Below are 57,671 nucleotides of genomic sequence, written 5' to 3' on the forward strand. Positions count from 1 at the left end.
ATCTCGGAGCGGGGGTTTCGGCGTTCGGGTTCATCACCGTCCACGGTAGCCTGGAGCCCATGGCTTCCCACGGCTCCGAGCACCACGATCCGCGCACGTCCCCCGCTGACCGGGACCCGGAGACCCGGCTCCCGGACCACGTCTACCGGCGACGCCGCCTGGTGGCGCTCGCGGTGCTCGTGGTCCTGGTCCTCCTGCTCGTGTGGGGTGTGGCGGCCGGGGTGCGCGCGGTCACCGGTTCCGGAAGCGCTGACGACGCCGCGCCGCAGGCCGCCCAGGAACCGGCGGTCTCGCCCACCGCGGAGGCCGGACCGCAGGAGAAGTTCGGTGACTTCACCCCGCGCCCGGACCCCTCCGGATCCGCCTCCTCCTCCGGCTCGCCCGCGCCCAGCGCGAGCAGCTCCGCCGCCCCGGAGTGCGGGGCCGATCTCTCCGTGACCGCGTCCACGGACAGGGAGTCCTACCCGGCCAAGGAGCAGCCGGTTCTCGCCATGACCCTCGAGAACACCGGGGATCACCCCTGCAGGGTCAACGCGGGGAGCAGGAGCATGACCTTCACTGTGGTGTCGGGAGCGGACACCGTGTTCGACTCCCGCCACTGCGCCGCGGCGGGCGAGGACCGGAGCATCACCCTCAACGCGGGGCAGAAGGAGACCGCCAGGCTCCCCTGGAACCGGGGGCGCACGGCGGAGGGCTGTCCGGCGGGCCAGGGAGAGGCGCGCGCGGGCTACTACAAGCTCACCGCGTCCCTGGGGGACACCACGAGCGAACCCGCGGCCTTCGTCCTGGAGTGATCCACGGCGTCCCGGGCCCCGCGTCCGAGCGGTCCCACGCACGCCCGGCGCCTCGCCTGTGCGGCCCGACGCGTGCCCGGTCCAAGGTTTGCTCGGTCACATGCGCGTTCGGCCCGACGCCCGCCCGGTCCCGGGCGCGGAGGCACTGGCTCGTGGGGCCTCACCTGCCGAGCCGCGAGCCCTATGAGCCCTGCCCGCCGAGCGGCCGTGACGCTCAACTGCGCCCACTGAACCGCGGGTGAGTGCCGCCCGCCGGCAGCAGCGCCGGGGGAGATGAGCGGGGTGCTCACATGAAGCGGTCCAGCAGGCTCGTCTCAGCCATCCGGGACAGGGACTCGCGCACGGTGCGCGCACGCTGCTCGCCGATGCCCTCCACGGACATCAGGTCCTCCAGGTTGGCGGCCATGAGGGACTGGAGACCGTCGAACTGGGACACGAGCCGCTTGGCCACGGCACCGGGCATGGACTTGATCCCCTCCAGCAGCCGGTAGCCGTGGGGGTGCAGGTCCGTCTCCAGTGTGGCCTGGGGCCCGGTGAGACCCGCGGCCACCGCGACCTTCTGCAGGTCGATGAGCTCCGCCGGGGAGAGTTCCGCGAGCTGGTCGAGGCAGCCGGCGATCACCTCGGGGGCCGTGGCCTCCGGGAGGTAGTCCCGCAGCACCACGTCCGGGCCCGGTCCGTTGCCCGCCGTGAGCTCCTCGAGCTGCAGGGAGATCAGGCGGCCGTCCGCGCCGAGCTCCAGCACGTACCACGCGATCTCCTCGGAGATCCGGCGCACCATCTCCATGCGCTGCAGGGTGAGTGCCACGTCGCGGACGGTCACCGCCGCCTCGATCTCCAGGGCCGAGAGGCTGCCCAGTACCTGCTCCAGCCGGTTGCTGTAGTGCTCGAGGGTCTGCAGGGCCTGGTTGGCACGGGCCATGATGGCCTGGGAGCCCTCGATCGCGTAGCGGTGCTCGTTCTTGTAGATGGTGATCACGCTCATGGAGGCGCTCACCGAGATCACGGGCACCCCGGTCTGCTTGGCCGTGCGCTCCGCCGAGCGGTGCCGGGTGCCGGACTCCTGGGTGGGAATCCCCGCGTCCGGCATGAGCTGGACCCCGGCCTTGAGGATGCGGGTGGCGTCCCTGTCGCACACGATCGCCCCGTCCATCTTGGCGAGCTCGCGGAGCTTGGTGGGGGTGAAGTCGGTGTCGATGTCGAAGCCCCCGGAGCACAGCGACTCCACCGAGCGGTCGAAGCCCAGGACGATCAGGGCGCCGGTGCGGCCCCGGAGGATGCGTTCCAGCCCGGTCCGCAGCTCGGTGCCGGGGGCGACCCTGGCGAGGGTCTTGCGCAGGGCGCTTTCGCGAGAGTTCACCACGGCCTCATTCTACGGGCGGGCAGCGGCCGCACCCGCCGGCCCCACGGACTCCGACGGGCCGTGCCCGCACCAGCCCCGCCGGCCCGTACCTGGGCTCGACCCCTCCCGCCGACGCCAACCCGCCCCGGCCCGCCCGGGCACCGTCGCCGGTCCACCGAACGGTCCCGTGCGACGTGCGCCCGCCGCGGGACTAGGCCGGACGGGGTGGGAAGAGCAGCTCCATGGCCTGGCCCACCGTGGTGACCTCCCGCACGGAGAACCCGGTCGGGATCTTTCCGGGACCGCTGGGGGAGGCGGGCACCACGGCGTGGGTGAAGCCGAGCCGGGCCACCTCCTGGATACGGCGGTTGATCTCCGGCACGGGCCGGACCTCCCCGGCCAGCCCGATCTCGCCGAAGCACACGAGGCGCTGCGGCAGCGGGCGGTCCTGGGCCGCCGAGGCCAGGGCCATGCACACCGCGAGGTCCGTGGCGGGTTCCGTGAGCCGCACACCGCCCACGGTGGACACGTAGCAGTCCATGGATGCGAGGGCGACGCCCGCGCGGCGCTGCAGCACCGCGAGGAGCATGGCCACCCTGGAGCTGTCCAGCCCGGAGGTGGCCCGGCGGGGCTGCGCGGTGCTGGACCTGTCCAGCAGCGCCTGCACCTCGGCGAGCAGGGGGCGTCGCCCCTCCACGGTGACGCTCAGGCACGTTCCCGCCACCGGCACGGGCGTGCGCGAGACGAAGAGGCCGGAGGGGTCGGAGACGGAGCGGATGCCGTTCTCCTCGAGGTCGAAGCACCCCACCTCGTCCGTGGGCCCGAAACGGTTCTTCACGGCGCGCAGCAGCCGGATGCGCGAGTGCTTGTCCCCCTCGAACTGGCACACCACGTCCACCAGGTGCTCCAGCAGTCGAGGCCCGGCGATCGAGCCCTCCTTGGTCACGTGGCCCACCAGCAGGGTGGTCATGTTCCGGGTCTTCGCGGCGTGGATGAGGCTCGCGGCCACCTCCCGCACCTGGCTCACACCACCGGCCGAGCCCTCGATCTCGGGGCTGGCCAGCGTTTGCACGGAGTCCACGACCAGCAGCTCCGGGGACAGCGCCTCCACCTGGGCGAGGGCGGCCGAGAGGTCCGACTCCGCTGCGAGGTAGAGGGAGTCCGAGAGCGCGTTGATCCGCTCCGCCCGCAGCTTCACCTGGGCCGCGGACTCCTCACCGGTCACGTACAGCACCGTGCGCGGGGACGCCCCGCCGGCGACCTTCGCGGCGGCGTCCAGCAGCAGCGTGGACTTGCCCACGCCGGGCTCTCCTGCCAGCAGGATCACCGCTCCGGGGACCAGCCCGCCCCCGAGCACACGGTCCAGCTCCTGGACGTGGGTGGGGGTGAACTGCGCCACGGAGGAGTCCACCGCGACAATGGGCTGCGCGGGTGCGGCCACCGTGCTCGCGGCCCGGGTGCGTCCCAGCTCGCGGTCCGAGCCCGTCTCCTGGACGGTGCCCCACGCCTGGCACTCCCCGCAGCGGCCCACCCACTTGGCCGTGGTCCAGCCGCACTCGGAGCAGCGGTAGGTGGTGGACTGCTTGCGGGTCTTGGTGGCCATGGCACCACGGTAGGCACCCGCTCCGACGCGCAGAAGCGGCCGGGAGCGACGTCGTGCGCGGCAGTGGGAGCCGGACCGCGCCGGGCACCGTGTCCCGCGCGGAACCGCGGCCACGGCGCGTCCAGGGCTCGGGCCGGCGCAGGCCAAGCCGCCCTGGGCGGCGCCGTGCGGCCTCGGCGTGTCCAGGGCTCGGGCGTCGGTGCCGCGGGTCGCGGGTGGGGGGCGACGTCGCTCGGCGGCGTCCGAGGCCCGGGCTCAGCGCCGCTCGAGTGCGGGCAGGTGCCTGGCGGCCGCCTCGTGCGAGACCCCGGTGGCCTCGAGCAGGTCCACCACCATGGGCCGCAGCAGCAGCACGAGGGCCTCGCCCTCCATGGTGCGGATGCCCATGGCCCCCGGCTCCAGCCGCGCGGCCACCGAGAACAGCTCGTTGCGGGTCTGGCGCAGGTAGCTCTCCCGGCTCTGGGCGTGGCCCTCACCCAGGGCGTGCCCGAGGCTGAGGACGGCGTCGGAGAGGTCCGCGAGGGCCTCGGAGAGGGAGGTCACGGCGTCGTCGGCCAGGGTGACACGGTTGAGCACGGAGGCCAGGCGGCGCGCGAAGACCCGGGAGTTGCGCACCGCGAGGTCCAGGTACCGGATGCTCTCCGCGAGGTCCTCGATCTCCCTGCGGTGGCGGCGGTACAGCGGGGACGCGTGCACGATCTCCTTGGAGCCGGTGAGACCCGTGCGCACCGAGTCCACGAGCGGCTGGGTCTGGCGCCCTCGCACCAGCGCGTGCCACGCGAGCCGGGAGTCCGTGTCCGCCACGGCCCGCGAGCAGTCCGAGAGCATCCGCGTGAACTCGCTGATCAGCGCGCTGAGGTCCTGACGGGGCTCACGGCGTGGGTCCTGGGGCACCACGTAGGCCAGCAGCAGGGCGCACAGGCACCCCACCACGGCGTCCAGGGAACGCGCGAACACGCCGTCCTGGGACGGGGGGAGCAGGACCACCAGGACGGACTGCAGGCCCATCTGCGTGGTGAAGATGGCGCCGTTGTCCAGGAACCGGGCCAGCAGCAGCGAGACCAGCAGCACCACGGCCGCCTGCCACTCCCCGGGGCCCAGCACGTGGATCAGCAGGTCCCCCATGACGATCCCGAGCGTGCAGCCGATCGAGACCTCCAGGACCCGCCGGTACCGCAGCCCGCCCTTGGCGTAGCCCAGGGAGACGAGGGCGGCGGTGGCCGCGAAGATGGGACCGTGGTGGCCCAGCACCCGCTCGGCGATGATGTAGGCGCCCACGGCGGCCACGGTCATCTGGACGGCCTGGAAGACTCCCGACGTCATGCGCGCCCAGCCGGTGCGGCTGCGGTGCGTGACGTGGGCGGTGGCACGACCGAGGCGGGAGCGGGCTGAAGCTGCTTCCGAGGACGCCATGTCCCCATCCTAGGCGCGCAAGGAGGGCGCCCTTCGCCCGGTGCGTGCGGCGGCCGTTGCCGGGGCCCGGCAGTTGTTAATCGCCCGTTCACCTTGGTGGCCGAATCTGGCAACATCCGGTGCCTACCGTGAGCGCGGGCGCGCCGCGAGTGCGGCGTCGACGAGCGCCGGGCTGCGGCGTCTCCCACCCACCGGATCCGCCGGTACACGCTTTCGAAGGAGAAACAGTGAAGGTTTCGCACGTCGGCCGTTCGGCCGCAGTTCTGGCCATTGGTGCCCTCGCCCTGACCGCTTGCGGTTCCGACAACCCCACGGGCAGCAGCGGTGGGGGCGGCGGCGAGAGCAGCGGTGTGAAGGGCACCCTCACCGGCGTGGGCGCCTCCTCCCAGCAGGCGGCGATGACCGCGTGGCAGAACGGTTTCCAGTCCTCCAACAGCGGCGCCACCATCCAGTACTCCCCGGACGGCTCCGGGGCCGGCCGCAAGGCCTTCCTGGCGGGCGGCGCGAACTTCGCCGGCTCGGACGCCTACCTCTCGGAGAAGGAGCTGCCGGAGGCCAAGAAGCAGTGCGGCGACGCCGGCGCCATGGACCTGCCCGTGTACGTCTCCCCGATCTCCGTGGCCTTCAACCTGCCCGGCGTGGAGTCCCTCAACCTGGACGCGCCCACCATTGCCAAGATCTTCAAGGGCGAGATCAAGAAGTGGAACGCCGAGGAGATCAAGAAGCAGAACCCGGACGCCAAGCTTCCGGACACCGCGGTCACCGTGGTGCACCGCAGCGACGACTCCGGCACCACCGAGAACTTCACGGACTACCTCAGCAAGGCCGCGCCCCAGGACTGGACCGACGAGCCGGACCAGGCCTGGCCGTCGAAGTACGCCGCGGAGAACAACAAGGGCACCTCCGGCGTGGTCAAAACCACGTCCAGCACCGAGGGTGCGGTGACCTACGCCGACTCCTCCGCCGTGGGGAACCTGGGCACCGCGGCCATCAAGGTGGGCGACACGTACGTCAAGCACTCGCCCGAGGCCGCCTCGAAGGCCGTGGAGGTCTCCCAGCAGGTCGAGGGCCGTGGCGAGCACGACATGGCCATCGAGATCGCACGCGACACCAAGGAGGCGGACGCGTACCCGCTCGTGCTGGTGTCCTACCACATCGTGTGCTCCCAGTACGACTCCAAGGAGACCGCGGACCTCGTGAAGGCCTTCGAGTCCTACGTGATCTCCGAGGACGGCCAGAAGGCCGCAGCGGACTCCTCCGGCTCGGCTCCGCTGTCCCCGGCGCTGCGGGACAAGGCCAAGGCGGCCGTGGACACCATCTCCGCGAAGGGCTGATCCACCCCGGTCACCGTGAGTGCGGCGTCGGCGCGTTCTGAGCGCCGACGCCGCGCCCACGTCCGCGGCCGTTCCACCCGCGCCACGTCCTAGGCTGGACGATGGCCCTGCCCAGCGCTCACCCCACCCGTACGAAGGGACTGGTTCATGTCCACCACCGTCAGCACAGAGAAGCCGGGGACCTCGTCCTCGGCGGCCGGCCGTGCCGGTGACTCCGTCTTCTCCGGGCTCAGCCTGGCAGCCGGCATCCTGATCCTCGTGGTCCTCGCCGCCGTGGCGATGTTCCTGTTCCTGCAGGCGGTCCCCACGTTCACCGCCGCCCCCGGGGACGTGACGGGGGGCAAGGGCTTCTTCGCCTACATCTGGCCGCTCGTCGTGGGAACGCTGATCGCGGCTCTGATCGCCCTGCTCATCGCCACTCCGGTGGGGATCCTGGTGGCCCTCTACATCTCCCACTACGCACCGGCCAGGGTGGCCAAGCCCGTGGGGTACGTGATCGACCTGCTCGCGGCCATCCCGTCCGTGATCTACGGCGCGTGGGGTGCCACGGTGCTGGCCCCGGCGCTCGTCCCGCTGTACACCTGGCTCACCGGGTACCTGGGGTTCATCCCGTTCTTCGGCGGCCCCGCGTCCCAGACGGGAAAGACCATGCTCACCGCGGGCGTGGTGCTGGCCATCATGATCCTGCCGATCATCACCTCCATGTCCCGTGAGATCTTCACGCAGACGCCCAAGCTGCACGAGGAGGCCGCCCTGGCGCTCGGCGCCACGCGCTGGGAGATGATCCGGATGTCGGTCCTGCCGTTCGCGCGGCCCGGGATCATCTCCTCGATCATGCTGGCCCTGGGCCGTGCCCTCGGCGAGACGATGGCGGTGGCCCTGGTGCTCTCCACGGGCCCGCTGATCCCCTCGCTCATCAAGTCCGGCAACCAGACCATTGCCGCGGAGATCGCCCTGAACTTCCCCGAGGCCTACGGCCTGCGGATGTCCGAGCTGATCGCCGCCGGCCTCGTGCTGTTCCTCATCACCCTGGTGGTCAACATGATCGCTCGCGCCATCATCGCCCGCTACAAGGAATTCTCGGGAGCCAACTGATGTCCACCTCCACCAACTCCCCCGGCGTCTCGCCCGTCCGCCAGTCCAAGCTCACCCGCGGGCAGCGCCCCAAGTGGCTGATCCCCGTGATCGGCGTGGCCGCGGTCGTGGCGGGGGCCGCGATCGCCTCGCTCATCGGCTTCAGCATCGCCCTCTGGGCGCTGTTCGCCGCGGTGATCTTCCTGGTCGTGGGGCCCCTCGCGGTGACCGCGGTCGAGGGGGGCCGCGCGGGTGCCGACTCCCTGATGACGTTCCTGGTCTACACGGCCTTCATCCTGGCCGTGATCCCCCTGGTCTCCGTGATCTGGACGGTGCTGGTGAACGGGGTCCCGGGCCTGACCGCGGACCTGCTCACCACGTCCATGAACGGTGTGACCGGCTTCCAGGACAACAAGGCCGGTGCTCCCGGCGAGGTGGTGGGCGGCGCCTACCACGCCATCGTGGGCACCGTCTCCATCACGTTCTGGGCCACGCTGATGTCCGTGCCCGTTGGACTGCTCACGGCCGTGTACCTCGTGGAGTACTCCCGCGGGGGCTGGCTGGGCAGGGCCATCACGTTCTTCGTGGACGTCATGACGGGCATCCCCTCCATCGTGGCGGGTCTGTTCGCGGCGGCGCTGTTCGGCATGGTCTTCGGTCCCTCCACCCGCACGGGGTTCGTCGCCGCGGTGGCGCTGACCGTGCTGATGATCCCCACGGTGGTCAAGAACACCGAGGAGATGCTGCGGATCGTGCCCAACGAGCTGCGCGAGGCGTCCTACGCGCTGGGTGTGCGCAAGTGGCGGACCATCCTCAAGGTGGTCATCCCCACTGCCATCTCCGGCATCGCCTCCGGCGTGACCCTCGCGATCGCCCGCGTGATCGGGGAGACCGCGCCGCTGCTGGTCACGGCGGGCTTCGCCACGGCCATCAACTGGAACTCGTTCTCCGGCTGGATGACCACGCTGCCCACGTTCATCTACTACCAGATCATGAACCCCACCTCGCCCACGAACCCGGACCCCTCCCTGCAGCGGGCCTGGGCCGCAGCGCTGATCCTCATCGTGATCGTGATGCTGCTCAACCTCGTGGCGCGCCTGATCGCCCGGGCGTTCGCTCCCAAGACCGCCGGCCGCTGAGCGCCGACCGACCTGACCGAAGGACAAAGAACCATGTCGAAACGCATCGACGTCGAACACCTCAACGTCTACTACGGGGACTTCCTGGCGGTCCAGGACGTCAGCATGAACATCGAGCCCCGCTCCGTGACGGCGTTCATCGGACCCTCGGGCTGCGGCAAGTCCACCTTCCTGCGCACGCTGAACCGCATGCACGAGGTGATCCCGGGGGCGTACGCCGAGGGCAAGGTGCTGCTGGACGGCGACGACCTGTACGGCAAGGGCGTGGACCCGGTGACCGTGCGCTCCATGGTGGGCATGGTGTTCCAGCGCCCCAACCCGTTCCCCACCATGTCCATCCGGGACAACGTGCTCGCCGGGGTGAAGCTCAACAACAAGCGGATCTCCAGCAGCGAGGCGGACGAGCTCGTGGAGAGCTCCTTGCGCGGCGCGAACCTGTGGAACGAGGTCAAGGACCGGCTCAACAAGCCCGGCTCCGGCCTCTCCGGCGGACAGCAGCAACGACTGTGCATTGCCCGCGCCATTGCGGTGAAACCGGAGGTGATCCTCATGGACGAGCCCTGCTCCGCGCTGGACCCCATCTCCACACTCGCGATCGAGGATCTCATCAACGAGATCAAGACCGACTACACCGTGGTGATCGTGACCCACAACATGCAGCAGGCCTCACGCGTCTCGGACAAGACCGCGTTCTTCAACATCGAGGGCACGGGCAAGCCGGGCCGTCTGATCGAGTACGCGCCCACGTCCGAGATCTTCAACACCCCGCAGAAGAAGGAGACCGAGGACTACGTCTCCGGCCGCTTCGGCTGATAAGCCCGCCTCCGGGTCGAGAGCACGCCAGGCGGGCCGCCCGCCACGACGACGCCACTGCGGGGACCTCGCGGTGGCGTCGTCGTGGGCCGGCGAGAACGGAACTCAGGCCGCGGGCGCCGGGACGAGCGGGGAGACGGCCAGGAAGAGGACCGCGGAGACCAGCCCGCAGACGGGCACCGTGACCAGCCACGTGGCGATCACGCGCAGCAGGGTGGCGTGGTAGACGGTGCGGAAGCGCTGGGCGGAACCGGCCCCCAGAATGGCCGCGGTGCTCGTCTGGGAGCTGGACAGCGGGATGGGGGAGAGGAAGCCGCCCACGAACAGCAGGGCGCCGGAGACCGTCTGCGCCACGGCACCGCGCAGCGGGTCCAGGGAGACCACCCGCGAGGACAGCGTGTAGGCGATCCGCCAGCCACCCAGCAGCGTCCCGAACGCAAGGCACAGCCCCACCACCACCGGCAGCCACACGGGGATGCTCTCCCGGGAGAACCCGGCGCCCACCGTGAGCAGCAGGACGAGCATGATCCACAGGGTGCGCCGGGCGTGCTGGATGCCGTGGCCGAAGTGGATCGCGGCGGCCCCGGTGGCCTGCACCACGCCCGCACGGAAGTTCACGCGACCCGGGGTCTCGTGCTGGAGCAGGTGCACCAGGGGAACGACCGCCACGAAGGCCAGGCCGAAGGCGATCACGGGTGCCACGAGCATGGGGACCAGGATGTGCCACGAGAAGTAGGGGCCCAGGGGCAGCTGGTTCTGGTGCAGGTCCACGGCGCGCGCGCCCAGCAGCGCACCGACCGCCGCACCGCCGAAGGCGGCGGTGGAGGAGGACGGCATGCGCCACCACCAGGTGAGCAGGTCCCAGCCGACTGCCGTGACCAGGGCGCACAGCAGCACCACGGTGCCCACGGTGTCGAGTGGCACGGGGATCTCGAAGGTGATCATCCGGTGCAGCACCAGCCCCACCACCAGGGCCCCCGCGAAGTTGAACACCGCACCCAGCCACAGGGCCACCCGGGGTGTGAGGGCGTTGAACCGCACGGGCAGGGCCACCGCGTTGGACGCGTCGTGGAAACCGTTGACCACGGTGAACACCAGGGTCAGGGCAATGCCCACGAAGGCCAGGACGTCGGTCATGACGTGTCAGTACTCCGTCACGAGGATCCGGCCCACCTCGGCGGAGACCTGCCCGAGCGCCGCGGCGGCGTCGAAGAGCTGCTGGGCGGTGTCCATGCGGCGGATGGCCTGGCCGGGCTTGAAGTTCTCCAGCAGCTCAGCCCGGTAGGTGCGCTGGGTGCGCTCGGCCTGGCGGGTCAGGCGCATCATCTCGAACCAGTAGTCGTCCAGCTCGTCGAGCCTCGAGAGACGCCCCATGGCCTTGCTGGTCATGTGAGCCATGTGCTGGATGACCGCGAGCTGCTCGGTGGCGTGGGAGCTGGGGCGCTCCACCCGGTACTGCCGGTGCAGCTCCGCGCACCCCACGAGGCCCTGGACGGCACGCAGCAACCAGTGCCCCAGGATGTAGAGGTCCTGGCGGGGGATGGGGACCACGTAGGAGGAACGGGTGGTGGTCATGAGGGAGAAGTACAGGTTGGTGCACTGGTCCTCGGTGTCCAGCAGCTGTGTGATGGGCTGCTCCCACACCTTCTCCACCGAGCCGATGTGCTCGGAGAGCTGCTCCACGGCGGAGATCACGCACTGGGACATCTGCACCAGCAGATCCGTGACGCGCTCGTCCTCCGGGAAGATGCGAAAGGCCATCCGTGCGTCCTCCGGGTTCACGTGCCGTTCAGGTTCGGCGTCATGCTACCGAACAAAGGTGAACCGGGCGGCCGGAACACGGGGCGGGGGAGGGGACGGTGCCGGACCGGGAGCGCCTCTCGGCGGAAGGCCGCTCGTAGCGGCTAAATGATGGAGCCCGGGGCTGCCACGGCCCGACACCTGCCAGAGATTCTACCGCCGGGCCCCCGGCCGGCTCCAACCCGGATCGCCCCGCGCCTCGGCCGGGATCACTCCAGGTGCCCGCGGCGCCACTGTTCGGCGGCGGCCTCGAGCTCCTCGGCGGTGCGCAGCAGACGCGGAATCCGCTCCCAGGGGTCCCGGGTGCGCAGCCCGGCCACGTCCAGGGTGTGCTCCTGGCCCACGGCGATGACCCGGCAGAACGCCGCGAAACGCTCCAGGGCGACGTCGAACTCACCGTGGAACGCGCCGGAGAGGATGGTGTCCGCGACCTCGCAGATCTCTTCCGCGCCCGGCGGGTCCGCGACCCCGGCCACTACGTGCGAGACCTGGGCGGCGTGGCGGCCGGCCGCGAACCAGCGGCTCATGCGCCAGGGATCGGTGCGGGCGGCCGCGCGCAGGGCGTACAGGCGCCAGAGAGCGCCGGGCAGGGAGAGCGCGGGGGCCTCGGCCCACAGCTCCGCGATCCCCTCGAGCCCCTGCTCGTCCGTGAGCCGCACGAGGCGTTCGCGCACCTCGGGGTCCCGTGAGCGCCGTCCCCGCGAGACCAGGGCCTGGGCCGCCAGGTGGGCGGCCTCGGACACGCGCGCGGGGTCCGTCCCGCCCTCGTGGGCCTCGAACTTCTCGGGGGAGAACTTCACGGGTGAGTGGTGGGTGCGGCGTTCGGGCATGCGCCCGAGTGTACGCCGGGGCCACGGCACCGTTCCGAGGGCGCTGTTCGTCCACAGCGGGGCACGACGGCGCTCGGCGCGGACCGCGCCCAGCGTCCCCCGGCAGTGGGCCGGGGTGCAGCGCGGTGGAGGGCGCGGCCGGACCGACCCCGGACCGGGCTGCCCGGAAGCTCCCGGCGACTGGCGCGTGGGGGAGACCGGGCTGCGTCGTCGTCCCGGTCAGTCCGCCGTGTAGGTCTCCCCGGCCTGCTGCCGCCACCGCTCCTCGATGCGGAGCATCGCCTGCTTGCTCACCGCACGCCACCAGCGCAGGGCCAGGCGGGGATCCTCCTCCTCGATGCTCGCAATGGCCTCCGGGGAGAGCCGGTGCGCGGTCACACGGGTCAGTGCCGTGAAACTCACCTGGTAGCGCAGCTCGGTGCCCAGGGCGATCTCGCCGAAGCTCATGCCGGGGCCGATCACCTCGAGCTCCACGCGGTCCCCCTGCGGGGAGCGGCGGGAGACCTCCACGCTGCCGGAGGTCACCATGTACACGCCGTGGAACTTCTGGCCCGTGCGCAGCAGCGTGCTCCCGGCATCCCACTCCACCGCCTCGGTGTGCTCGCGGATCCGGCGGATGTCCTCCTCGTCCAGCGTGCTCAGCAGCTCCGAACGGGTGGAGTGGACCCGGTCCGGCATGCACCCGGGGTCCCCGAACTGCTCCAGGATCCGGTCCTCGGCCCAGGTGAGCGCCTCGGCACGCGTGGCGAACACGGTCAGGGGGTGCTCCATGCCGCGGGTGTGCTCGTTGGACTTCTCCGCGATGAGCACCATGTGGTGGCCCGTGCTCTCCACCTGTTCCGCGGTGCGGGCGAGCATGGGGATCACGAAGCGGGACATGTCGTCCACCTGGCGGATGTCCACCAGCACGTAGTTGGAGCGACGGGCGGCGTCGCGCACCGTGCGCACCGCGGTCTCGGCGCCCGCGAAGCGCAGGTCCCCCTGCAGCTCGATGATCCGTGCGTCCTCGCCGTGGCGCTCCAGGATCTCCGCGGCCGCCTCGTTGCGGCGCACCAGGGACGGTGCCTCCGCCAGCGTGTACTCGGAGCGCACCGTGGAGTGACCGTTGCGCTCCGTGCGGGCGAAGTGCAGGTCCAGGTCCCGGGTGAGCCGCTCGCACGCCGCCACGCCTCGCACCGAGTTCCCGTGGCGGTCCAGCGGCGGGGAGAACACTGCCACCGCGAGCTGGCCGGGCAGCACGGCCACCACACCGCCGCTCACCCCGGACTTGGCGGGCAGCCCCACGCGCAGGGCCCAGCGTCCGGCGTCGTCGTACATCCCGCACGTGCTCATCACCGAGAGCACGTCCGAAACCACCTCGGGCTCCAGGACGCGCTCGCCGGTCACGGGATTGCGGCCGCCCGCGGCAAGGGTGGCGCCCATGCGGGCGAGGTCCACGCAGTTGAGCATCACGGCGCACTGGCCGAAGTAGTCGTCGAGCGCCCCCGTGGGGTCCCCCTCGATGATCCCGCGGGAGGCCAGCAGCCAGCCCAGCGCGCGGTTGCGGTCCCCGGCACGGCGCTCCTGGGCCTGGACGTTCTTGTTCACCCGCAGCCGGCGCCCGGCGCACTTGGAGTAGAGCCGCAGGATCCGCTCCATGCGGGTGCCGTGGGAGGTGTTGCGCACCAGGGAGGTGGCCGCGATCGCACCGGCGTTGATCATGGGGTTGGAGGGGCGCCCGGTGTCCGGCTGCAGGGAGATCTCGTTGAAGGCGTCCCCGCTGGGCTCCACGTCGATCTTCTCGAACACGCCGTCCAGGCCCCGGTCCGTGAGCGCCTGGGCGTACGTGAACGCCTTCGAGATGGACTGGATGCAGAACTCGTGCCTGGTGTCCCCTGCCTGGTAGAGCGCGCCGTCCACCGTGGCCACGGCGATCCCGACGGTGGCGGGGTCCGCGTTCGCGAGCTCGGGGATCGAGGAGTTCACCGCACCGCCCTCCACGGACCGCAGGTCCGCCACGACGTCGCGCAGGTACTCCGTGACGGGGGAGGGACCCAGCTTGGACAGGGGAACGGTGCTCATGGGGTTTTCCTCGGGGATCGGGCGGGCCCTGCCGGGCGGCGGGCTCTCAGCCGTCCACGGTGCGGGTTTCTCGACCACCAGGGTCCCACACCAGCGCCGCTCGGCCCGCCCCGTGCGGGACCCCTCGCGGGATGGCGATGGTCCCGGCCTGCGGTAGAGTGGCCGTGCTCGTCCGCGGGACTCCGCGAGAGCACGCGCCTTTAGCTCAGTTGGTAGAGCAGTGGACTTTTAATCCATGGGTCGTGGGTTCGAGCCCCACAGGGCGCACTCCCCATCCCGCTCCGGTGCCCGCCGGGGCGGGATGCTTCGTGTCCGGGCGAGGCGGTGTCCCGCTCCGCTGCCTCAGAACCGTTCTCCGAAAAGCTCTCCACCCGGCGCACGTCCTCGTCCCCTGGTGCCGACGACGCCGCCGCGTCCCCGGTGCGTCACCGCCCGCCGGGCACGTGGACCAACCGGGAGAGCGCCCACCCCATGAGCGGGCGGTAGGCCGTGAGCACCAGCGCCGGGCCGTGGATCCGGATGCTCGCGCGGGTGCCGCCGCCCGAGGCGGGAGCGACGTCGTGCTCCAGCAGCAGGCGCACAGGGCCGACCCCCACGCGCCAGGACCACGAGCGTCGTGCGGGGTCCACGGCGAGGATGCGGAAGTGGACCGGCAGCACGCCCGCGGCGGTGACGGTCCCGGTGGCACCGGGGGAGAGCACCGGGGAGTCCGCGTCCACGCGTGTCAGGTGCGGTGCCCACTCCGTCCACAGGGGGAGCCAGAGGTAGTGCCGCCACACGTCGCGCGGGTCGGCGGAGCCCCTGCGGGCCACGGTCATCTCCATGGCGTCAGTGTGCCCGAGGAGCCGCGCTGGAACCAGCCGTCCGGGCGCGCTGCCGGCGCAGGCGGGGCTGTCCCCACTTTGCGCTACGAGCATGGGGGGTCCGAGGTGGAGCGGGCGGCCTGCGTGCTTCGGAAAACCGCTCTGACCTGGGAAAACATGAGAAGAGGTCGGCTTGTCCACATAATGGTGTCGCGGCGGCGGTGCCCGGGGGCGCGGTAGAAATCCCTGCGGCACCGTGCCAGCATGAAGACATCGCAACACGGGGATCGACGGTGCTGCGCGGCCATGACCGGGGGGAACACGGGCCGTGCGCACCGCAGCCGGGGCGAACGCCGCCCACGCTGGGGGGCGTGGTCTGTTCGCACCATCCCGTGAGGCGTTGAGTCGGAGCCCGTGCCGGGGGGCACGAGCTCCGAGCGGATCTGATCCGCGCCGGTTGTCGGCGTGTGCGTCCGCTGTGCCGAGAGGTGTCCTTCGGGGGAAGGGTGCCGGGTGCAGCGGGCGCATCACGTTAACCCACCGGCCGGTGCCCGTGACCGCGTTCCGCCGCCCGCAACCCGCCAGTCGCGATGTCCGTGCGTGGCGCCATCCACAACCACGGCACAGGCCTTCTGCGTGTCCGAGGCCCCTGGGACACTCGGAGCATGACCGAGCCCTCGAACGCCGCCGCCCCCTCCCTGCGATCCCGAGCCCTGGAGCACCTGCGCGCGCTCACGGGCAGTCCCGCCGCGGACTTCCACCCGGGACAGTTCGAGGCCGTCTCCGCGCTCGTGGAGGACCACCGCCGCGCGCTCGTGGTGCAGCGCACCGGCTGGGGCAAGTCCGCGGTGTACTTCCTCTCCGCGCTGCTCATGCGGGCGCAGGGGTACGGTCCCACCCTGATCATCTCGCCGCTGCTGGCGCTGATGCGGGACCAGGTGGCCGCCGCCCAGCGGGCGGGAGTGCGGGCCGCGGCCATCTCTTCCGCGAACCCCACCGAGTGGTCGGAGATCTCCGCCGCCCTGGACCGCGGTGAGCTGGATGTCCTGCTCGTGTCCCCGGAGCGGCTCAACAACCCCCGGTTCCGGGAGGAGCAGCTGCCCCGGCTGATGTCCGAGCTGGGCCTGCTGGTGGTGGACGAGGCCCACTGCATCTCGGACTGGGGCCACGACTTCCGCCCGGACTACCGGCGGATCAAGGACATGCTCGCACAGCTGCCGGACTCCGTGGCGGTGCTGGCCACCACGGCCACCGCGAACGAGCGGGTGATCGAGGACGTCCGGGAGCAGCTGGGAGTGGGGTCGGGCTACTGCGGGGAGGTGTTCACGCTGCGGGGCCCGCTGTCCCGCAACTCCCTGCGGCTCGGTGTCCTCCGGCTGCCGTCCACGTCCGTGCGGCTCGCGTGGCTGCTGGAGCACCTGGAGCAGCTGCCCGGCAGCGGGATCGTCTACGCCCTCACCATCGGCGCGGCGGAGGACACCGCCCAGGCTCTCACGGACGCCGGGCACCGGGTGGCCGCGTACACGGGACGCACGGACGCCGCGGAGCGTGAGGAGCTGGAGGCGGCCCTGAAGGAGAACCAGGTCAAGGCCCTCGTGGCCACCTCGGCGCTGGGCATGGGTTTCGACAAACCGGACCTCGGCTTCGTGGTCCATCTCGGTGCGCCGTCCTCGCCCGTGGCCTACTACCAGCAGGTGGGCCGTGCAGGGCGCGCCACGGACAGCGCGGACGTCCTCCTGCTGCCGGGGCGCGAGGACCGGGAGATCTGGGAGTACTTCGCCACGGCGTCCATGCCCACGCAGGACAAGGCCACCGCAGTGCTCACGGCGCTCGCGGAGCACGGCGGGCCGCTCTCGGTGGCGGCGCTGGAGCCCCGGGTCAACATCAAGCGTTCTCCACTGGAGCTGCTCCTCAAGGTCCTCGCGGTGGACGGTGCCGTGGAACGGGTGGGCGGGGGCTGGCAGTCCACGGGCCGGCCGTGGGAGTACGACGCCGCCCGGTACGAGCGCGTGAGCGCGGCCAGGACCGCGGAGCAGCAGGCCATGCTCGACTACCAGACCACGGACGAGTGCCGCATGCAGTTCCTCACCCGGCTGCTGGACGACGCCACGGCGGAGCCCTGCGGCCGGTGCGACGTGTGCGCGGGGGCCTGGTACCCCACGGACGTCCCCTCGGAGGCCTCCGACGCCGCGGCCGCCGCCCTGCACCGGGCGGGGGTTCCCCTGGAGCCCAGGGCGCAGTGGCCCACCGGGATGGACCGGCTGGGCATCCAGGTCAAGGGCAAGATCCCGGAGACGGAGCGTGCCGAACGGGGGCGTGCCCTGGCCCGTCTCACCGATCTCGGGTGGGGCCAGCGGCTGCGGGAGACGCTGCGCACGGACGAGGGTGGGAACCCCATGGACGCCGAGGTCACCGCAGACCTGGGGCGGGCCTGTCTCACGGTGCTGGCGCAGTGGGACTGGCGTGAGCGGCCCACGGCGGTCGTGGCCATGCCGTCCCTGTCCCGGCCGCGCCTCGTGGGCTCCCTCGCACGCGGCATCGCCTCCGCGGGACACCTCCCGTACTGGGGCGCACTGGAGCTCAACCCGGACGTGCCCCGTGGCTCGCACGGCGGCAACAGCGCGTACCGGCTCGCCGAGGTGTGGGACCGCTTCGTGGTGGGCCCAGACCTCTCCGCGCAGCTCGCGGCAGCCCCGCGCGCGAGCATCCTTCTGGTGGACGACCTCGTCGACAGCCGGTGGAGCCTCACCGTGGCGGCGCGTCAGCTGCGCCGGGCGGGGGCGGAGTCCGTTCTGCCGTTCGTGCTGGCGGCGCAGGGGTAGGGTCCCTGCGTCCTCTGCCCTGGCGTCACTGCCCGGCTGTCGCTGGCGGCAACCGAGACCGCCGACGGGGAACCGCGGATCCGGACCGGACCAGGGGTCCGGTGATCGGGGTTGCTCGGCCCCGTGTCCGCCTGTGTCCTATCGTGGTCATCATGGACTCTCTCGTGCCTTCGCCCCTCGTGGACATCGTTATTCCGGTGCACTCCTCCGCCCGGCCGCTCGAACGCGCCGTGCGTTCTGCGCTGCGTGCGAGCGAGGGAGCCGCCCCCGGGCAGTGTCGCGTCGTCGTCGTGGCGCACCACCTTAGTGAGCAGGAGGTCCTCGCCATGCTGTCCGAACCCCTGCGAGATGCGGTGACGGTCCTCGAGTGCGAGGGCCGCGGAAGCACCGCCGCGGTGCCCCGCAACGAAGCGCTGCGCTGGAGCACCGCCCGCTACGTCAGCTTCCTCGACAGCGATGACACCCTGGATCCGGGGGCGGTCTCACGCTGGCTGGGCATTGCCGAGCGTCGGGGCAGCGACCTCGTGATCCCGTTCCAGCACCACGAGGCCGCCAGGGCGGACATCACCCCCATCACCCGTCCCCTGCGCTCAGCACGATTGGACCCCGTGAAGGACCGCCTGGGGTACCGGAGTTCCGCCTTCGGGCTGGTCCGCTTAGACATAGTGCGCACACTTGGCGCCTCTTTCGATGAGACTGTACGGACGGGTGAGGACCAGGCATTCGTGATGGCCCTATACACCCGTGGCTCCCGCATTGACTACGCTCCCGGCACCCCGGGTTACCTCGTCCATGCGGATGCCGACGTAAGGGTGTCGCAGCAGCCTCTTCCGCTGCGCGAGGAGGTCGCAGCAGCCCTGGACCTTGGGGACTACCCCTGGTTCCCTCGAACGCCGACGGAACTCCGGGCGTCGCACGTCCTGAAGTATCTTCGTGTGAACTTCTTCCCCGCTGTGCAGGGGCTGGTCGAACGAGGGGAGTGGAGTGCCGCCCACGCGAGCACAGCGTGGGCCGTGGCCCTCGAACTGCTCCACTTCGCGCCAAACGTCGAGGACCGGTTGGCCCGGGCGGACCGCCGCGTCCTGGCCCTGCTGCAGGATTCGGCCCCGGAGGAGGACCTGCGCGCCGCACTCACCGCTCGACGCCGCTTCGCGAGCCCGGGCGCGCTGCTCACCACGAGGGCGCGATGGTTCCTGGACCGGCAGAGCCCGTTGCGCGTCGCCGTCGCAAGTGCGGTGCAGCTGGTGCGCTACCGGATGGGGAATCGGTCAGCGCGCGGGGAGTGAACGCCGTCCCCTCTGCTTCGGATGGGCCAGAGTTCACGAGCGTCGCAGGCGGTGCCCCAGCGCGGTGACGTGAGGTACGAGATCTCGCCACGAGATGAGGCACCATGCCGCCAGGAAGGCCGCGGTAGCAAGGATCGTCGTCGTGATCCCGGGGTCGGCCGCGACCCACCACAGCCCCCCCAGGACCAGGGCGTACCCCGCCGAGATCCGGAGGATTAGCCCACCCCAGGACATGCGGTCGTGGACCCACACGATGACCAGTGGTCCCAAGGAGCTGACGAGGCACCCCACGAGATAGCCGAGTGCGGCGGACATGATTCCCAGCCGGGGCCCCCAGCACACGATCGTGGTGACGCCCAGGAGCAAACCCACGGCGTTGCAGGCGGCCAGAGCACGAACCCCCCAGCTCTCGCCCCCGTTGAGCCGGGAGTTGGACGCGTTGAAGCTGGTGGCCGAGACCGCGAAGAACAGGACTACCAGCAGCGGGGCAGCCTGGGTGAACTCGTCAGCCCTGGCGTTGTAGAGCAGGTGGATGATGGGCTCTGCCCACAGGACTCCCACTCCGAAAACGGGCAGGAACACGAGCACCATGACACGAAGGATCGCGTCCAGCTGGCGGCGCATGCCCTGGTGGTCACCCGCGGTGAACATGCGGGCCACAGCGGGGGCGAGCGCCACGAGCATGGAGGAGGACAGCATGCTCGCCGGAGTCGCGATGCTGACGGCCGCGGAGTACTGCCCCACGGCGGCGGGGGTGTCGTAGTGCTTGCCAATGATCATGGACAGCTGCAGCAGGCCGGACGCGGCCAGAATGTTGACGGCGGCCCATCCGGTGAACACGTTGATTTTGCGTCGTAGGGTCTTGGGCAGCGGCCCACCGGCGCCACGGGGCCAGCCTGGGATTGCGTAGAGCAGGTAGCCCAGGCTCAGGGGGACCAGCAGCAGCGGGGTGAGGCCCCCCAGCAGCACCACGAGCAGCAGGGTGAGCGTCACACCGGAACTGATGCAGTCCCACGCTGCGGTGGTCACGAACTGGTTGTTGCCCGTGCGCACGCCGCGCACGAAGTTGTACGCGGAGAGGGCGATCACCAGCAGACCGCACGAGAGGGCGTAGCTCAAGGGCAGGTGCAGTGACCGGGTGGCGACCACCACGGCCACCACGGAGAGGAGCACGGTGGCCAGCGCCGCCGAGCGGGCGGTGTACACCGCCACGGAGAGCTGCTCCTCGTGGTGCTGCTGCCCGCGCGCCATGGCGATGAACTTGGCCGCCGCGTTTCCGGAGGCCTGGGGCCACAGGAGCACCAGGAAGAGAGCCAAGGAGATTGCCAGGTTGACCTGTCCCAGGACCTCCCTGCCCAGGATGTTCCCGATCAGCAGGCTGTACCCGAATCGGGAGAGCCCCTGTACGAACACCGCCATCACGGTCAGCGCGAACGAGGACCCGATGGGGTTGTCCTTGTTTTCATGGTTGGGCGGGGGAAAGAGGATTCCCCGCCATCTGTGCGCTGGGGAACCGGGTGCGGGGGAAGACGTCACGCGTTGGAGTGTAGCGAGTGGCGCGTGGTCAGCGAGCCCTGTGCCCGATGGTCCGGTAGAGCCGAGAGAACTGGGTGCCGATCTCGGAGCGCGAGAAGCGGGCGCGCACGGTGTCCGCAATCGCAGCGGGATCGGCAGTGTGGAAACGATCCCGGGCGAGCTGCACGGCGTCCGCGAGGTCACCGACCTCCCAGCTGTTCGTGAGCACGGAGTTGGCGTCCGTGCAGTAGTCGTCGAAGCCGCCGCTGAGGGGCACGGCCGCAGGACGTCCTGCCGCGATGGCTTCGGCCACGGCGGTGAAGAAGTTCTCCTGGGCGCTGGGCAGGAAGAAGATGTGCGCCGCCGAGAGCCGGCTCGCGACCTCGGCGGGTGGGATCGGGCCCGTGAGTTCCACTCTCTCCGCGATGCCGAGCGCGCGGGCAGTTTTGTGCAGCGTCTCCACGAGGGGGCCCCTGCCAATGAGGGTGTAGTGCACGTCCTCGCCGCGCCGCACGAGCTCGGCCACGGTCTCCAGCGCCAGCACGGGTTGCTTGCGGTCGATCAGTGCTCCCACGCCCACGAGCCGCAGGGGTGGTGTGCTCGGGAACGGAGCCGGGGGGCGCGAGTTCTCCACCACGCAGGGGATCACGTGGGTGGCCCCCGGTCGGGAGAACCGGGCCATCTCACGGCACAGCTCGTCCGTCACACCAGTCACGGCGTGGGGCAGCCGCAGTGCGTGCCGCAGCCAGGAGAGCCGTTGCCACAGCGGTCCTACGCTGGCCGGATTGACCACCCCGTTCCAGTGTTCCGTGTGTACCCAGGGCCTGCGGCGCACCAGCCACGGTGCCGCGGCGAAGAGCACAGCGGAGAACGCCATGGTGTGCAGCACGTCCGTTCCACGTAGCCCGGCCAGGATCGTCCGTGCCACCTCCGCATAGCTCCGCGGGTCCGTCACGGCCAGGTGCACGCGGGTCACGGGCACTCCCTGGTACACGTCCTGGATGGTGGGTCCGCCGGAGCGTCCGATGACCACGTGCACCACGGTGACGTCGTGGCCCGCCTCCTGCAGGGACCAGCAGTGCTCCAGCACGAACGGGGTCCTGCTGGGGGTCTGCACATCGGGGAACCAGGCGGTGACGACGAGGGATCGCACGAGAGATCAGCCTTCCGGTCGGGGAACAGGGGTAAAGTGCTGCGGCTTCATGAGTACCACGTCCCGGTGCGGGGATGCTGGTTCCTCCCGTCCGTTTCCGTTGCCGGGGCCCCAGAGCGGCACCCGATTCCTGGCGCCCGTGCCAGACACCCGGTCTCCGCCACATGCCTCCTGCGGGCCCGTACCGCTTTGACCGGCCAGCGACCCGGCCGATAGGCTGTCATCTGTTGTTTAGGTCGACCTCCAGCCCTCGGGGTGTGGGTCGACCTGGCGACACGGAGACGTGCCAGAGCGGCCGAATGGACTTCACTGCTAATGAAGGGCTCGGTTTAACCCCGGGCCGGGGGTTCAAATCCCCCCGTCTCCGCTCCAGATCGACCTGCGACGCCGCCCGGACACCCGGGCGGCGTCGTTCGTCTTCCACGGCCCCCCGCGTCACAACCCGTCGTTGACGATCGCCCCCGTTCTGCGTCGACGTGGCTGGATACGCTCCGGAGCAGCACAAAGCCCACCCGCAGCCGAATCCGGTGCGCGGCCCCCAGTGCCGTGCCGGAACGGGAGAGTCCTCATGCGCGCGGTGCGGACACGGATCACCGCGGGACTCTCACTGGCGATGATCGCGGCGGCGGGGTCGTCGGCAGCCGTACCCCTGGGCGCGGCGTCGTCGTCGGAGCAAGCGGCGCAGGCGCGGCCCGACACGGACGGAGGGGTGGAGTCCCTGGGTCGCGGCGCCGGCCAGGGCAGGGTGCTGCCGGAGACGGACCGGATCCTGGTGTCGTTCAAGGACCGGGTGCCCACCGCCACGAAGGACACGGTGCTGCAGGGCGCTGAGAGGAACACGGAACTCGCGGACCCGGACATCGTGCGGACCACGGGAACCGGAGAGAGCGTCGTGAAGTCGGCGGAGATGCTCACCCCTGCCGAGCAGCGGGAGACGGTGGCCGCCCTCGAAGCGGATCCCACCGTGGCGTCGGCGGAGCCGAACCAGATCGCGGTGGGCGCGCTCGCCGCCACGCCCGCCCGGAACCCGAACGACACGAACTGGAACTACCAGTGGGGCCCGCGGGACATCGCCGTGCCGGGGGTCTGGAGCCAGGCCACGGGGCAGGGGATCGTGATCGGCGTCGCGGACACCGGCGAAATCAGCCACCCGGACCTGAACGGCAAGTTGGTGCCGGGCTACGACTTCCTCTCGGACACCTACCACTCGCGGGACGGTGACGGCCGCGATCCCCACCCGCAGGACCAGGGGGACTGGAGCCCGGGCAGGCCGTCCCGGTGGCACGGCTCGCACGTGGCGGGCATTGCCGCCGCGCACACCAACAACCGCCAGGGCATTGCGGGCATGGCTCCGGACGCCAGGATCCAGCACGCCCGCGTGCTCGGTGCGGACGGGCGCGGCTACGTCTCGGACATCGCGGACGGCGTCATGTGGTCCGCCGGGCTGCCCGTGCCCGGAGTGCCTGCGAACATGAACCCGGCCAAGGTGGTCAACCTGTCCGAGGCGTGAGATGCCGGTTCCTGCCCGCAGCGGAGCCCACCGCGTGGAGTCGTGGCGGGGCATCGGCGCACGGCACGGCGGGCTGGTGGCGCTGCGGGGCCGGGTGTGCCGCTGACCGACGAGCGCAGCACATCCACCGGGGGCACCTTCCAGAGCTTCGTGAACCTGCGCACGGGGCGCACCACCAAGATCCTGTGGAGTGGCAGCACAGGGGCGCACCCCGTGGTCGAGTCGTCCGGGATCGGGGTGCAGTGGGCGCGTCGGGGCTACGAGTCCACCACGGGGTACCTCACCTCCGCAGAGGTGACCACGCCCACCGGCGCGTACCAGCGCTTCCGCAACGTTCGCACAGGAGTGCTGACGCAGTACACCTTGTCCCGTAGCACGGGCGCGGTCACGGTGGCCACGGTGCGCTGAGCCCGCGACCGCCCACGCCGCCCGCCGGTGGTCGGCCAGCCGCCACCCGCGCGGGACGGCAGCTCACGCACCCTCGATATCCTGTCGGGTATGGGTATTCAGCAGCGCGTGGTGGTGGTGGGGGCCGGTCCCCGTGGTCTCTCGGTGGTCGAACGGCTCGTGGCACGGTCGGCGCACTCGGGTGCCGCCGTGCACATCGACCTGGTGGACCCGTTCCCCCCGGGACCGGGCCACGTGTGGCGCACGGACCAGTCGGACGTGTTCCTCATGAACACCCCCTCCCTGTTCCCCACGGTGCTCGCCGCGCCGGACGTGCTGGACGTGCCCTCCGTGGCCCCGCTGCGGGGGATGAGCTTCGAGCGGTGGCGCCGCGGCGTCGTCGCCGGGGAGGTCGAGCCGGTGACTTCCCTGGGAGCGGAGCAGCTGCGTGCGCTCGCGGAGCTGACCCCGCAGGGCTACCCGCCGCGCGCCGTGTACGGGCGGTACCTGGAGTGGGTGTTCACCACGCTGCGGCAGAACCTCCCGGCCACGGTGCGCCTGGACGTGCACCGCGGCGAGGCCGTGGACGCGTGGGTGCGCACCGACGGCCGGCACCGCTACGGCGTGGAGCTCGCGGGCGGCGCGGTGTTGCCCGCGGATGCCGTGGTGCTCGCGCTCGGCCACCTGGACGCGCACCTGCGCCCGTCACAGAAGGACCTCGTGGACGGCGCGGCCGAGCACGGGCTGACCTACTGGCCGCCCACAGTGCCGGCGGACGCGTTCTGGTCCGAGCTGCCCAGCGGGGAGACCGTACTGGTGCGCGGGATGGGCCTGAACTTCTGCGACGCGCTCGCCCGCCTCACCGAGGGCAGGGGAGGCACGTTCACCCAGGACCCGGAGCAGCCGGACCGGCTCGTCTACCACCCCTCGGGCCGGGAGCCGAAGGTCGTGGCGGGCTCCCGCCGCGGCACGCCCTACCGCGCGAAGCCCGTCCTGGAGGGCTACTACGCCGCGTCCCTGCGGACCCGCTTCTTCACGCTCGACGCCGTCCGGGCGCTCGCCGGGACCGGGCCGGGGTCGCTGTCCTTCGAGCGTCAGCTGTGGCCGCTGATCCGCAAGGACACCATCTGGAACTACTACACGGTGCTGGCCCGTACCGCACCGGACGCCTTCCTGGGAGACCCGCAGGAGTTCCTGCGCCGCCTGGACGAGGTCCTGCTGGACTCGGCCGACCCCAACTGGGCGCACCGCAGCGACGCCCTGATCTCGGACGTCGTGGTGCCCGGCCGCCAGCTGCAGCAGGCCCGGCTGGCCCGGCCGTTCGAGGACGTCAGCTTCGCGAGCCACGACGAGTACGCGGCCGCGGTGGTCCACTACCTGGACCGTGACGTGCGCGGCTCCCTGCGGGGCGAGGACGACCCCGTGAAGATGGCCATCGCCTCCCTCAACGCGGCCCGCACCGTGCTCAAGTGCGTGCTCGCGGAGATCGGCATCACCGACTCGTCCTGGGTCCACGAGCTGCGGCGCCAGTTCGAGCCGCTCGTGGAGGGTCTCGCCTCCGGGCCGCCCGTGCTGCGCATCCAGCAGCTCGCCGCCCTCACGCGCGCCGGGATCGTGCGATTCCTGGGACCCGAGCCGCGCTTCGCGGTGGACCGCTCCCAGGGCTGCTTCGTCGCCGCGTCCCCGTGGGTCGAGGCCGCACCCGTGCGCTCCCGCTGGCTCATCGAGGCCATGTCCCCCACGAACGACGTCCACCGCAACATCTCCCCCCTGCTCACGAACATGCACGAGCGCGGGCTGGTGCGCGCCAAGCTCATGGAGACCCGCGACGGCGCCGCCCCCGAGACGAGCACGGGCCTGGACGTCTCCCCGGAGCGCGCTCGCGGCACGCAGGACGACGACGCCGCCCCGCGCGCCTTCGTCTACCGCGCCGTGGGCGCCAAGGACCGGGTGGAGCACGGCATCTACGTGATCGGACTGCAGCTGTCCTCGGTGCAGTGGGGTGTCTCGATCGCCGCGGAGGCCGGGGCCCCCGCCCACCTCGGGGCCCGGACGCTGGCGGACGCGGACCAGATCGCCCAGGACGTCCTCGCAGGATCGGCGCCGCGGGACTGACCGGCGCGGCGTGCGCCGGAGAGTGCGCGCAGGGGAGCTGACGGGGCCGGGCCCACCCGGGTGACCCGGCGGCGTCGTGATCCCGGGCACGGCGTGGCGACGCCGCGGCGTCGGGCGGGTGCCTCAGCCCAGGACGGCCCGTGCGGTGCGCTCGTCCGTGACCAGGTGGGAGACGTAGCCGGCCTGCAGGGCGGCGCGCAGCACCGGGACCTTGGCGGTTCCCCCGGCCACACAGATCCGGATCTCCTTCTGCCGGAGGTCGTCGAGGGGGAGGGCCACGGTGCGCTCGTCGAGGCTGGGCACGGCGGGGCGCCCGGAGGCGTCGATGAACCGTGAGCAGAGGTCTCCCACCGCGAGCTGCGCCACCCTGCGGCGCTCCTCACGGCTGAGGTAGTCGCGCAGCAGCAGGGGAGCGTCCTCGGACACCGGGCCCACGGTGAACAGTGCGGTGCGCGCGCTGCGGCCCAGGTCCAGCACGTACTTGATGTGCCGGTCCTGCTCCACGAGCCGCTTCACGCCGGGGCTGTCGAAGAGCACCGGCAGCGGCAGGGTGTGGGGGTAGGCGTCGAACGCGGAGCACAGCAGCCGCACCGTCTCGTGGTGGCCCGCCAGCGAGGCGTCCAGGCTGCTGCCGCCCTTGAGCTGGACCATGTGCACGCCCGTGCGCGGCTGCGGGGTCAGCGCGTTCGCCACGGCCCGCATGGTGCGCCCCCACGTGATGCCCACGAGGTCCCCATCCGCCACGTTCTCCTCGAGCACCTGGGCACCCATGCCGCCGAGTTCGTGGAGCAGCTCGTCCGCCGTGTCCGCGGCGGCGACCACCCGCGCCTGGGTGAGTCCGTAGCGCGCGCACAGCTCCCGTCCCACGTCCGAGGACACGGCGCGCGGGTCCCGGATCTCGATGCTCACGAAGCCGCGGTCCTTGGCGTGCTGGATCAGCTTGGACACCGTGGGGCGGGACAGGCAGAGCTGCCGTGCCACGTCCGCCTGGGAGAGTCCGCGCTGGAAGTACAGCCGCGCCACCTCCAGGGACTGCCTGTCCCGGGAACTCAGCTCCACGGCACACCGGTGCGCGCGGTGGCGCGGTGTGGCGCACGTCCGGGCGCCGCGCCGCTCGGGACGACGCCGCCGGGCGCCGTGGTGCGCGCGGGGCGGACCGCGCGCGTCACAGCCCCATGATCACGCCGACGAGCGCGGCGTTGAGCATGTTGGTGAGGAAGCCGCCGAAGAGGGCGAACATGCCCATCTTGGCGACGTCCCCGCGCCGGTCCGGGGCGAGCCCTCCGATGGACCCGATCTGGATGGCGATCGAGGAGAGGTTGGCGAAGCCCGCCAGGGCAAAGGTGGTGATCAGCACGGACTGGGGATCCATGCCGGGAATGGCGGGACCGAAGGACGTGTAGCCCACGAACTCGTTGAGGATGGTCTTCTGGCCGATGAAGTTGCCCACCTGCGCGGCGTCCTGCCACGGCACGCCGATGGCCCAGGCGAGCGGCGCGAAGATGATGCCGAACAGCCCCTCTAGGGACCAGCCCTCGAACCCGAACAGGGAGCCGAACCAGCCCAGCACGGACGAGCCCAGGGCGATCAGCGCGATGAACGCGATGAGCAGGCAGCCCACGATCACGGCGATCCGCCCGCCGTTCAGTGCGCCGGTTCCAATGGCGTCGATCAGGTTCTTCGACTCGGTGTCACGCACCTTCAGCACGTTCACCGAGGCCTCGGACTTCTCGGTCTCGGGCATGAGGGCCTTGGCCACGAGCAGCGAGCCGGGGGCGTTCATCACCGAGGCCGCGAGCAGGTACGGCAGCGGCGCACCCAGCAGGGAGTAGCCCACCAGGGTGGATCCGGCAGCCGCGGCGAAGCCGCCGGTCATGCACGCGAACAGCTCGGAGCGCGTGAGCCTGCTGATGTAGGGCTTGATCATCAGGGGCGCCTCGCTCTGGCCCAGGAAGATCACCGTGGAGGCGAACACGGACTCGATCTTGGAGGTGCCCATGATCTTGTTGAGCACGGTGCCCAGCACGTGCACGAACACCTGGATGACCCGCAGGTAGTAGAGGGCGCTGATGAGCGCGCCCAGGAAGATGATGACGGGCAGCACGTTGAGGGCGAAGACGAAGCCGTTCTTCTCGTCCATGAGCCCGCCGAAGACGAACTTGGTGCCCTCGTTGGTGAAGCCGATCAGTCCCTGCACCAGGTCCGAGAACCACTTCAGGGCCTCGAATCCGGGACCCCACTTGAGGATCAGCAGGGCCACCCCGATCTGCAGGGCCAGGCCCACGGCAAGGGTGCGCCACTTGATGGCGCCGCGGTGGCGGGAGAGAAGGACGATGGTGCCCAGGATGAGGATGATCCCCACCAGGCCCTGGTAACGGTCCACGGTGACCCCAGCTTTCGTTTCCGGTGCGCGGCGGCACTGCCGAGCACGAACATTTGTCAAAACTATAGGTGACAATTTTTCCCGGGCGGCGCCTAGGATTGCTGGTGAGCCGTGTCGCGGGTTCGTCCCCGTCCCCACGGTGCCGCATCTACACGAGGGAGTGAGCACGATGGTCGAAGCGTTCGACGCCGTGGACGTCATCCGCATGAAAAGGGACCGCGAGACGCTGTCCCCCGAGGCCATCGACTGGGTGGTGGCCGCCTACACCCGGGGCGTGGTGGCGGACGAGCAGATGTCCGCGCTGGCCATGGCCGTCTTCCTCAACGGCATGGACCGTACGGAGATCTCCCGGTGGACGCAGGCCATGATCGACTCCGGCGAGCGCATGAACTTCACGGCCCTCTCCCGGCCCACCGCGGACAAGCACTCCACGGGTGGCGTGGGGGACAAGATCACGCTCCCGCTCGCCCCGCTCGTCGCGAGCTTCGGGGTGGCCGTGCCGCAGCTCTCGGGCCGCGGACTGGGCCACACCGGCGGCACCCTGGACAAGATGGAGGCCATCCCGGGGTGGCGCGCGGATCTCTCGAACGAGCGCATGATGGAGATCCTGGACACCGTGGGCGCCGTGATCTGCGCGGCGGGCAGCGGCCTGGCCCCGGCGGACAAGAAGCTCTACGCGCTGCGTGACACCACCTCCACGGTGGAGTGCATCCCGCTGATCGCCTCGTCCATCATGTCCAAGAAGATCGCCGAGGGCACCGGGGCCCTGGTGCTGGACGTCAAGACCGGCCCGGGGGCGTTCATGAAGTCCGAGCAGGACGCGCGGGAGCTCGCCCGCACCATGGTGGACCTCGGCAAGGACCACGGCGTGCACACCGTGGCCCTGCTCACGGACATGTCCCGCCCGCTGGGCCGCACCGTGGGCAACGCCCTGGAGGTGCGCGAGTCGGTGGAGGTGCTCGCGGGAGGCGGGCCCAGCGACGTCGTCCGCCTGACCGTGGCGCTCGCGCAGGAGATGCTCGCCGCCGCCGGAGTGCAGGACGCGGACGTGGAGGCGGCGCTCAAGGACGGCCGCGCCATGGACTCGTGGAAGCAGATGGTCGCCGCCCAGGGCGGGGACCCGGATGCCGAGCTGCCCCGGGCCGAGCACACCCAGGACGTGCTCGCCGAGACGGACGGCGTGCTCACCGAGATGGACGCGATGTCCGTGGGCGTGGCCTCGTGGCGCCTGGGCGCGGGCCGCGCCCGCCAGGGCGACCCCGTCCAGGCCGGTGCCGGCGTGGAGATCCACGCGGTGCCCGGCGAGCGTGTGCGCAAGGGCCAGAAGCTGTTCACCCTGCACACGGACACCCCGGAGCGCTTCGACCGCGCGCTGGAGTCCCTCGCCGGTGGCGCCACCATCGACCCCGGCGCCGCGGACGGCACCGGTGCGCGCGAGGACGTGGTCCTGGACCGCATTGCCTGAACCCCGTGACCGGGGGCCACGGGCCGGGCACCGAACCGCCCGTGGCGCCCACCGACCACCTCGCCCCGCGCGAGCTCGCGGCCGGACCCGTGCCGCGACCCACGACCTCTCGAAGGAGAACCACATGACCACCCGCGAAGAACTGGCCGCGATCGTCGACCACACCCTGCTCAAGCCCGAGGCCACCGCAGAGCAGGTGGCGGACCTGGCCCGCGAGGCCGCGGACCTGGGGGCCTACTCCATCTGCGTCTCCCCGTCCCGCCTGGACGTGGAGCTGCCGGAAGGGGTCAAGCTCGCCACGGTGTGCGGCTTCCCGTCCGGCGCGCACCCCTCCGAGGTCAAGGCCGTGGAGGCCGCGGACTCGGTGTCCCGCGGCGCGGACGAGGTGGACATGGTCATCAACCTGGGCCTGGCGATGGACGGGGACTGGGACGGCGTCCAGGAGGACATCGAGGCCGTGCGTGCCGCGTGCCCCGCGCCCACGGTCCTGAAGGTCATCATCGAGTCCGCGGCCCTGGACGACGAGCAGATCATGGCCGCGTGCCGCGCCGCGGACGCCGCCGGTGCTGACTTCGTGAAGACCTCCACGGGCTTCCACCCCGCCGGGGGTGCGAGCGTGGAGGCCGTGCGGCTCATGGCCGAGACGGTGGGCGGCCGCCTGGGCGTCAAGGCCTCCGGCGGCATCCGCACCACCGAGGCGGCCCTCGCGATGGTCGAGGCCGGAGCCACCCGTCTGGGGCTCTCCGGCACGCGTGCGGTGCTGGAAGGACTGGATTCCTGATGAGTGAGCAGCTTCTCTCCACGGTGCAGCAGTGGATCGAGCACGATCCCGATCCCGTCACCCGTGTTGAACTGACCGCCCTGCTCGAACCCGCGCGCTCCGGGGACGAGACCGCGCTCGCGGAGCTCGGTTCACGCTTCTCGGGTCCGCTCGTGTTCGGCACGGCCGGACTGCGGGCCGCGGTGGGCGCGGGCGAGTCCCGCATGAACCGCGCCGTCGTGATTCGCGCGAGCGCCGGCCTGGCCTCGTTCCTGGTGGACCGCGTGGGCTCCGAGCCGCTCGTGGTGGTGGGCTGCGATGCCCGCCACGGCTCCGAGGACTTCGCCGCGGACGCCGCCGCGGTGTTCGCCGCGGCCGGCTGCCGGGCCGTCCGGCTGCCCGCGCAGCTGCCCACCCCACTCGTGGCCTACGCGGTGCGTGCCCTCGGCGCCGATGCCGGCGTGATGGTCACCGCGTCCCACAACCCGCCCGCGGACAACGGCTACAAGGTCTACCTGGGTGCCCGCGCGGTCTCCGGGGACGACGAGCGCGGTGTGCAGATCGTGGCCCCGGACGACGCCCGGATCGCGGAGCGGATCGCCGCGGCACCGCCCGCGGACGAGGTGCCGCGGGACCCGGAGTCCGTGTCCACCGCCGACGACGCCCTGGTCACCGACTACGTCCGGCGCGCCGCGTCCCTGCGCGGCCCGGAGGAGGGTGCGGACGTCTCGATCGCCCTGACCCCGATGCACGGCGTGGGCCTGGGCACCGCCCGGCGCGTGCTGGAGGAGGCCGGCTTTCCGCGGGTGGCCGTGGTGGCCGAGCAGGCCGAGCCGGATCCGGACTTCCCGACCGTGGCGTTCCCGAACCCCGAGGAGCCGGGCGCCATGGACCTGCTCGTGGCCCTGGCGGCCCGCGAGGACGCGGACGTGGCCATAGCACTGGACCCGGACGCGGACCGCTGCGCCGTGGCCATCCCCACGGGCGCGGGCACCGGGAATCCTGCCGAGGACTGGCGCCGCCTGAGCGGTGACGAGCTCGGTGCGCTGCTGGGCGAAGACGCGGCCTCGGACCCGGACCGTGCGGGGGACACCCTTGCGTGCTCCATCGTCTCCGGCCGCCTGCTGGGACGGATCGCGCAGCGCCACGGGCTCTCGTTCCGCCAGACCCTCACGGGGTTCAAGTGGATCGCCCGCACGCCCGGACTGCGCTTCGGCTACGAGGAGGCCATCGGCTACTGCACCGACCCCGCCGCGGTCCGCGACAAGGACGGTGTCTCCACCGCCGTGCGCGTGGCGTCCCTCGTGGCGGCCCTCAAGGCCCGTGGACGCACCGTGCAGGACGAGCTGGACCGGCTCGCGCACATGCACGGCCTCTACGCCACGGCGCCGTTGACGTTCCGTGTGGCGGACCTCTCGCTCATCGGCCGCGGCATGCGGCGGCTGCGGGAGAATCCGCCGAAGGAGCTCGCGGGCTCGCCGGTCGCGGAGTTCGTGGACCTCGCCGACGGCGGCCCCGAGATGCTGCCCACCGAGGGCATCCTGGTGCGCACCGAAGCCGACGACCGCGTGATCGTGCGCCCCTCCGGCACCGAGCCCAAGCTCAAGTGCTACCTGGAGGTCGTGCTCCCGGTGCCCGACGACGCCGAGGTCCCGCGCGCCGAGGCCGCCGAGCGACTCGAGCGGATCAGCGCCGAGCTGCGGGAGGTCCTGGGGTTCTGAGTGCCACGGAGCTGACGGGCTGAGCCCGGCGGCGCCGGTGCCGCCGCGCTGCCGCTGGCGGCCGCCCGTCGAGCGCGGCCCCGGCCTGCCAGGAGCAAACGACGAAGCTCCTGTCACCTGGTACTTCAGGGACAGGGGCTTCGTCGTGGGCGGAAGGTAAGGGATTTGAACCCTTGGTACGGGGTTACCGCACACTGGTTTTCAAGACCAGCTCCTTAGGCCGCTCGGACAACCTTCCTCCGCTCGCCGCGGGCTTGCGCACCGCACGAACGAGTCGTCATTATTCCACGCGCCGCACCCGGGGTGCGAACGCGCTGCGGCGGGAGGACACGGAGCACGACGCCGCCCGCAGGCCTCCTCCACGCTCGTCCCTTCCGACGCTCCCTGACGGTGGCCGGGTCGGCACCGCGCCGTCGCCATGCCCCATCCCGGGGGTAGGGCTCACGGAACGGCAGTGTCCCCGCGCGTGGTGCATCGCGGGCCGGGTGCGCCCGGCGGGAGGCGGATCTGTCCGCGGAGGGGGAACAGCGACGTCGTCCGCTGGTGCCGAGCCCCCTGGTGGCGGGAGGATGGCGGCCACGAGACGACGAGTGGAAGGACTGACCCATGCGTGCAGTGCGTGACCTGGAATCCGGCGGACCCGAGGTGCTCACGGTGAGCGACGTCCCCGAGCCGCAGCTCACGGCGGACGGGGTGCTGATCGCGGTGACCGCGGCGGGGCTCAACCGAGCGGACGTCCTGCAGCGGCAGGGGCACTACCCCGTGCCGCCGGAGGCCACGGACGTGTTCGGTCTGGAGGTCTCCGGCACGGTGCTGGCGCTCGGGGAGCAGGTGCCGGACCGCCCCGGGCTGGCCGTGGGTGATCCCGTGGTGGCCCTGGTGGACTCCGGAGGCTACGCCGAGCGCGTGGTGGCGCCGTGGCAGCAGGTGCTCCCCCTGCCGGACGGCGTGGACCCGGTCGAGGCGGCGGGGCTGCCGGAGGTGGCCGCGACGGTGTTCTCCAACGTGTTCATGGCGGCATCGGCCCGTGAGGGGGAGACGCTGCTCGTGCACGGTGGGGCGGGCGGCATCGGGACCCACGCCATCCAGGTGGCCCGCGCGCTGGGCCTCTCGGTGATCGCCACGGTGGGCAGCGAGGAGAAGGCCGCCACCGTGCGGGAACTGGGCGCCACCGCCGTCAACTACCGGAACGAGGACTTCGTGGAGCGGGTCCACGAGCTCACGGACGGCCGCGGGGCGGACGTGGTCCTGGACGTCGTGGGCGCCAAGTACCTGGACCCGAACCTGCGGGTGGTGGCCACGAACGGGCGCATCGTGATCATCGGGATGCAGGGCGGTGCCAAGGGGGAGCTGAACGTGGGGCGGCTGCTGCAGAAGCGCGCCGCGGTGATCGGTACGACGCTGCGGGCGCGTTCGGCGGAGGAGAAGGCCACCATCATGGCCGCGGTCGGGGAGTACGTGTGGCCCCTGCTGACCTCGGGTCAGGTGCGTCCGCTCGTGTCCCGCACGTTCCCGCTGGAGCAGGTGCGGGAGGCGCACGAGTACTTCGACGGCGGATCGCACGTGGGGAAGGTGCTGCTGACGGTGTGACGACCCGCGTGTCGTGACCGGGCAGCTCCCCGGTCGGCGGTGCACCGGCTGTGCGTGTGAGAGGGCTCGCATAGAATCGTGCGCACCATCACACGTCCTGCCGGGCGTGTTCGCACGATGTTCGGAGCCTTCCCCATGAGCACCACACACCGCCAGCCGGCGGGCGCCTCCCAGCCCGCCGAGGGAGGTCCCGCGGACCTGCCACCCAACCGCGTGGACCCGGAGGTCCTGGACCGCGAGCAGACCCGGTGGACGCCCCTGCGCATCGCGCTGTGGGTGGGCATCGCCCTGCTGGGCGGCGTGGCCTGGGTGATGATCGCCTTCGCACGCGGCGAGTCCGTCAACGCCATCTGGTTCGTGTTCGCGGCGGTGTGCAGCTACTTCATCGCGTACCGCTTCTACGCCAAGTTCATCGAGGTGAAACTGGCGCGGCCGGACGACCGGCGTGCCACCCCGGCGGAGTACCACGCGAACGGCAAGGACTTCCTGCCCACCGACCGGCGGGTGCTCTACGGCCACCACTTCGCGGCCATCGCCGGCGCGGGACCCCTGGTGGGACCCGTGCTGGCCGCGCAGATGGGCTACCTCCCGGGCACCATCTGGATCATCGTGGGGGTGATCCTCGCCGGTGCGGTGCAGGACTACCTGGTGCTGTTCTTCTCCATGCGCCGTGGTGGGCGCTCCCTCGGTCAGATGGCCCGGGAGGAGCTCGGCGTGGTGGGCGGCTACGCGGCCATCGTGGCCGCCCTCGCGATCATGGTCATCATCGTGGCGATCCTCGCCCTCGTGGTGGTCAACTCCCTGGGCGAGTCCCCGTGGGGCGTGTTCTCGGTGGGCATGACCATTCCCATCGCCCTGTTCATGGGCGTCTACCTGCGGTACCTGCGTCCGGGGAAGGTCATGGAGATCTCCGTCATCGGCTTCGGCCTCCTCATGGCCGCGATCGTGGGCGGCGGCTGGGTCGCGGACACCGAGCTCGGCGCGCAGCTGTTCACCCTGGACCGCGTGACCCTCGCGTGGTGCGTGATCGGCTACGGCTTCGTGGCCGCAGTGCTGCCCGTGTGGCTGCTGCTCTCCCCGCGCGACTACCTCTCCACGTTCATGAAGGTGGGCACCATCGTGCTGCTCGCCGCCGCGATCGTGGTGGTGCGCCCCGAGATCACCGTCCCCGCGGTCAGCGAGTTCGCGAGCCGCACGGACGGGCCGGCCTTCACCGGCTCCCTGTTCCCGTTCCTGTTCGTCACCATCGCGTGCGGCGCGCTCTCCGGGTTCCACGCGCTCATCGCCTCCGGCACCACGCCCAAGATGATCGAGAAGGAGCGTCAGGCCCGGTTCATCGGCTACGGCGGCATGCTCATGGAGTCCTTCGTGGCCATCATGGCGCTCGTGGCGGCCGTCTCGATCGACCGCGGCATCTACTTCGCGATGAACGCCTCCCCGGCGGCCACCATGGGCACCGTGGAGGGCGCGGCCGCCTTCGTGAACTCGCTGGGCCTCTCGGGCGTGCACGTGACCCCCGAGCTGCTGCAGGGTACCGCGGACGCCGTGGGGGAGGAGAGCATCGTCTCCCGCACCGGCGGTGCCCCCACCCTGGCCGTGGGCCTGTCGCACATCATGCACCAGTGGTTCGGCGGCCCGTCCATGATGAGCTTCTGGTACCACTTCGCGATCATGTTCGAGGCGCTGTTCATTCTCACCGCGGTGGACGCGGGCACCCGCGTGGCCCGCTTCATGCTCACGGACACCCTGGGCAACTTCTTCCCCCGCTTCCGGGACGTCAACTGGCGCGCCGGGGCGTGGCTGACCACCGCGATCATGGTGGCCGGGTGGGGGTCCATCCTGATCCTCGGTGTCACGGACCCGCTGGGCGGCATCAACACGTTCTTCCCGCTGTTCGGCATCGCCAACCAGCTGCTCGCTGCCATTGCGCTCGCGGTGTGCCTCGCGATCGCCGCCAACCTCGGCCGGGCCAGGTACCTCTGGATCATCCTGATCCCGCTCGCGTTCGACGTGGTGGTCACCGTCACGGGCTCGTGGCACAAGATCTTCTCCGCGGACCCCAAGGTGGGGTACTGGGCCAGCCACACGGCGTTCAAGGACGCCCTGGCGCAGGGGAAGACCAGCTTCGGCACCGCCAAGAGCGTGGAGGCCATGGAGGCGGTCGTGCGCAACACGTTCGTCCAGGGCACCCTGTCCATCCTGTTCGTGGTGCTCACCATCATCGTGGTGGTCGTGGCCGCGGTGCACACCGTCAAGGCGGTGCGGGGACAGCGTCGGGCCACCCACGAGGACCCGTTCGTGGAGTCCCGTTTCTACGCGCCGTCCGGCCTGGTGGCCACGCCCTCGGAGAAGGCACTCGCGAGGCAGTGGGAGGCGCTGCCGCTCGAGCAGCGCACGCCCACCGGCGGAGGGCACCACTGATGGCCGGGGCCACCCAGGAACCCGTGTCCGGGCGGGCGCGGCTCGGGACCTGGTGGCGCGGCGTCGTCGGCTTCGGCAACGGAGTGCTCGGCGCAGACCGGTACGAGCGCTACCTGCAGTACCACCGCGCCACGGGCACTGAGCAGGCGCCCATGTCGGAACGGGAGTTCTGGCGGGACTACCAGGACTGGCAGGACGCCCACCCCGAGGGCCGTTGCTGCTGAGGGCGGTAGCATGAACCGCTGCCCGCGGGCTGCAGAAAGAGAAGTGAGGTATCGGTGGGTTTCTTCGGTGACTACAGGGCCACGCGCCGGGACGAGCGCGAGCTGGGAGAGGGCGTCTGGCGCCGCGCGCACGACCGCTTCAAGCGGGGCCTGGACCGGTACCACCAGATCCTCGAGTCCGTCCGCGACCCCGAGCTGCGGGCCGCGGCCGTGCCCGTGGCCAACGAGCTCGCGGAGCTCCTGCCGCGCGTGAGGGGCGTGTGCATGGACGCCCACGTGCGCGCTCCGTCCCAAACCCAGGACATCCCGCACTCCCCGTCCGGGTACCTCTCGGACGTCCACCGCCAGCTCTCCCGGGCGGGCAATGCGATGGCGCAGACCGCCGAAGCACTGACGATGGCGCGTTTCGCCGCTTCGGGGGTTGCGCGCGCCGCGGCGCCGGACGGGCCCTCGGGTGCCGACGACGCCCGCGCCCCCGAGCGGCCCGAGTCGCCTTCCGCGGGGGTGGACTCGATCCGCCGCCGCGGTGCGGTCGTCGAGGAGTACGTGGCGGCCGCAGAGCACCTCATGGCCGCCCACGACCCGTCGAGAGCCTGAGCCCGGCCCTGTCGTCCCCGTGGCGGCACGTCCCCGGTGGGCGACGCGGCGGCGGTCGGAGCCGACCGTGAGACCTCCGTGGTGTCGCGGAGCGGTGGGCACGACTCCCGGAGGAGAAACGCGAGGCGTGCACCGCTGTCGGCGCCGCCGGCCGCGAGCACCATCCCGTCGCATGAAGAGTGCCCCGGAGATTCCTCCCCCGTCGACCGCGAGGGTCGGTGAGAGGAACTCCGGGGCACCTTGTGTCCCCTGTTGCGGATCGTACGGTGGCCTGGGCCGCACTGTCCTGGAAACGATGTTATGAAACACCGTTGCCAAAGGAAAGACCACGGCGGGATCGTTGCCTTTTCGAGATCTGACGGAGCGGCGAGCGATGTGGCCACGGGTCCTGTCCGTGGCCCAGAAGTGCCTGGTAACCCCCTGGCGGATCATCGTGAGAGATCTTCCTGCGGGCTGTCGGAAGGCCACTCGCCATAGACTGGGACGGACCGTTGCCCAGCCAAGGAGAGCAATGCCCCAGAGGACCCAGAACACCCTGTCCCGGCCGGACACGGTGGACGACGGAACCCTGGTCCGCGAGGGCCTCAGCAGCGGGGCAGTCGCGCAGCGGGTGGAACTGGGCCTCGCCAACGACGCCTCCACCGCCACCTCCCGCAGCGTGTGGGCCATCATCCGCACCCACGTGTTCACCCTGTTCAACCTGGTGCTGGGTCTGTGCGCGGCGGTCGTCATCGCCCTCGGACGGTGGCTGGACCTGCTGTTCGTCCTCGCGGCCCTGAGCAACGTGACCATCGGGATCGTGCAGGAGTACTCCGCGAAGCGGCAGCTCGACCGGATCGCCCTGCTGCGGCGGGACCCGGCCAGGGTGCTGCGGGACGGGGAGGTCACGCAGATCCCGCTCGAGCAGATCGTGCTGGACGACGTCCTGCTGCTCTCCCGCGGCGATCAGGTTCCGGCGGACGCCGTGGTGCTGGAGGCGGACGGCCTGGACCTGGACGAGTCCCTGCTCACGGGGGAGAACGACCCCGTGGTGAAGTCACCCGGGGACAAGGTGTTCTCCGCGTCCAGCGTGACGAGCGGCTCCGGGCGCGTGCGCGTCACCGCGGTGGGGGAGAAGTCCCACGCGTCCAAGCTCGCCACCGAGGCGCGCCAGTTCGCGCCGATCCGGTCCGAGCTGCGCGCCTCGCTCGCCCGCGTGGTGCGCTGGCTGACCATTGCCCTGATCCCCATCATCGCGGTCGTCCTCAACGGGCAGATGCGGGCCGTGGGCGGCTGGCAGCAGGCCAGAGAGACCGGTGCCTGGGAGGAGGCGCTCGTCGCCTCGGTGTCCTCGGTCGCGTCCATGATCCCCCAGGGTCTCGCCCTGATGACCACCATCAGTTTCGCCGTGGCCGCCGTGAAGCTCGCCCGGGACGAGGTGCTCATCCAGGAGCAGCCCGCCGTGGAGGTTCTCGCACGGGTGGACACCGTGTGCTTCGACAAGACGGGCACCCTCACGGAGGGAGGCGTCTCGTTCGACGCCGCCCGCCCCCTCGTTCCCGCCGCCCCCACCGCCCTGACCGCACCCCGGGCCACGGGAGCCCCTGAGAGCGGGACCGGGCCGGGCGGCGTCGTCCGCGGCGGCGTGGATGTCCGAGGTGCCGCACCCGCTTCCCCCGGGGTCTCCGGGGCAGCCGGGGCGCAGGCCGCGGGCGACCCCGTCCAGGACGTGGCCGCGGGCGTCATCGACCCGGCGCCCGACGCCGCCGCGGCACTCGCGTGGTTCGGCGCGGATCCGCACGCCAACCCCACGGCCGCCGCGCTCGCGGAGGGCTTCGAGCATCCTCACCCCGAACCCCCTGTGGCGGTGCTGGGGTTCTCCTCCGCGAACCGCTTCTCGGGGGTGGAGTTCGCGGACTCGGGCGCGTGGATCCTGGGGGCACCCGAGGTGCTGCTGGGCGCCGATCGGCACCGGGAGGCCAGGGAGCACGCGCAGCGGCTCGCCGCCGCAGGCATGCGGACCATGGTGCTGTCCCACGCGGAGCACCTGGTCATGGAGGACCCGCGCGGACCCCGGACCGCACCGCGGGCGGCGCAGCAGCTCCCCGCGGACCAGTCCCCCCAGTTCCTCATCACCTTCCGGGAACAGGTGCGCTCGGACGCCCGGGAGACCCTGGCGTACTTCACGGAGCAGGGGGTGGACCTGAAGGTCTTCTCGGGTGACAACCCCGCAACCGTGGCGGCCGCCGCGCGGATGGCCGGGATGGACGTCTCCCACGGGGCGGTGGACGCGAGCGAGCTGCCGGAGGACGGCGAGGTGCTGCACCGTGCCGCCCTGGAGCACAGCGTGTTCGGACGCGTGTCGCCCCACCAGAAGAAGAACATGGTGACCGGTCTGCAGCGGAGCGGGCGCGTGGTGGCGATGACCGGGGACGGCATCAACGACGCACTGGCCCTGAAGCACGCGGACCTCGGGATCGCCATGGGCAATGCGGCGCCCGCCACCAAGGCGGTCTCCCGGCTCGTGCTGCTGGACGGCCAGTTCTCCCGGCTGCCCGCGGTGCTCGGCGAGGGCCGGAAGATCATCGCCAACATCGAGCGCGTGACCAACCTGTTCCTCACCAAGACCGGGTTCGCGGTGTTCATGGGGGTGGTCCTGGGGCTCCTCGCGTGGACCTTCCCGTTCCTGCCCCGGCAGTACTCCACGGCCGACGCGCTGATGATCGGCTTCCCATCCTTCATCCTGACCATGCTCCCGAACACCCGCCGCTACGTCCCCGGGTACCTTCGCAGGTCGCTGCACTTCGCCCTGCCGAGCGCGGCCATCGTGACGCTGTGCGTGGTGGCGCTGAACTACTACGAGCGCACCGTGGACCCAGCGGCGAGCACGCAGGCCTTTCAGACGTCCAACTTCCTGGTGCTGGTCCTCGTGGGGCTGTGGGTGCTGTGCGTGGGCGCCCGTCCGCTGAACGTGGTGCGGCTGGCGCTGGTCCTGGGGATGTACGCGGGGCTTCTGCTGGTGCTGGTCATCCCGATCTCGCTCACCTACCACCAGTTCGAGCTGCCCCACGCCTCGCTGCTCTGGGCCGGCCTCGCGATCGCCGCCGTGGGCTCGCTGCTGGTGGAGATCAACTTCCGTGTCCACACCCGCTGGCTGCGCCGGTCCCAGCCGGAGGCCCACGCCGCCGACGAGCGGGCGCGGCGCACCGAGGCGGGCGCCCGGACGCACTGAGCGGACCTCTCGCGCGGGGGAGAGGCCCCGGAACACGCGAAACGCCCCGTCACCGGTGCGGTGACGGGGCGTTTCGTGGTGGAGCCGCCTGCCGGAATCGAACCGGCGACCTATTCATTACGAGTGAATCGCTCTACCGACTGAGCTAAGGCGGCGTGACCGGGATGCGGTGACCCCAGATGCACGCCGAAACATTATCAGATGGCGGCGCGGCACCACCAATCAGCGCCGGGGCGATCCGCGGCTCAGCCGGCCCCGCACGTGGTCCCCTCCTCGGGCAGGGTGCCGTCCAGGAGGTAGTTGTCGACGGCGCCCGTCACGCACGGCTCACCGGAGGTGTAGGCCGTGTGCCCGTAGCCCTGGTGGGTCAGCAACCGGGCGTTCCCCAGCTGCTCGGTGAGGGACTGCGCCCACGGGTACGGCGTGGCCGGGTCGTGGGTGGTTCCGACCACGAGGGCGGATGTTGCCACGTCCGCCCGGTAGCCGGGGAGCGGGGTCACGGGCTCGTCGGGCCACCCCTGGCACGCGGCGGCACCGTAGCCCAGGTACGGGCCGAACGTCGGGGCCTGCTGGGCGAGCTCACGGGCGGCCTGCTCCATCTGCTCGTCGGTGACCCGCTCCGGGGAGGCGTCCAGGCAGCTCACGGCGGTGAAGGCCATGGACACGTTGGAGGTGTACTTCCCGGAGGCACCGCGTCCGTGGTTGGAGTCGGAGAAGGCCATGAGCTGGTCCAGGCTCCCGTCGAAGGCCTGGGACAGCGCCGAGTTCAGCTGCGGGTACGCGGTGGTGGAGTACAGGGGCACCAGGATGCCCTCCAGTGCGTTGGTCGCCGTGACGGGGCGGCCGTCGGAGGTCCTGGCGTGCCCCTCGGCGGTGGTGGCGAGCATGTCCTGGATCTTGCGGATTCCGGCGTCCACGTCCTTTCCTCCCACCGCGCAGTCCCGGGTGGTCTGCTGGCAGTCCGCCACGAAGTGCCGAAGGTTGTCCTCGAAGCCCCTGGCCTGGGCCAGGGACGAGGCCCGGTCGTCAAGGGTGGGGTCCACCGCCCCGTCCAGGACCATCCGGCCGGTCCGGGACGGGAAGAGGTGGGCATAGGTCGCGCCGATCTCCGTTCCATAGGAGAACCCCAGGTAGTGGGTGGTCGGCTGCTGCACCACGGCGCGCAGCACGTCCAGGTCCCGGGCCACGCTCTGGGTGTCCATGTGGGACACCACCGCGGAGGAGTGCTCGTGGCACTTCTGCCCGATCTCCCGGGAGCTCTCGCGGACGTCGTTCAGGGACTCCCTGCGGGGGTCGAAGGCGGGCTCGGCGCGCCACTCGTCCATCTCCCGGTCGGTGAGGCAGCTGATCCCGTCGGAGCGGCCCACCCCTCGGGGGTCGAAGCCCACGAGGTCGTAGTTCCTGCGCGTCTGCTGGGAGGTGAAGTAGTCCGCGGAGGCCATCATGTCCACGCCGGACCCACCGGGGCCGCCGGGGTTGAGGAACAGCGCTCCGTGGGAACCGGAACCGGTGGCCTCGAGACGCGCGATCGTCACGGTGGTGTCACCGGCCCCCGGGTCCGAGTAGTCCACGGGAACCGTGATCCCGGCGCACTCGAGGCCACGGGGGAACTCCTGCTCCTCGGAGGTCCGCTCGCACTGACTCCACTGCGGGGACTGGGTGTAGTACCGCTGCAGCGCGGCGTCCGTGCCCGCCGTGACGTCCGGGTCCGCCGTGCCCCTCGCCGCGGGATCGGAGGGAGCGCCCCCGCTCGAGCAGGCGGTGAGGGACAGTGCCGCGGCGCACAGCAGGACCGCCGCGCGGCGGGGGAGGGAGGAAGTCACGGGGGCCTCTCGGAGGGGTCAGACGATGGACACCATCATGGCCTCGAACGCGAGCTGCGCGCTCACGTTCGTGCGGATCCGGCGCCGCGTCTCACTGATCACGTCGATCTTGTGCAGGGTCTGCTCCGCCGGGGTGTTGGTGGCGTAGCCGCGGATCTGCCCCTCCAGGTGCAGGTTGATCAGCGGCATCCCCGTGCCCAGCTGCACGCTCAGCACGTCCCGGTAGAACGTGGTGAGGTCGATCAGGAAGCGGTCCAGGGTGTCGGTCTGGATGCGGCGGGAGCGCCGCTTCTGGTCCGCCTCCAGCCGGTTGAGGGCACCCCGGATGGCGGGTGGCACGCGTCCCGTCTCGGGTGCGCCCATGGACACGAGAAGCTGCGCGCGTTCGGCGTCGTTGCGCGCCTCGGCGTCCGCGGCGGACTCGTCCACGGCCAGGCGGTGGAGACGGTCCGCGGCACGGACGGCCTGGGTCACGCCCCGCATGGACAGCGGGAGGGAGACGACCTCCTGGCGGCGCGTGCGGGCGTCGTCGTACAGCGCGAGGCGCGTGGCCACCCCCACGTGGCACTGTGCGAGCCGCGCGCACTCCACGGCACGCTGCTCGCTGACGCCGTGGCGGGCCACCAGCAGGCGGGCGACGTCCTCCGGGGACGGCACCTTGAGGGTCACCGCGCGGCAGCGGGAGCGGATGGTCACGAGCACGTCCATGGGGGAGGGCGCGCACAGCAGCCAGATGGTGTGCGGGGGAGGCTCCTCGATGCTCTTCAGCATCACGTTGGAGGTGCGCTCCGTCATGCGGTCGGCGTCCTCCACGATCATCACGCGCCACGAACCGACGGAGGGGCGGTCCTGGGCCCGCACCACGAGCTCGCGGGCCTCCTCGATGCTGATCTGGGGGTTCTCCGTGACGAAGTTGGTGACGTCCGCGTGAGTTCCGGCGAATGCGGTGCGGCACGCGTGGCACTGGCCGCAGCCCGTGCCGTGCTCGCACAGCAGGGCGGCCGCGAGCGCGCGGGCCGCGGTGGAGCGCCCCGAGCCCGGCGGGCCGGTGAAGAGCCAGGCGTGGGTGGGTTCGTTGTCCCGTGCGGCGCGCTGCAGCTGCTCCACCACGCGCGGCTGACCGACCACCTCGTCCCAGACGCTCACCGTGCAGCCTCCGGGGGAGCCGGGACCAGAGCGGACACGCGCTGCAGCACCGCGCGGGTGATGTCCTCGGCAGGTGCTGCGGCGTCCAGCACGAGGTAGCGGGAGGGGGCGAGCTCCGCGAGGTCGCGGAAGGCGGCGTTCACGGCCTCGTGGAAGGCCGCGGCCTCGGACTCCACGCGGTCCGCCGCAACCCCGCGGGAGCGGCGCCGGGACTCGGCGGTGGCGCGGTCCACGTCCAGCAGGACGGTGAGGTGCGGCACGAGCCCCTGCAGCGCCCACTCGTTGAGGTCGCGGACCGCGGCCGTCCCGAGCCCGCGCCCCGCGCCCTGGTACGCCGCGGAGGAGTCCACGAAGCGGTCGCAGAGCACGATCTCGCCCCGTTCGAGGGCGGGGTGGATCAGCCGGGCCACGTGGTCCGCGCGCGCCGAGGCGAAGAGCAGCGCCTCCGTGGCCGGTGAGACGGGGGCGTTGGTGGGGTCCAGGACGAGCGAGCGCACTGCCTCGGCGAGGGGTGTGCCGCCCGGTTCCCGTGTGCAGGTCACCGTGTGCCCCGCATCCTGCAGCGTGTGCGCGAGGGCCGTGACCTGGGTGGACTTCCCGGCGCCGTCACCGCCTTCGAACACGATGAGGGCCCCGCGTGCTGCTTGATTCACGCACCCCACTGTAGCGATCGCCCCCGACAGCGACACGGCGCGCACGGGGTGGGCAGGGCGCACCGCACGGTGCATCCGAGCAGGGCGCCCGCAGGCCGCCCGAGCAGATGGTGGGCGCCCGACGCGCCGATAGTGTGGGGGGATGCACAGAGACACCGTGGTGGTGGCCGGCGGCCGCCCCGAGCCCACGCACGACGCCCCCGTGAACCCGCCCGTGGTGCTGACGTCCACCTACCGGGGTGTGGGCACCGTGGCCGAGGGCGACCGCTCCTACGCGCGGCTCACCAACCCCACGTGGGAGGCCTTCGAGGACGTCCTCGCGCAGCTCGAGGGAGCACCCTGTCCCGCACTGTCCTACGCCTCCGGGATGGCGGCGATCACCGGGGCGCTGAGCCTCGTGCCCGTGGGCGGGACGCTCGTGGTTCCCCGGCACAGCTACCAGGGGACCCTGCAGCTCGCGCGGCGGTGGCAGGACCGCGGCATCTTCACCGTGCGCACCGTGGACATCGCGGACACCGCGGCCACCCTTGCGGCTCTCGACGGCGCGGACATGCTCTGGATCGAGAGTCCCACCAACCCCGTGCTCGAGGTCGCGGACCTGCCCGCCCTGCTGCGCGGCGCCCGGGAGCGGGCCGTGCTCACCGCGGTGGACAACACGTTCGGCACACCGCTGCTCCAGCAGCCCCTGGCACTCGGGGCGGACCTCGTGGTGCACTCGGCCACCAAGTACCTCGCGGGGCACTCGGACGTGATCATGGGGGCGGTGGTGTGCGCCTCGCAGCCGCTGCGGGACCGGCTGCACTCCCAGCGCTCGCTCGAGGGCGGAATCCCCGGCCCGTTCGAGGCGTGGCTCGCGCTGCGCGGCGTCCGCACCCTCGCCGTGCGCCTCGAACGCTCCATGGCGAGCGCCGCGGAGCTGGCACACCGGCTGCAGCGGCACCCCGCCGTGGCGCGGGTGCGCTACCCGGGGCTGCCGGAGGACCCCGGCCATGAGCGTGCGGCGGCCCAGATGCACGGCGGTTTCGGCGCGGTGCTCGCGGTGGTGCCGCACGTCGACGACGCCGCCGCGGTCGAGGAGCTCGTGTCGCGCCTGCGCGTGTGGACCCCGGCAACGTCCCTCGGCGGGGTGGAGTCGCTCGTGGAACGGCGCAGACGCCACCACGACGAGCCGGGCAGCGTGCCAGAGAACCTGCTGCGGCTGTCCGTGGGCATCGAGAACGTCGAGGACCTGTGGCAGGACCTGCGTGCCGGACTCGACCGGCTCGTCGATCGGTAGACTGGCCCCGTGACTTCCTATCCGTGGGCCCTCGCACTGGCGAACTACCTCGACTACGCCATCACCCTGGTGGTGGCGGTCCTCGCGCTGATCGCGGTCCTGGACTGCGTCCGCCGCCCGGCGGTGCAGTTCGAACGGGCGTGGAAGCGCACCAAGCCCTTCTGGCTCGCGCTCACGGGCGGCGCCGCGGTGGTCACCGTGTTCAGTGCGGTGTTCTCCACGCTGTCCCTGGTGCGCCTGGGCGTTCCGGGAGCCGGCTCGCTGCTGCTGATGCTGATCGCGGCCACCATCGCGGGCGTGTACCTCGCGGACGTCCGTCCGGCGGTCTCGGGTCAGTCCAAGAACCCCGGGTACTGGTAGGGGGCGCCCCGAGCCCGCTGCGGGGTCTCAGTCGTGGGTGTCCCAACCCTCGTGCGGTGCCACCGCGGACCACGGCACGGTGACCTCACCGAGCCGCCAGCGGTGCGGACCGTGCAGCACCGGCCACCCGGCGGCGCGCAGGCCCCGGCACGTGGCGATCCAGCGCTGCCGCGCCCCGAAGGGCGAGAGCGGGGCGTTCGACAGCCAGATGGCGTCGGCGGCGGCCAGGAAGTCGTGCACGGCCTCGCCGGGCACGTTGCGGTGGATGAGCACCTTGGGCAGTCGAGCCGCCACGTCCGAGGGGCGTTCGTAGGCCCCGGGGCGCATGCTCACGGTGAACGTCTGCGGCCCCTGCGCGGTGCAGCACAGCCAGGTGGCCAGGCGGCCGATCTCGTCGCACGTGCCGTCCATGAGCACGCCGTCCGGTGCGAGGCGGGAGCACGCCAGCTGCCACGCCGCGGGAACCTCCTCCACCGGGTACTGCCGCAGCACGTTGAAAGCCCTCACGAACACCGGTGAGCGGGTGCCCGTGGGCAGCTCGAAGCCCCCGCGGCGGAAGGACAGTCCGGGACGGGCATGCACCTGGGCGGCGGCCACGCGCTCGGGATCGATCTCGATCCCCAGGACCTCGACGCCGCCGCGCACGGCCTGGACGCGGTCCGCCAGCTCCAGCGTGGTCAGCGGAGCGGCACCGAACCCGAGGTCCACCACGAGGGGGTCGTGGGCTCGTCGCAGCACCGGGGCGAGCACGCCCGTGAGGTAGCGGTCCGCGCGGCGCAACCGGTTCGGGTTGGTGGTTCCCCGGGTGATGGATCCCACAGGACGGGGCTGAGACGGCACACGGTCACTGTACGCGGCGGTGCGCGTCGCCCGTTCCCCCGCGGCCGCGGTGGTGGGACAATGGGGGCATGGCTAACGATTCAGCGAACCACAAGCTCATCCTCCTGCGCCACGGCCAGTCCGAGTGGAACGAGAAGAACCTGTTCACCGGGTGGGTGGACGTTCCCCTCACGGACCAGGGCCGTGCCGAGGCCGCGCGGGGCGGCGAACTGATCGCCGAGAATCAGCTGCTGCCGGACGTGGTGCACACGTCCCTGCTGCGCCGCGCGATGAACACCGCGAACCTCGCGCTGGACGCCGCGGACCGGCTGTGGATCCCCGTGAAGCGGTCCTGGCGCCTGAACGAGCGCCACTACGGTGCACTGCAGGGCAAGAACAAGGCCGAGATCCGCGAGGAGTACGGCGAGGAGCAGTTCATGACCTGGCGCCGCTCCTACGACACCCCGCCGCCCGCCCTGGACGACTCCTCCGAGTGGTCGCAGGCCGGGGACCCGCGCTACGCGGACGTGGCCGACCTGCCCCGCACCGAGTGCCTCAAGGACGTGCTCGAGCGCTTCCTGCCGTACTGGAACGAGCAGATCGTGCCGGACCTCAAGGCGGGCAAGACCGTCCTGGTGGCGGCGCACGGCAACTCGCTGCGCGCCCTGGTGAAGCACCTGGACGGGATCTCCGACGAGGAGATCGCCGGGCTCAACATCCCCACGGGCATCCCGCTGTTCTACGAGCTGGACCAGAACTTCAAGCCCGTGACCCCGGGCGGCCGCTACCTGGACCCGGACGCAGCCGCCGAGTCCATCAAGGCCGTGGCCAACCAGGGCAAGAAGTAGTCAGCACCCGCCCCACACGTCGAAACCCCCTGCCGCGAGGCAGGGGGTTTCGTCACACCGGGGGGCGAGGGTCACTCGCCGGCGTCGGTGCCGATGTGGCCGTGCCCCGTGGGACGGGTGTCCGAGGCGGGCGCCCAGTCGCCGGTCACGAGGTAGGAGACCTTCCGCGCCACGGACACCCCGTGGTCCCCGATGCGCTCGAGGTAGCGGGAGGCCAGGGTGACGTCCACCGCGGTGGGCACGGAGGAGTCCCAGCTCGGGTCCGCGAGCATCTCGAAGACCCGCTGGTGCTTGAGGTTCAGCTCGGACTTCAGTGCGAAGATCTCGTCCGCCTCGCTGATGTCCCGGTCCTCCAGGACGGAGATCATGCGGGAGATCAGCTTGAGGTCGATGTCGAACATCTGCTCGAAGTGACCCCGCATGGACTCGGGGAGCACGGGCTCGGGGAAGCGCAACCGGGCGAGCTGCGCGAGGTGGCGGGCCAGGTCTCCCATGCGCTCCAGGGAGGCGCTCATCCGCAGGGCCCCCACGATCATCCGCAGGTCCGACGCCACGGGAGCCTGCAGGGCCAGAATGTCGATGGAGCGCTCGTCGAGGTCGTTCTGCAGGAAGTCGATGCGGGCGTCGTTGGAGATGACCTCCTCCGCCACCTGGATGTCGGCGTCGAGGAACGCGGTGCGGGCGCTGCTCAGTGCGTTCTGCACGAGCGTGGCAATCTGGATCAGCTCTTCGCCGACCTGGTGGAGCTCGGCCTGGAAAACCTTACGCACAGGGGCGTCCTTTCGTTCAGGGCAATTCTTGGTCCCGTAGCTTACGCGTCTCACAGGGCTCGGGGGCCACCGGGGGGAGCGGCACGACGAGTTCGCACACGCCCCATCAGCTTCACAGCCGGGCGTGAACGAACCGCCATGCCCAGGTGAACGTTGGCTGAACCGGGCCCGGGCGGGGCCGCGCCGCGGGGGAACGGCCGAGCGGGGCGTCTAAGCTGGCACCGTGAGCGAGACGACGATTGCCCTGCTGGCCGGGTTCACCGGCTTCCTGCTGGGCATCAGCGGCCTGGTCGCCGTGCGGGTGAGCCAGCGCCGTCGTCATGCGTTCGTGGACGTGCAGGAGCCCACGCTCCCGGAGGGAACCGCCGAGATCCTCGCGGCCCTCGGGCTCGCCTACGTGGTGGTGGACGCAGTGGACGGCGTGGTCAGGGCCTCGCCGGCGGCCTACGCGTACGGCCTGGTCCGCGGGCACACGGTGGTGCACCAGGAGCTGCTGGACATGGTCCGCCGCACCCGCCGCAACGGGGTGGTGGAGGAGAAGCGCCTGGAGCTCACCCGGGGACAGCTGCAGCGTGGGTCCATCGTGCTGGACATCCGCGTCGTGACCATCGCGGACGAGTACATCCTGCTGCTCGCGGACGACCAGACCGAGATCGTGCGCGCGCAGTCCATCCGCAACGACTTCGTGGCCAACGTGTCCCACGAGCTCAAGACGCCGGTGGGGGCCATCAGCCTGCTCTCCGAGGCCATCGAGGACGCCGCCGAGGACCAGGACTCCGTGCGGCACTTCGCCGCGAGCCTGCAGCGGGAGTCCCTGCGGCTGAGCGCGCTGGTCCAGGACATCATCGAGCTCTCCCGGCTCCAGGGCACGGACGTGGTGGCCAAGGGCACCACCGTGGACCTGCACCGCGCGGTCGGCGAGGCCGTGGACCGCAGCCGGCTGGCGGCGGAGACGAAGCACATCGAGATCAAGGTGGGCGGACGGATCGGGTCACCGGTGTTCGGGGACCCGGACATGCTGGTCACGGCCGTGCGCAACCTGATCGACAACGCGGTGCGCTACTCCCCGGAGCACACCCGGGTGGGCGTGGGACTGCGGGAGCGCGGTGGCACCGTGCAGATCACCGTCACGGACCAGGGCCCGGGCATCCCCGAGACCGAGCAGGACCGGATCTTCGAGCGCTTCTACCGGGTGGACAGCGCCCGTTCGCGCCAGACCGGGGGGACCGGGCTGGGCCTGAGCATCGTCAAGCACGTGATGGCGCAGCACGGCGGGGAGGTGTCCGTGTGGTCCCAGCCGGGGCGGGGCTCCACGTTCACCCTCGTGCTGCCGGCCATGGAGGACCCGGAAGACCAGCCGGAGCCGCCGCGGTCACGCGGCGCCCAGCGTCACCATCAAGTGGAGGAGCGCGCGTGACCCAGATTCTCATGGTCGAGGACGAAGAGTCCCTGAGCGACCCGTTGGCCTACCTGCTGGGCCGGGAGGGCTTCGACGTCGCCGTGGTGGCGGACGGGATCAGTGCCGTCACGGAGTTCGACCGCTCCGGTGCGGACCTCGTGCTGCTGGACCTCATGCTTCCCGGGCAGTCCGGCACGGAGGTGTGCAAGCAGATCCGGCAGCGCTCCAACGTGCCGATCATCATGCTCACGGCCAAGGACGCGGAGATCGACAAGGTTCTGGGCCTCGAGCTCGGCGCGGACGACTACGTGACCAAGCCGTACTCTTCGCGGGAGCTCGTGGCCCGCATCCGTGCGGTGCTGCGCCGCCGCTCCGACCCCGAGGAGCTCATCACCGCCACGGTGTCGGCCGGCCCGGTGCGCATGGACGTGGAGCGCCACGTGGTGCACGTGTCCGGCGAGCCGGTGGCCATGCCGCTCAAGGAGTTCGAGCTGCTGGAGATGCTGCTGCGCAACGCGGGGCGTGTGCTCACCCGCGGTCAGCTCATCGACCGGGTGTGGGGCTCGGACTACGTGGGGGACACCAAGACCCTGGACGTGCACGTCAAGCGGCTGCGCTCCAAGGTGGAGCCGGACCCCTCCGCACCCCAGCACATCGTCACGGTGCGGGGACTGGGCTACAAGTTCGAGCCCTGAGCGGGAAACGGCCCGGTTCGGCACCGCCGCCCGACGCCGCCCGGCCGGGCGGCGTCGCCCGCCAACGTGGTCGCGGGGCGGCCGCCCGTGCACCGGCGCCGCGCGTAGGGAGGAGCCGCGCCCACGGAGAGGCAGAGCCCATGCAGAAGGGGGACCGCATCCGTGGTGGATGCGGTCCCCCTTCTGCGGGAGGTTCCAGGAATCAGTGGCCGCCCTCGGCGTGCTCGCCGTGGCCCTCGGGAGCCTTCGTGTTCGAGGGGTTGGCGGGCGTGGTGGGTGCCCCGCCCGGGACGAAGGACGCGTAGCGAGGGTAGGTGTGGTCCAGCACGGGGACCGACACGGTGCTGTCCTTGCCACCCGCGGTGAACGTGGTGTCCACCATCAGACCGGGTTCAGCGCCGGCGTGCTCGAGGACGACGGGCTTGGACTTCTCCAGCACGACCTCCTTGTTGGCGGGGACCTCGATGGTGGCCTTGGCACCGTCCGCGTCCATGGTGACGGTCTGGGCGCTGTCGCCGTCGTTGATCACGGTGCCCAGCACGCGGCCCTGGGACTTCGCGTCCTCGGCAACCACGAGCACGTTGCGCAGCTTCACGTCACCGAGGTCCATCTGCACCCCGTCCGCAGGGGCGAAGCTGTCCGTGGTGGCCTGAGGGCTGATGTACGCGCACCCGCTCACGCCGGTCAGGACTGCAAGCGCTGCCGCACCCAGTCCGAGCTGCTGCAACTTCTTGTGGGCGGCGTTCTTCACGGCGCGAACTCCTCGGGCTCTCTGGTGGTGGGACACAAACTGCCACGAGTCTATCCGTTTGGCCACGGATCGTCTGCATCCCCGCGCCTCTCGTGGCGCGCGTTCGTGCCCGGCGCGAGGGGCTGGCGGGCGGCGCCGGGAGGGGCCCGGCGGCGTCGTCGAGGGCGCTGCGGGCACACTTCCCGAGCCGGGGAGCAAGGAATCGGGCATCATACACCGTGGTAGACTTGGCGGGCTGAAAGGGGTTTGTGCATGGTTTTCGAGGTTGGCGAAACGGTCGTTTATCCGCACCACGGTGCCGCGACCATCGAGGAGATCAAGACTCGCACCATCAAGGGCGAGGAGAAGATGTATCTCCGGCTCAAGGTCACCCAGGGGGACCTCATGATCGAGGTCCCGGCGGAGAACGTGGACCTCGTGGGTGTGCGGGACGTCGTGGACGAGGACGGCCTCAAGCAGGTCATCGCCGTGCTGCAGGCCCAGGACGCCGAGGAGGCGTCCAACTGGTCCCGCCGCTACAAGGCCAACCTCGAGAAGCTGGCGTCCGGGGATGTCCTCAAGGTCGCCGAGGTCGTGCGCGACCTGTGGCGCCGTGATCGCGGCAAGGGACTATCCGCCGGCGAGAAGCGCATGCTGACCAAGGCCCGTCAGATCCTCACGTCCGAACTGGCCCTGGCCAAGAAGATCGACGAGGAAGAGGCGGAGAAGCGCCTCGACGACATCCTCTCCGCCGACTGACCACCGTCGCGCACCGAGCCCAGTGCTCACCATGACTCTTCACGAGACCGCGAGCCCGTCCACGGTGGACGGGCTCGCGGTCGTCGTCGTGGCCGCCGGTTCCGGCACCCGGCTGGGGTACGGCATGCCCAAGGCCCTGGTTCCCGTGGCTGGGCGGACCCTCCTGGAGTGGGCGCTCGGCACGGTCCGTGAGGCCCTGCCCGCGGCGAGCGTGGTGGTCACCGTTCCCGCGGGGGACACCGAGCTCAGCGCCGTGGCCCGCGGGATGGGCGCCGCAGCCGTCACCGGGGGAGCCACACGTGCCCAGTCGGTGGCCCGCGCCCTCGCCGCACTGCCGGGGCGCACCACGCACGTTCTGGTGCACGACGCCGCTCGCTGCCTCACCCCGCCCGCCGTCTTCGAGCGCGTGGTCACCGCGCTGTCCGCCGGCTCCCGCGCCGTGGTGCCCGTGACCGAGGTGACGGACACCGTGCGGGGAGTGGACTCCGAGGGCCGCAGCGCGGGAACCGTGGACCGTTCCGCACTGCGGGCCGTGCAGACTCCCCAGGGCTTCGAACGGGAGCTGCTGGAGCGGGTCAATGCGGCGGCGGGTCTGCTGAGCGGCCCTGCCCCCTCGAACCCTGCGAAGGAGGGTGTCCAGGGCCCGGGTCCCGCGGGACCAGCCGGTCCCGGGGTTCCGCGTGGGCACGCGGCGCACAGGGCCGTGGCTCAGGGTCGGGACCCGGAGGGCATCACGGACGACGCCAGCCTCGTGGAGCGCTATGCCCCGGAGCACCCGGTGGACCTCGTGGCCGGGCACGCGGAGTCGTTCAAGATCACCCGCCCCGTGGACCTGCTGCTGGCCCGCGCGGTGGTCGAGTCCCGCGCCTGAGAGCACCTGTGAGTACCTGGGTGCCTGGGTGCCGGGGTGCCTGGACGTGAGGACGCTCGAATGACATGGGTGCCTGCACGCCTGGTGGGGGACTGCACGCCCGACGCCCGCCCCTGAGATCGCGTCCGCCACAATGGGTCCATGACCGAGGACACCCAGCGCCACCAGGACCAGGCCCACCGGAACGACCCCCGCGCGGAGTTTCCCGCATCCCCCGGCGCCCCCGTCGGGGCATCCCCCTACCCCCTGCCCCTCGTGGGAACGGGAGTGGACGTGCACGCCTTCGGTCCGGAGGGCACCCCCCTGTGGATCGGAGGTCTGCTGTGGCCCGGAGAGCGGGGACTGAGCGGGCACTCGGACGGTGACGTGGTGGCACACGCCGCGGCGGACGCCGTGTTCTCGGCCGCCGGCGTGGGGGATCTGGGAACCCACTTCGGCACGGACCGCCCGGAGTTCGCGGGCGCTTCCGGGTGCCGGATCCTGGCGGAGGCCGTCCGGATCGTGGGGGAGGCCGGCTTCACGGTGGGCAACATCTCGGTGCAGCTCGTGGGCAACCGGCCCAAGTTCTCGCCGCGGCGGGAGGAGGCGGCCGCGGTGCTCTCGGAGGCTGCGGGCGCCCCGGTGCACCTCAGTGCCACCACCACCGACGCCCTGGGACTCACGGGCCGAGGGGAGGGCGTCGCGGCGATCGCCACCGCCCTGGTGGTGAGGGCGGCCTGAACCGGGAGGGCGTGACCGTTTCCGGCCGGGCGCAGTGCGCCGCGGCCCGTTCCGGGCGCCCCGGTAGACTGGCCCGGTGACTCTGCGCTTCTACGACACCGCCTCCGCGACCACCAAGGACTTCGTGCCCGTGCACCCCGGGCAGGCCCGGCTGTACTACTGCGGGGCCACCGTGCAGGGCGCTCCGCACATCGGCCACGTGCGCTCGGCGCTGGTCTTCGACGTCCTCGCCCGGTGGCTGCGGTTCCGCGGTCTGGAGGTCACCACGGTCCGCAACGTCACGGACATCGACGACAAGATCTTGGTCAACTCCCGCGTGTCCTTCGCGGACGACTACCGCGGTGAGCACCCGCGTGAGCCGTGGTGGGCTCTGGCCTACCGCTTCGAGCGGGTGTTCGGGGCGGCGTACGCCGCGCTCGGGATCGACCCGCCCAGCTACGAACCGCGCGCCACGGGCCACGTCCCGGAGATGCACGCGCTGATCCAGGAGCTCATCGACGTCGGCCACGCGTACCCCGCGCCCGACGGTTCCGGGGACGTCTACTTCGACGTCCGCTCGTGGCCGCGCTACGGCGAGCTCACGCGGCAGCGCGTGGAGGACATGCAGGACGCCCCGGACGCGGACCCCCGCGGAAAACGCGATCCCCGGGACTTCGCGCTGTGGAAGGGCCACAAGGAGGGCGAGCCGCTCAGCGCGTCCTGGGACTCGCCGTGGGGCCGTGGCCGCCCGGGCTGGCACCTGGAGTGCTCGGCCATGGCGGACAAGTACCTGGGTTCGCACTTCGACATCCACGGTGGCGGCCTGGACCTGCGGTTCCCGCACCACGAGAACGAGCTCGCCCAGTCCGCCGCGGCGGGCCGCGAGTTCGCGAACTTCTGGCTGCACAACGGGCTGGTGACCTACCAGGGCGAGAAGATGTCCAAGTCGATCGGCAACACGGTGTCCCCGCAGGACATGCTTCGCGAGGCCCGTCCGCTGGCCGTGCGCTACTACCTGGGACAGGCCCACTACCGTTCCGTGCTGGACTACCGCCCCACCTCCCTGCAGGAGGCCACGGCCGCCGTGGAGCGCGTGGAGTCCGCGCTCGTCGCCGCGCGCGCCGCGCAGCTGCCCCTGGACTGGCGCACCGAGGACGTCCCGGAGGAGTTCGTGGCCGCCATGGACGACGACCTCAATGTCCCGCGCGCGCTCGCCGTGCTGCACGAGACGGTCCGCGCGGCCAACTCGGCTCTCGCCGGGGCCGAGCCGCAGGCCGCCCAGCCGCTCGTGGCCGCGGTCGCCGGCATGGCGGACGTCCTCGGGCTGCTGCAGCTCATGTCGCTGGACGGGCCCCGGGACGCCGACGCCGCGGAGCACCGGGCGCTCGACGCCCTCGTCCAGGACCTGCTGGCCCAGCGCGCCGCCGCGCGGGAGGCCCGGGACTGGGCGCTCGCGGACACCCTCCGGGACCGCCTGGCGGCCGCGGGCGTCGTCGTCAAGGACGGTGCGCAGGGCTCCGCGTGGTCCGTGGAATCCTGACCCTGGCCTAAACTGGGCGCAGATCGCCGACCACCCCGGGGCGGCCCTCGCGCCGTGACCCGTGACCCCACGGAAGTAGTGACCATGGCCCAGAACAACCGCGCCGGAGCAGTCCGCAAGAAGAAGAAGGGCCCCGTCGTGGGCAGTGGCGGGCAGCGCCGGAAGGGCCTCGAGGGCCGCGGTCCCACGCCCAAGGCCGAGGACCGGGTTTACCACAAGGCCTACAAGGCCAAGCAGGCGGCCGCTCGCAAACAGCAGAACCAGCCGCGCCGCCCCCAGCGCACGGGCACCGGGCCCATCAAGGAGGACCTGGTCACCGGGCGCAACTCCGTGCTGGAGGCCCTGCGGGCGGGTGTCCCCGCCAAGACGCTCTTCGTGGCCACCAAGATCGAGGTGGACGACCGCGTCAAGGACATCCTGCAGCTGTGCGCCGAGGCGCAGGTCCCCACGCTGGAGGCCTCCCGCGGCGAGCTGGACCGGCTGTCCTCGGACGCGATCCACCAGGGCGTGGTGCTGCAGGTCCCGCCGTACGAGTACCCGGACGCGGACGAGCTCGCGGCCTCGCTCATGCACGACGCCGACGCCGCCCGCCCGCCCCTGCTGGTCGCGGCGGACGGCATCACGGATCCCCGCAACCTGGGAGCCATCATCCGCAGCGTCTCCGCGTTCGCCGGGGACGGCGTGATCCTCCCGGAGCGCCGCTCCGCCGGTGTGACCGCCACGGCCTGGAAGACCAGCTCGGGCGCGGCCGCCCGCGTGCCCGTGGCCAAGGCCACCAACCTCAACCGCACGCTGCAGAACTGCAAGAAGCAGGGCTACTTTGTGGTGGGTCTGGACGGCGGCGGGGACATGTCCCTGCCGCAGCTGGAGCTCGCCACCGAACCCCTCGTGGTGGTCGTGGGCTCGGAGGGCAAGGGGCTCTCCCGGCTGGTGACCGAGCACTGCGACGCGATCGTCTCGATCCCCATCGAGTCCGCCATGGAGTCGCTCAACGCGTCCATGGCCGTGGGGATCACGCTGTACGAGATCGCGCGCCGCCGTGCCGGCGCGTAGTCACCCCCTGGGGGTCCACCCCTCGCCGTGCGGGGACGGCACCGCGAACGTCGCGGTCTACGCCCCGGGGCTGACCACGGTGGACCTCGTGCTCCAGCGCCCCGGAGAGCCGTGGCAGCGGCTGCGCCTCGGGCACCGGGAGCACGGTGTGCACTTCGGGATCGTCCCGCGACCGCGCCACGTGCAGCGGACGGCACTCTCCGCGGCAGATCTGGCCCGGGACGTGTGCCCGGCCATGCCCGAGGGCACGCGCTACGGCTTCCTCGACGGCGACGCCGCCCCGGGCACCGTGCCGGACCCCGCGGAGGAGATCGTGCTGCTGGACCCGTACGGCCGGGGCCTCGAGCGCGTGGCCCCGCCGAGCGGCGTCGTGGACCCGGGACCGGACGCGTACGGCGGCATGTACGTCTCCGTGGTCACCGCGCAGGACCACGTGTGGCGGGACGAGGACCGCCCGGCACCCCCGTGGCGCGAGACCGTGGTCTACGAGGCCCACGTGAAGGGCCTCACCATGCTGCACCCGGACATCCCCCACGAGCTGCGCGGCACGTACGCGGGCCTGGGGCACCCGGTCATGACGGACTACCTGCGGGGCCTGGGCGTCACGGCCGTGGAGCTGCTGCCGATCCACGCGCACCTGGACGAGGCGCACCTCACGGAGAACGGGCTCAGCAACTACTGGGGCTACAACACCCTGGGCTTCTTCGCCCCGCACGCGGGCTACGCCACGGCTGCGGCGCGCGCGGCAGGGCCCACCGCGGTGCTCAACGAGTTCAAGGCCGCGGTGGACGCCCTGCACCGCGCCGGTCTGCAGGTCTTCCTGGACGTGGTGTACAACCACACGGCCGAGGGCGGGGCGGCTCAGCGCCCGTACTGCTGGCGCGGACTGGGGGAGCGGGAGTACTACCGGCACGACGAGCACGGCACCTACGTGGACGTCACCGGGTGCGGCAACTCGATGGACTTCGGCAACCCCCAGGTGGTCCGGATGGCCCTGGACTCCCTGCGCTACTGGGTCACGCAGTGCCACGTGGACGGCTTCCGCTTCGACCTCGCGCCCGAGCTGGGCCGGGACGAGCACCACCACTTCAGCCGCAACCACCCGTTCTTCGTGGCGGTGGCCGCTGATCCCGTGCTGCAGGGGGTCCGGATGATCTCCGAGCCGTGGGACGTGGGCGCCGGCGGCTGGCAGACCGGGCGCTTCCCCGCGGGGTGGGCGGACTGGAACGACCACTACCGGGACACCGTCCGGGACTTCTGGCTCTCCGGGCAGCGCACCATGCGACGCGGGGGCGGCGGAGGGACCGCCGCGCGGCTCGCGGGGGCGATCTCCGGCTCGGCCGAGCTGTTCGCGCCGCACGGGCGCACCGCGCTGGCCTCCGTCAACTTCGTCACCGCGCACGACGGCTTCACGATGCACGACCTCACGGCCTACGACGCCAAGCACAACGAGGCCAACCTGGAGCACAACGCGGACGGCACCAACGACAACCACTCGTGGAACCACGACCACGAGGGATTCTCCCCCGACGCGCACGTGCGGGCGGCCCGTGCGGCCACCGCACGGAACATGATGGCCACCCTGCTGTTCTCCCAGGGCATCCCCATGATCACCGCGGGGGACGAAGTGCTGCGCTCGCAGCAGGGCAACAACAACGCCTACTGCCAGGACAATCGGCTCTCGTGGCTGGACTGGCGGCTCACACCCCTGGACCGCGCCATGCTCCAGACCACCCAGCGGCTCATCCGGATCCGCCGGACCTTCCTGGCGGCTCAGCCCCACGACTTCCCGGCCACGCCCGAGGACGTGGTCCTGGAGTGGTTCGCGCCGCGCGGCGAGCCCATGACGGGTGAGCTGTGGCAGACGGACGGCGCCCGCGCGCTGCAGGTGCTGCTCTCGGCCCGGGAGGGCGGGGCCTGCGGGCTGTGCGTCCTCAACGGCACCGCAGCCCCCGTGGCGGCGGTCCTGCCCGCCGCCCCGGGGGCCGACGACGCCGCGGAGCGCCCCGCCCCCGAGGGCTTCCGGCTCGTGCTCGCCACGGATCCGCAGCTCGACGAGCTGAC

General features: G+C 71.5%; 48 protein-coding genes and 4 tRNA genes (2 of these 52 running past the window's edge). 31 read left to right on the forward strand and 21 right to left on the reverse strand.

The genetic code is table 11. The annotated features are described in order from the left end of the window. Window positions 1–34: the 5' end (the start) of an HhH-GPD family protein gene (locus tag EAE32_RS10810; protein WP_243635693.1), read on the reverse strand. The gene continues 950 nt to the left of window position 1, outside the view; 34 of the gene's 984 nt are visible here — the first part of the coding sequence; its start codon is at window positions 32–34; its stop codon lies beyond the left edge, outside the window. Between the two features lie 25 nt (window positions 35–59). On the opposite strand from EAE32_RS10810, the gene EAE32_RS10815 reads away from it, so the two are divergent. Further along, on the forward strand, window positions 60–794 hold the full coding sequence (locus EAE32_RS10815) for a hypothetical protein (protein ID WP_121865160.1): 735 nt from the start codon (window positions 60–62) through the stop codon (window positions 792–794). A 286-nt stretch (window positions 795–1,080) separates the two neighbouring features. Here EAE32_RS10815 and disA read toward each other — a convergent pair whose 3' ends face one another. The 3 genes from disA to EAE32_RS10830 form a co-directional block, all read right to left on the reverse strand. Beyond that, the gene (disA, locus tag EAE32_RS10820) at window positions 1,081–2,157 is read right to left on the reverse strand and encodes a DNA integrity scanning diadenylate cyclase DisA (protein WP_121865161.1); all 1,077 of its coding nucleotides are present in this window, start codon (window positions 2,155–2,157) and stop codon (window positions 1,081–1,083) included. A gap of 190 nt (window positions 2,158–2,347) precedes the next feature. Further along, the gene (gene radA, locus EAE32_RS10825) at window positions 2,348–3,739 is read right to left on the reverse strand and encodes a DNA repair protein RadA (RefSeq protein WP_121865162.1); all 1,392 of its coding nucleotides are present in this window, start codon (window positions 3,737–3,739) and stop codon (window positions 2,348–2,350) included. A 255-nt stretch (window positions 3,740–3,994) separates the two neighbouring features. Continuing rightward, window positions 3,995–5,152, reverse strand: coding sequence for an FUSC family protein (locus EAE32_RS10830; protein WP_121865163.1), 1,158 nt, complete (start codon window positions 5,150–5,152; stop codon window positions 3,995–3,997). 227 nt (window positions 5,153–5,379) lie between these two features. Here EAE32_RS10830 and pstS point away from each other — a divergent pair, with 227 nt between their 5' ends. From pstS to pstB, 4 genes are all read left to right on the forward strand, one after another. Then, complete coding sequence (gene pstS, locus EAE32_RS10835) at window positions 5,380–6,486, forward strand: phosphate ABC transporter substrate-binding protein PstS (RefSeq protein WP_121865164.1); 1,107 nt, start codon at window positions 5,380–5,382, stop codon at window positions 6,484–6,486. A 147-nt stretch (window positions 6,487–6,633) separates the two neighbouring features. After that, complete coding sequence (pstC, locus tag EAE32_RS10840) at window positions 6,634–7,581, forward strand: phosphate ABC transporter permease subunit PstC (protein ID WP_121846002.1); 948 nt, start codon at window positions 6,634–6,636, stop codon at window positions 7,579–7,581. Next, entirely contained in the window at window positions 7,581–8,699 is a 1,119-nt protein-coding gene (gene pstA / locus EAE32_RS10845; RefSeq protein ID WP_121846003.1) for a phosphate ABC transporter permease PstA, read from the forward strand. The genes pstC and pstA overlap by 1 nt, the downstream gene beginning before the upstream one ends. A gap of 33 nt (window positions 8,700–8,732) precedes the next feature. After that, window positions 8,733–9,512 (forward strand): phosphate ABC transporter ATP-binding protein PstB, encoded by a 780-nt coding sequence (gene pstB / locus EAE32_RS10850; RefSeq protein WP_121846004.1) that lies wholly within the window; start codon window positions 8,733–8,735, stop codon window positions 9,510–9,512. Window positions 9,513–9,617: 105 nt separating this feature from the next. Here pstB and EAE32_RS10855 read toward each other — a convergent pair whose 3' ends face one another. From EAE32_RS10855 to glsA, 4 genes are all read right to left on the reverse strand, one after another. Then, a complete protein-coding gene (locus tag EAE32_RS10855; protein WP_121846005.1) occupies window positions 9,618–10,649 on the reverse strand; it encodes an inorganic phosphate transporter in 1,032 nt (343 codons plus the stop codon). Between the two features lie 6 nt (window positions 10,650–10,655). After that, window positions 10,656–11,273, reverse strand: a complete 618-nt coding sequence (locus EAE32_RS10860; protein ID WP_121846006.1) for a hypothetical protein — start codon at window positions 11,271–11,273, stop codon at window positions 10,656–10,658. Window positions 11,274–11,521: 248 nt separating this feature from the next. Next, on the reverse strand, window positions 11,522–12,142 hold the full coding sequence (locus EAE32_RS10865; protein ID WP_121865165.1) for a hypothetical protein: 621 nt from the start codon (window positions 12,140–12,142) through the stop codon (window positions 11,522–11,524). 219 nt (window positions 12,143–12,361) lie between these two features. Next, complete coding sequence (glsA, locus tag EAE32_RS10870) at window positions 12,362–14,203, reverse strand: glutaminase A (RefSeq protein WP_121865166.1); 1,842 nt, start codon at window positions 14,201–14,203, stop codon at window positions 12,362–12,364. Between the two features lie 194 nt (window positions 14,204–14,397). Between glsA and EAE32_RS10875 the strand changes: the two genes are divergently transcribed. Further along, a tRNA-Lys gene (locus EAE32_RS10875) sits at window positions 14,398–14,470 on the forward strand. Window positions 14,471–14,628: 158 nt separating this feature from the next. Here EAE32_RS10875 and EAE32_RS10880 read toward each other — a convergent pair. After that, window positions 14,629–15,027, reverse strand: a complete 399-nt coding sequence (locus tag EAE32_RS10880) for an SRPBCC family protein (RefSeq protein ID WP_121865167.1) — start codon at window positions 15,025–15,027, stop codon at window positions 14,629–14,631. A gap of 644 nt (window positions 15,028–15,671) precedes the next feature. Here EAE32_RS10880 and EAE32_RS10885 point away from each other — a divergent pair. Both EAE32_RS10885 and EAE32_RS10890 read left to right on the forward strand, forming a co-directional pair. Beyond that, window positions 15,672–17,828: a RecQ family ATP-dependent DNA helicase gene (locus EAE32_RS10885; RefSeq protein WP_121865168.1), complete on the forward strand. Its 2,157-nt coding sequence runs from the start codon at window positions 15,672–15,674 to the stop codon at window positions 17,826–17,828. A gap of 152 nt (window positions 17,829–17,980) precedes the next feature. Continuing rightward, complete coding sequence (locus tag EAE32_RS10890) at window positions 17,981–19,114, forward strand: glycosyltransferase family 2 protein (protein ID WP_121865216.1); 1,134 nt, start codon at window positions 17,981–17,983, stop codon at window positions 19,112–19,114. 33 nt (window positions 19,115–19,147) lie between these two features. Here EAE32_RS10890 and EAE32_RS10895 read toward each other — a convergent pair whose 3' ends face one another. Further along, window positions 19,148–20,650 (reverse strand): lipopolysaccharide biosynthesis protein, encoded by a 1,503-nt coding sequence (locus tag EAE32_RS10895; protein ID WP_165860507.1) that lies wholly within the window; start codon window positions 20,648–20,650, stop codon window positions 19,148–19,150. Window positions 20,651–20,678: 28 nt separating this feature from the next. Further along, the gene (locus EAE32_RS10900) at window positions 20,679–21,782 is read right to left on the reverse strand and encodes a glycosyltransferase (RefSeq protein ID WP_121865170.1); all 1,104 of its coding nucleotides are present in this window, start codon (window positions 21,780–21,782) and stop codon (window positions 20,679–20,681) included. Window positions 21,783–22,059: 277 nt separating this feature from the next. Between EAE32_RS10900 and EAE32_RS10905 the strand changes: the two genes are divergently transcribed. The 4 genes from EAE32_RS10905 (at window position 22,060) to EAE32_RS10915 (ending at window position 25,794) form a co-directional block, all read left to right on the forward strand. After that, a tRNA-Ser gene (locus EAE32_RS10905) sits at window positions 22,060–22,149 on the forward strand. Window positions 22,150–22,350: 201 nt separating this feature from the next. Beyond that, window positions 22,351–23,292, forward strand: a complete 942-nt coding sequence (locus EAE32_RS10910; RefSeq protein WP_243635694.1) for a S8 family serine peptidase — start codon at window positions 22,351–22,353, stop codon at window positions 23,290–23,292. A gap of 96 nt (window positions 23,293–23,388) precedes the next feature. Then, window positions 23,389–23,700, forward strand: coding sequence for an LGFP repeat-containing protein (locus EAE32_RS12070; protein ID WP_243635695.1), 312 nt, complete (start codon window positions 23,389–23,391; stop codon window positions 23,698–23,700). A 90-nt stretch (window positions 23,701–23,790) separates the two neighbouring features. Beyond that, complete coding sequence (locus EAE32_RS10915) at window positions 23,791–25,794, forward strand: FAD/NAD(P)-binding protein (RefSeq protein ID WP_121865171.1); 2,004 nt, start codon at window positions 23,791–23,793, stop codon at window positions 25,792–25,794. A gap of 123 nt (window positions 25,795–25,917) precedes the next feature. Here the strand turns inward: EAE32_RS10915 and EAE32_RS10920 are convergent, their stop codons facing one another. Further along, window positions 25,918–26,853: a sugar-binding transcriptional regulator gene (locus EAE32_RS10920; RefSeq protein ID WP_121865172.1), complete on the reverse strand. Its 936-nt coding sequence runs from the start codon at window positions 26,851–26,853 to the stop codon at window positions 25,918–25,920. 106 nt (window positions 26,854–26,959) lie between these two features. Next, a complete protein-coding gene (locus EAE32_RS10925) occupies window positions 26,960–28,177 on the reverse strand; it encodes a NupC/NupG family nucleoside CNT transporter (RefSeq protein ID WP_121865173.1) in 1,218 nt (405 codons plus the stop codon). A 169-nt stretch (window positions 28,178–28,346) separates the two neighbouring features. Here EAE32_RS10925 and EAE32_RS10930 point away from each other — a divergent pair, with 169 nt between their 5' ends. The 3 genes from EAE32_RS10930 (at window position 28,347) to EAE32_RS10940 (ending at window position 32,123) form a co-directional block, all read left to right on the forward strand. Further along, a complete protein-coding gene (locus EAE32_RS10930; protein ID WP_121865174.1) occupies window positions 28,347–29,642 on the forward strand; it encodes a thymidine phosphorylase in 1,296 nt (431 codons plus the stop codon). 124 nt (window positions 29,643–29,766) lie between these two features. Continuing rightward, window positions 29,767–30,423 (forward strand): deoxyribose-phosphate aldolase, encoded by a 657-nt coding sequence (gene deoC, locus EAE32_RS10935; protein WP_121865175.1) that lies wholly within the window; start codon window positions 29,767–29,769, stop codon window positions 30,421–30,423. Next, entirely contained in the window at window positions 30,423–32,123 is a 1,701-nt protein-coding gene (locus EAE32_RS10940; RefSeq protein ID WP_121865176.1) for a phospho-sugar mutase, read from the forward strand. Before deoC ends, EAE32_RS10940 begins: the two co-directional genes overlap by 1 nt. Before the next feature lie 150 nt (window positions 32,124–32,273). Here the strand turns inward: EAE32_RS10940 and EAE32_RS10945 are convergent. Then, window positions 32,274–32,361: transfer RNA gene (locus tag EAE32_RS10945), tRNA-Ser, on the reverse strand. A gap of 368 nt (window positions 32,362–32,729) precedes the next feature. Between EAE32_RS10945 and EAE32_RS10950 the strand changes: the two genes are divergently transcribed. From EAE32_RS10950 to EAE32_RS10970, 5 genes are all read left to right on the forward strand, one after another. Continuing rightward, window positions 32,730–33,713 (forward strand): NAD(P)H-quinone oxidoreductase, encoded by a 984-nt coding sequence (locus tag EAE32_RS10950; protein WP_121865177.1) that lies wholly within the window; start codon window positions 32,730–32,732, stop codon window positions 33,711–33,713. 135 nt (window positions 33,714–33,848) lie between these two features. Then, complete coding sequence (locus EAE32_RS10955) at window positions 33,849–36,134, forward strand: carbon starvation CstA family protein (RefSeq protein WP_121865178.1); 2,286 nt, start codon at window positions 33,849–33,851, stop codon at window positions 36,132–36,134. Then, a complete protein-coding gene (locus tag EAE32_RS10960; protein ID WP_121865179.1) occupies window positions 36,134–36,358 on the forward strand; it encodes a YbdD/YjiX family protein in 225 nt (74 codons plus the stop codon). Before EAE32_RS10955 ends, EAE32_RS10960 begins: the two co-directional genes overlap by 1 nt. A 54-nt stretch (window positions 36,359–36,412) precedes the next feature. Continuing rightward, a complete protein-coding gene (locus tag EAE32_RS10965) occupies window positions 36,413–36,955 on the forward strand; it encodes a hypothetical protein (RefSeq protein WP_121865180.1) in 543 nt (180 codons plus the stop codon). A gap of 511 nt (window positions 36,956–37,466) precedes the next feature. Beyond that, window positions 37,467–40,166 carry an HAD-IC family P-type ATPase gene (locus EAE32_RS10970; RefSeq protein WP_121865181.1) on the forward strand — a complete coding sequence of 900 codons (2,700 nt, stop codon included), beginning with the start codon at window positions 37,467–37,469 and terminating at the stop codon, window positions 40,164–40,166. A 79-nt stretch (window positions 40,167–40,245) separates the two neighbouring features. Here the strand turns inward: EAE32_RS10970 and EAE32_RS10975 are convergent. The 4 genes from EAE32_RS10975 to tmk form a co-directional block, all read right to left on the reverse strand. Further along, window positions 40,246–40,321 (reverse strand) — tRNA-Thr (locus EAE32_RS10975). A gap of 90 nt (window positions 40,322–40,411) precedes the next feature. Continuing rightward, window positions 40,412–41,989 (reverse strand): alpha/beta hydrolase, encoded by a 1,578-nt coding sequence (locus EAE32_RS10980; RefSeq protein ID WP_121865182.1) that lies wholly within the window; start codon window positions 41,987–41,989, stop codon window positions 40,412–40,414. A gap of 18 nt (window positions 41,990–42,007) precedes the next feature. Further along, window positions 42,008–43,135 carry a DNA polymerase III subunit delta' gene (locus tag EAE32_RS10985; RefSeq protein WP_121846276.1) on the reverse strand — a complete coding sequence of 376 codons (1,128 nt, stop codon included), beginning with the start codon at window positions 43,133–43,135 and terminating at the stop codon, window positions 42,008–42,010. Further along, a complete protein-coding gene (gene tmk / locus EAE32_RS10990; RefSeq protein ID WP_243635696.1) occupies window positions 43,132–43,788 on the reverse strand; it encodes a dTMP kinase in 657 nt (218 codons plus the stop codon). The genes EAE32_RS10985 and tmk overlap by 4 nt, the downstream gene beginning before the upstream one ends. Window positions 43,789–43,930: 142 nt before the next feature. On the opposite strand from tmk, the gene EAE32_RS10995 reads away from it, so the two are divergent. Then, window positions 43,931–45,064: a trans-sulfuration enzyme family protein gene (locus tag EAE32_RS10995; RefSeq protein ID WP_121865184.1), complete on the forward strand. Its 1,134-nt coding sequence runs from the start codon at window positions 43,931–43,933 to the stop codon at window positions 45,062–45,064. Between the two features lie 9 nt (window positions 45,065–45,073). Continuing rightward, entirely contained in the window at window positions 45,074–45,424 is a 351-nt protein-coding gene (locus tag EAE32_RS11000) for a DUF2516 family protein (RefSeq protein ID WP_121865185.1), read from the forward strand. A 27-nt stretch (window positions 45,425–45,451) separates the two neighbouring features. Here the strand turns inward: EAE32_RS11000 and EAE32_RS11005 are convergent, their stop codons facing one another. Next, window positions 45,452–46,264 (reverse strand): class I SAM-dependent methyltransferase, encoded by an 813-nt coding sequence (locus tag EAE32_RS11005; protein WP_121865186.1) that lies wholly within the window; start codon window positions 46,262–46,264, stop codon window positions 45,452–45,454. Between the two features lie 68 nt (window positions 46,265–46,332). Here EAE32_RS11005 and EAE32_RS11010 point away from each other — a divergent pair, with 68 nt between their 5' ends. Next, entirely contained in the window at window positions 46,333–47,091 is a 759-nt protein-coding gene (locus tag EAE32_RS11010) for a phosphoglyceromutase (protein ID WP_121865187.1), read from the forward strand. Window positions 47,092–47,162: 71 nt separating this feature from the next. On the opposite strand, the gene phoU is transcribed toward EAE32_RS11010, so the two are convergent. Continuing rightward, window positions 47,163–47,861 carry a phosphate signaling complex protein PhoU gene (phoU, locus tag EAE32_RS11015; RefSeq protein ID WP_121846270.1) on the reverse strand — a complete coding sequence of 233 codons (699 nt, stop codon included), beginning with the start codon at window positions 47,859–47,861 and terminating at the stop codon, window positions 47,163–47,165. Between the two features lie 223 nt (window positions 47,862–48,084). Here phoU and EAE32_RS11020 point away from each other — a divergent pair, with 223 nt between their 5' ends. Then, window positions 48,085–49,278 carry a sensor histidine kinase gene (locus EAE32_RS11020; RefSeq protein WP_121846269.1) on the forward strand — a complete coding sequence of 398 codons (1,194 nt, stop codon included), beginning with the start codon at window positions 48,085–48,087 and terminating at the stop codon, window positions 49,276–49,278. Next, window positions 49,275–49,955: a response regulator transcription factor gene (locus tag EAE32_RS11025; RefSeq protein ID WP_121865188.1), complete on the forward strand. Its 681-nt coding sequence runs from the start codon at window positions 49,275–49,277 to the stop codon at window positions 49,953–49,955. Before EAE32_RS11020 ends, EAE32_RS11025 begins: the two co-directional genes overlap by 4 nt. A 202-nt stretch (window positions 49,956–50,157) precedes the next feature. On the opposite strand, the gene EAE32_RS11030 is transcribed toward EAE32_RS11025, so the two are convergent. Then, window positions 50,158–50,706, reverse strand: a complete 549-nt coding sequence (locus EAE32_RS11030; protein ID WP_121846267.1) for a hypothetical protein — start codon at window positions 50,704–50,706, stop codon at window positions 50,158–50,160. Between the two features lie 252 nt (window positions 50,707–50,958). Here EAE32_RS11030 and EAE32_RS11035 point away from each other — a divergent pair, with 252 nt between their 5' ends. From EAE32_RS11035 to glgX, 6 genes are all read left to right on the forward strand, one after another. Further along, window positions 50,959–51,444, forward strand: a complete 486-nt coding sequence (locus EAE32_RS11035; RefSeq protein WP_121846266.1) for a CarD family transcriptional regulator — start codon at window positions 50,959–50,961, stop codon at window positions 51,442–51,444. Between the two features lie 31 nt (window positions 51,445–51,475). Continuing rightward, window positions 51,476–52,315: an IspD/TarI family cytidylyltransferase gene (locus tag EAE32_RS11040; RefSeq protein ID WP_243635697.1), complete on the forward strand. Its 840-nt coding sequence runs from the start codon at window positions 51,476–51,478 to the stop codon at window positions 52,313–52,315. Window positions 52,316–52,456: 141 nt separating this feature from the next. Continuing rightward, on the forward strand, window positions 52,457–53,035 hold the full coding sequence (gene ispF, locus EAE32_RS11045; RefSeq protein ID WP_243635698.1) for a 2-C-methyl-D-erythritol 2,4-cyclodiphosphate synthase: 579 nt from the start codon (window positions 52,457–52,459) through the stop codon (window positions 53,033–53,035). 76 nt (window positions 53,036–53,111) lie between these two features. Next, window positions 53,112–54,554, forward strand: a complete 1,443-nt coding sequence (gene cysS, locus EAE32_RS11050; RefSeq protein WP_121865189.1) for a cysteine--tRNA ligase — start codon at window positions 53,112–53,114, stop codon at window positions 54,552–54,554. Between the two features lie 84 nt (window positions 54,555–54,638). Continuing rightward, window positions 54,639–55,607 (forward strand): 23S rRNA (guanosine(2251)-2'-O)-methyltransferase RlmB, encoded by a 969-nt coding sequence (gene rlmB, locus EAE32_RS11055; RefSeq protein ID WP_121865218.1) that lies wholly within the window; start codon window positions 54,639–54,641, stop codon window positions 55,605–55,607. Further along, window positions 55,594–57,671: the 5' portion of a glycogen debranching protein GlgX gene (glgX, locus tag EAE32_RS11060; RefSeq protein WP_121865190.1), read on the forward strand. It continues 73 nt past the right edge of the window; the window shows 2,078 of its 2,151 coding nt (coding positions 1–2,078); it begins with the start codon at window positions 55,594–55,596; the stop codon falls past the right edge of the window. The genes rlmB and glgX overlap by 14 nt, the downstream gene beginning before the upstream one ends.

It is taken from the genome of Kocuria tytonicola, assembly GCF_003687175.1.
GTDB lineage: Bacteria > Actinomycetota > Actinomycetes > Actinomycetales > Micrococcaceae > Kocuria > Kocuria tytonicola.

What these genes read in the sequence shown, in the direction of transcription:
- EAE32_RS10815 (WP_121865160.1), top strand. Translation starts at nt 60, where the DNA reads ATGGCTTCCCACGGCTCCGAGCACCACGATCCGCGCACGTCCCCCGCT.
- radA (WP_121865162.1), bottom strand. Translation starts at nt 3,739, where the DNA reads ATGGCCACCAAGACCCGCAAGCAGTCCACCACCTACCGCTGCTCCGAG.
- EAE32_RS10830 (WP_121865163.1), bottom strand. Translation starts at nt 5,152, where the DNA reads ATGGCGTCCTCGGAAGCAGCTTCAGCCCGCTCCCGCCTCGGTCGTGCC.
- pstC (WP_121846002.1), top strand. Translation starts at nt 6,634, where the DNA reads ATGTCCACCACCGTCAGCACAGAGAAGCCGGGGACCTCGTCCTCGGCG.
- pstA (WP_121846003.1), top strand. Translation starts at nt 7,581, where the DNA reads ATGTCCACCTCCACCAACTCCCCCGGCGTCTCGCCCGTCCGCCAGTCC.
- pstB (WP_121846004.1), top strand. Translation starts at nt 8,733, where the DNA reads ATGTCGAAACGCATCGACGTCGAACACCTCAACGTCTACTACGGGGAC.
- EAE32_RS10855 (WP_121846005.1), bottom strand. Translation starts at nt 10,649, where the DNA reads ATGACCGACGTCCTGGCCTTCGTGGGCATTGCCCTGACCCTGGTGTTC.
- EAE32_RS10860 (WP_121846006.1), bottom strand. Translation starts at nt 11,273, where the DNA reads ATGGCCTTTCGCATCTTCCCGGAGGACGAGCGCGTCACGGATCTGCTG.
- EAE32_RS10865 (WP_121865165.1), bottom strand. Translation starts at nt 12,142, where the DNA reads ATGCCCGAACGCCGCACCCACCACTCACCCGTGAAGTTCTCCCCCGAG.
- glsA (WP_121865166.1), bottom strand. Translation starts at nt 14,203, where the DNA reads ATGAGCACCGTTCCCCTGTCCAAGCTGGGTCCCTCCCCCGTCACGGAG.
- EAE32_RS10880 (WP_121865167.1), bottom strand. Translation starts at nt 15,027, where the DNA reads ATGGAGATGACCGTGGCCCGCAGGGGCTCCGCCGACCCGCGCGACGTG.
- EAE32_RS10885 (WP_121865168.1), top strand. Translation starts at nt 15,672, where the DNA reads ATGACCGAGCCCTCGAACGCCGCCGCCCCCTCCCTGCGATCCCGAGCC.
- EAE32_RS10890 (WP_121865216.1), top strand. Translation starts at nt 17,981, where the DNA reads ATGGACTCTCTCGTGCCTTCGCCCCTCGTGGACATCGTTATTCCGGTG.
- EAE32_RS10910 (WP_243635694.1), top strand. Translation starts at nt 22,351, where the DNA reads ATGCGCGCGGTGCGGACACGGATCACCGCGGGACTCTCACTGGCGATG.
- EAE32_RS10915 (WP_121865171.1), top strand. Translation starts at nt 23,791, where the DNA reads ATGGGTATTCAGCAGCGCGTGGTGGTGGTGGGGGCCGGTCCCCGTGGT.
- EAE32_RS10930 (WP_121865174.1), top strand. Translation starts at nt 28,347, where the DNA reads ATGGTCGAAGCGTTCGACGCCGTGGACGTCATCCGCATGAAAAGGGAC.
- deoC (WP_121865175.1), top strand. Translation starts at nt 29,767, where the DNA reads ATGACCACCCGCGAAGAACTGGCCGCGATCGTCGACCACACCCTGCTC.
- EAE32_RS10940 (WP_121865176.1), top strand. Translation starts at nt 30,423, where the DNA reads ATGAGTGAGCAGCTTCTCTCCACGGTGCAGCAGTGGATCGAGCACGAT.
- EAE32_RS10950 (WP_121865177.1), top strand. Translation starts at nt 32,730, where the DNA reads ATGCGTGCAGTGCGTGACCTGGAATCCGGCGGACCCGAGGTGCTCACG.
- EAE32_RS10955 (WP_121865178.1), top strand. Translation starts at nt 33,849, where the DNA reads ATGAGCACCACACACCGCCAGCCGGCGGGCGCCTCCCAGCCCGCCGAG.
- EAE32_RS10960 (WP_121865179.1), top strand. Translation starts at nt 36,134, where the DNA reads ATGGCCGGGGCCACCCAGGAACCCGTGTCCGGGCGGGCGCGGCTCGGG.
- EAE32_RS10970 (WP_121865181.1), top strand. Translation starts at nt 37,467, where the DNA reads ATGCCCCAGAGGACCCAGAACACCCTGTCCCGGCCGGACACGGTGGAC.
- EAE32_RS10995 (WP_121865184.1), top strand. Translation starts at nt 43,931, where the DNA reads ATGCACAGAGACACCGTGGTGGTGGCCGGCGGCCGCCCCGAGCCCACG.
- EAE32_RS11010 (WP_121865187.1), top strand. Translation starts at nt 46,333, where the DNA reads ATGGCTAACGATTCAGCGAACCACAAGCTCATCCTCCTGCGCCACGGC.
- EAE32_RS11035 (WP_121846266.1), top strand. Translation starts at nt 50,959, where the DNA reads ATGGTTTTCGAGGTTGGCGAAACGGTCGTTTATCCGCACCACGGTGCC.
- EAE32_RS11040 (WP_243635697.1), top strand. Translation starts at nt 51,476, where the DNA reads ATGACTCTTCACGAGACCGCGAGCCCGTCCACGGTGGACGGGCTCGCG.
- ispF (WP_243635698.1), top strand. Translation starts at nt 52,457, where the DNA reads ATGACCGAGGACACCCAGCGCCACCAGGACCAGGCCCACCGGAACGAC.
- rlmB (WP_121865218.1), top strand. Translation starts at nt 54,639, where the DNA reads ATGGCCCAGAACAACCGCGCCGGAGCAGTCCGCAAGAAGAAGAAGGGC.